Source organism: Desulfovirgula thermocuniculi DSM 16036 (genome assembly GCF_000429345.1).
GTDB classification, from domain to species: Bacteria; Bacillota; Desulfotomaculia; order Desulfotomaculales; family Desulfovirgulaceae; genus Desulfovirgula; species Desulfovirgula thermocuniculi.
Map to the genome: position 1 here is coordinate 1 of NZ_AUBR01000016.1, position 54,822 is coordinate 54,822.

Genomic DNA, 54,822 nt, shown 5'->3' on the forward strand with positions numbered 1-54,822 from the left:
CTTCTTCCTGGCACGGCCTAATTTCGCCTCCATCTCTTCAATCTCTAGCACCAGAAGCTCCTTCTGGGAGTCCAGCAGGGCCTGCGCTTTCAACCGCGCGTCGTCCACGTACCGGGAGTTCAGCCCGAAAAGCTCCTGGCCGCGCCTCTTAATCTCATTCCGGGAAATACCTTCCAGAAGCCGGTTGAAGGCCCACCGCAGGCAGGAGCAGAAAAGCCGCATCTCCGTCTCCAGCGGGTCCTCCTCCCCTCGGCTCCGCCTCACAGACCGAAAAGCGGGTGCGGGGTAGTTCTCCGAAAAGAACTCCCCGCACACGGTCACGCTAAACTTGTTCTCTGCGCGCTTTTTCCGCATCCTCGATCAGCTCCCGGAAACCCTGCCGGACTTTCCTGCCGAGACTTTCGCCATAAAGCCGGGCCGAAAAAGAAGTCACAATAGCCAGCAGGTCCTGCACCAGTTCCGCATGGGCATCATCCGGCTCTTTTTGTGATGTGACTTCTATCTCCACGCCACAGTGGTTCAAGTGCCTCTCCAGATAGGCGTACCCGAAGCGGGCCAGCCGGTCGGCAATGAACCAGGAGGTGGTTTCCTCCCTGGAAACGGTGGTAGATACCCACAAGGCAGTAAGGGACCTTTTTACGGCCACAGATACAGCGGCGTGGGGTAAGCCGGCACTTATGTACTTTGGATCCTTTCGCCATGAAAGCAAGCTACTAAGCCGTTTTCGACTTATGTCCTTCTTTCGCCGCACAGGTTTTTATTTCCTGCCGCATTCTCTTGGGGAAGGAAAAAGAAAAAAGCCAGCCGGCCTTTTGGCATGGCGGACTTGGCTTCTTTCTGCGTTTTTTAGCGGACGATGAGCACCGGGCAGGGAGCATGGCGTACCACCCTGTTGCTCACGCTGCCCATGAGAAAGCCCCGGATTTCTCCCAGGCCCCTGCTGCCCATGACAATTAAGTCGTAGCGTCCCTCGTGGGCCTCGCGGCAGATCTCGTCTGCCGGGTGCCCCCAGACAAACTTCGTTGCCGGTTCTACACCGTTTTTTAGCATTTCCTGTTTTACCTGCTCGAGCACTTCAATAGCGTTTTTTTCCAGGCGGGCGCTTATCTGCTGCAGCACTTCCTCGATGCGGGGATCGTTGGTATTGACGTACCCTGGCAGGGGCTGCACCACATAAAAGGCGACCACCTGCGACCGGAAGTGCCTGGCCAGCTGCGCGGCGTGTGCCGCGGCAAGGGCCGCCCGCTGAGACCCGTCCACCGGGACCAGGATTTTGCTGTACATTTGCCCTACCCCCTGTAGTGTGAATGTGATATCGTGCACATGGCTATGGTTATGTTACACCAAACGGTCCACCCCGATCAATAATTTTTTGCTTTCTTCTCACGCTAAAAGGGGATTTTTACGGCAAAAGGAATTTTCTATTATGCGGGGGGATGCTTCCATGTCGCTTGTGCTGCGCGTCCCCAAAACTTCCCTGGTCGTGCTGTGCGGCCCCGCCGGGTGCGGCAAGTCCACCTTTGCTTCCCGCTGGTTTAAAGAAACGCAAATCGTTTCTTCGGACCGCTGCCGGGCCCTAGTCAGCGACAGCGAGGAAAACCAGGCCGCCACTCCCCAGGCATTTAGGGTCTTTCACTGCCTCATCGAGCAGCGACTCACGCTCGGCAGGCTCACGGTGGCCGACTCCACGGCGCTTGTTCCCAGGGCCAGGAGGGACCTCTTGCGGCAGGCCCGCAGGCACGATTTCCAGGCCGTACTGGTGGTTTTTAATTTCCCCGAAGAGCTGTGCCAGAAGTATAACGCTTCCCGGCAGAGGGTGGTAGACCCCGGAGTTGTTTCCAGGCACCACCGCCTCCTGCAACAGGCCCTGCAGACCGTGTACCGGGAGGGTTTCGACCTGGTCTACGTCATCACGCCCGAAGATCTCCCTTCTTTGCGGGTGGAGGTTGTCCCCCTGCCCGTGGAGGTTCCTCTTGACGGGCCCTTTGACCTCATCGGCGACGTGCACGGCTGCCTGGAGGAACTGGAGGAATTGCTGCAGAAGCTGGGCTACCGCAAGGTAGATGGCACCTGGCAGCATCCGGAGGGAAGAAAGGCCGTTTTCCTGGGCGACCTGGGGGATCGGGGGCCCCATAACCTTGCCAGCATCAAGCTGGTTATGGACATGGTCGAGGCCGGCTACGCGCTTTTCGTGCCGGGTAACCACGATAAAAAGCTGGCCGGCTATCTTACGGGAAGGCAGGTCCAGGTTACCCACGGGCTGGAGAAAACGGTAGAGGAGCTGGAGCGCCTGGAGCCGGAACAGCGGGAGGCATTTGCCCGGCGCTTCCTGGCCTTTTATTCCCGGTCGGTGCCCTACCTGGTTCTGGACGGGGGAAGGCTGGTGGCCGTACACGGGGCCATAAAAGAAAGGATGATCGGACGCCTTTCCCCGCGCATTGCCAGCTACTGCCTTTACGGGGAGGCCACGGGCAGGGTCACCCCGGAGGGGCTGCCGGAAAGGAGGGACTGGGCCGGCACGTACCGCGGGAAGGCCCTGGTGGTTTACGGCCACACGCCGGTGCCCGAGCCCGTCTTCCGTGGCCGTACCATTAACATTGACCAAGGCTGCGTGATGGGGGGCAAACTGACCGCCCTCCGTTACCCGGAGCGGGAAGTAGTGCAGGTGCCTGCCCGCAGGGTCTACTACACACCGGGGGATGGCGAGGTGGGAGCGTGGCGGAAATAGAGATATACACCGACGGGGCCTGCAGCGGCAACCCGGGACCCGGTGGGTACGGGGTGATCCTGCGCTGCGGGCCGCACACCAGAGAGCTTTCCGGGGGCTTTGCCCGAACCACCAATAACCGCATGGAGCTGATAGCCGTAATTAAGGGACTGGAAGCGCTGAAGAGGCCTTCCCGGGTTACCCTTTATACGGACAGCCGTTACATATACGATGCCGTGACCAAGGGCTGGCTGTGGCGCTGGAAGGCCAGGGGGTGGCGGCGCGAGGGCGGGGAGCGGGTCAAGAATGTGGATCTCTGGGAGCGTCTCCTTGCCCAGCTAAACAGGCACCAAGTTACCTTCGTCTGGGTAAAGGGGCACGCCGACAACCCCTACAATAACCGTTGCGACCGCCTGGCCCAGGAGGCCAGCCGCGCTCCTTCCCTGCCCGAAGATCCCGGCTACAGGGAGGAAGAGCATTGCGGAGGCTTGTTTTAAAAAAAGAGCGCCCCCGCGCGGGAGCGCTCTTACCCGCTAGCCGGTAATGTTGGAGGGCTTTAGGCGGCGCAGGGCATGGGAGAGGGCAATTACCGCCAGGGTAAGGGCGGCCAGGCCCAGGAGTACCGGGGCCGGCTGGATGGTTTCCGCCGAGTGCCCGAGGACGCGCGCCAGGCGGGAAACCAGGCCGCCGGTGAAGAAGGACGTTGCCCAGCTGGCAAACCAGATGAGGACGCCTTCCCACTTCGGACGCTCCTTAAGGATTACCAGCATGGAGGCAATGCACGGCACGAAGAGAGTGATGGTTACCAGGGCTACCAGAGTTTGGAGCGGCGAGAGGCTCATGCTGTAAAGCCCGGCGGCGCCGAAGTCGCGCCTTACAATGCCCATGATGAAGGCCGTGGCCGCTTCCCGGGGCAGGTTGAGCCAGCCTACCGTGAGGGGGGCCAGGAGCCCCTGCAGGACGTCCAGCAGGCCGGTGACCTGGAAAATCCCAATGGCCAGTGAACCCAGGGCAAAGAGCGGTGCGGCTTCCTTTAAGAAGTGGTAGGTCCTGGTAAGGGTTTTTTGCAGGACGTTCTCCAGGCGCGGCGGGCGGAGCGGGGGGAGATCGATGAGCAGGTTTGCCGACTCCCCCGGCAGAAGGGCGGACAGGAGGGTCCCGGCCATAACCAGCACGCTGAGGATGACCAACGAGTAGACGAGGATGTATTGCGGGCCCAGCCCGGTGAGCATGGCCGCGATGACGCCCATTTGCGCCGAGCACGGTATGGTCAGGCTCAAAAGAAAAATGGCAATCCTCCTCTCCCTCTCGGTCGAAAGGAGCCTGGTGGTTATGGTGGCCATGGTTACGCAGCCAAAGCCCAGGATAAGCGGGATAACGGCCTTGCCGTTTAAGCCTATGGACGTGAGCAGGCGGTCTGAGAGTACGGCAATGCGGGGCAGGTAACCGGAGTCCTCAAAAAGAGAAAGGAAGAAATAAAAGCCGGCCACCAGGGGCAGCAAGAGGCCCAGCAGGTAGGTTACGGTCATGGTCAGCAGGCCGTAATCCCCGATCAAGATGGTGCCCGGAGCCGATGAGGCGGGGATGAAGCGGGCAACGAAACCGCGCACCGCCGGCTCGTAAATTCCCTGCATGACGGTTCCCTCGGTGAAGTCCACCACCGTCCCGGCAACAAAGGTGCCTATTACCTTGTAGGCCACCCAGAGTGCCAGGGCCAGGAGGGGGATGCCCGTTAAGGGCCGGATCGTCCACATGCCCAGCGCCTGGCCGAAGCCCGCATGACGGCGGGCTTCCCTTACCACCAGGCGGCAGATCTCGTTAACCCTCTCCCGCCGGCGCCGGTAGATTTCCTCGCGGCGGTTGCCCGGCTCCAGCCCATGGCGTCCGGCTACTACCGGATCCCCTTCCAGTACCAGGAGGGCTTCCCCCTGGCTGTCCACGCGGCCCCGCAGGCTTTCGAGTTCCTCCGGCAGCCCCGGCGTGGGGTTGCCCGGCCTCGCCTCGCCCATCTTTTCTTTTAAGAGTTCCAGGCCCTCTTTCTTTACCGCCACCGTGGGTACCACCGGTACCCCCAACAGGTGGCTGAGTCGTTCCACGTCCACTTCTACGCCCATCTTGCGGGCCTCATCCATCATGTTCAGGGCTACCACGACCGGCACGCCGGTATCGATAATCTGCTGCGTGAGAAAGAGGTCCCTTTCCAGGTAGGCTGCCGAAACCACGTTGATCACCAGGTCGGCGGAGAGGATGATATCCCGGGCAATGCGTTCCTCGTCGTTAAAAGAGGACAGGCCGTATACCCCCGGCGTGTCGATAACCACGTCATGGCCGTACCTTCCGTAGATTATGTCCAGGGTTGTGCCGGGGTAATTGGAAACCTCGGTGTATATCCCGGTGAAGTGATGGAAGAAAACCGATTTGCCCGTGTTGGGGTTGCCGGCCAGGACGATGCGCCTGGCTCCCGGGGGCATTTCTATTTTTAAGCCCGCGCAATGGCAGTGGCCCATAGTGCCTTAAGCCACCTCCTCTACCTCTATCTGGCGGGCCAGCCGGCGACCGATGGCAATTTCCTGTCGGTTTTTGCTAATGACCACCGGTCCGGCGGGGATGACTTCGGTGCAGGTGACCACCTCCCCTTCGGCAATGCCGAAGCGCAGGGCCTGGGCGCGCACGGCTTCCGAGGGGATGGAGATGATGCGGCACCGCCGGCCTTTCCTTACGCAGTCAAGGGTCATGGCAGGGCCTCCCTTATGGTTATGAATTTCATTATCATCGATTGGGCAATTAAAAATGAAAGTGATTTTCATGTTAGATTTTAATTCCCGCCCTGCGGGCTGTCAAGGGGAAAGTTCAAGGCCGGTGAAATTCCCTGCATGAATAAGAATGGTGAGGGGGTTGCAGCCCCCCTCACCCCTGCCTTTTCTAAAAATCTTCCTCCACCGGGCACTCCCCGCCCTCGGTGGCCGGGCAGGAGGTTGTGCCCTCCAGGTCCGGTCCCGGGCAGCAGGCGGTGCCTTCCGGGCTTGTGCCCTGCGGCTCGTTTTTCTTCTTCTTTTCGGGCACCGGCATTTCACCTCCCGGACTTATTTTGTCCAGGCCCAGCTCCTTTAATAGCATCTCGCAGGCGTGCCAGGAGTTTTGCTTGAGGAGGGCGATGTCGCGGTCCGTGGCTCCCTCAACATGCAGGCCGGCGGCTAAGGCTACCGGCTGACCGGTAATTTTAGCCATTTCTTCCGCGAGCGGCTTGGCAATTTCATCGTCCTTATGGCCCACCAGGGGCGCGACAATGGAGTTGCAGCTGAGGCGCCGGGGATCGGCCAGGCTGGGCCGGGGGATGCTAAGGACCACCGCTCCCACGTGGGGCTTTTCCCCGCCCAGGAGGGAGAGGACGAGGCCTTCCCCCGTGAGGGTGGCCATGAGCCTTACGCGGTGCTTCCCTTCTCCGGCAGAAACGCATACATCCCTGATCATGGCGAAAGGCCCCTTTTCTTCTTGAACCCCGCAAGCGGAATTTTTTCCGTTCCCTTGCCTAAAGCCAGCACTTTGAAAACCTGCCCCATGCCCTCCGGGAGGACAAGGTTTTTCACGGCCATGGCCGCGCGCAGGGAGGCGGCGTCAAAGGCAAATTCCCTGGCCGGTCGGGGGATGGCCTCGAGAATGCCCAGGTTCAGGAGGAAATCACCCTGGGTGGTATAGCCGGCGACAAAAAACCCCTCTTCCTCTCCCCAGCGCATGAGGGCCGAAAAATCAACGTGGCTGGTAATGTCCTGGGTACCCGGAGCGTGGAGGGGATCTGCGCCCATGCGGTGCCTACGGTAGCAGCGCAGCGTACCTTTAAAGCGGGAGGGGTGATAAAGCTCCTCTGCCGGCATGCCGTAGTCGATGACAAAGAGAAAGCCCTTTTGCAGCCAGGAGGCCACTTCCCCCAGCCACTCCCGTGCCGCCAGGTTTACCTCGGCGGTCTGGCCGGGGAGGAGCCTGACGCCCGTGGCAGCCAGGTACTCCTCTATGCGGGGATCGGACGGCTCCCCCTCTTCCTCCACAAAAGACCCGTCCCGCCAGCCCACGTATAGCTCTTTCAGCCCGCGGGAGGTCTGGCGCACGCGGTGCACCGGCAGGGCGTCCACAAACTCGTTGCCGAACACAACTCCCTGGCGCTTGCACTCCTCGCCCGGGTGAGAAAGCCTCGCCGCCCAGCTCACCTTCCCGGGGGGAAGACCGGCCAGTGTCTCTTTTTGCCTCCGCCTCATCGCGGGGCTAATCTCGATGAGGCGGTAGTGCACGGCGGCCCAGGCTCTAGGATGATCCCTCTCCAGGGCCCGCAAGATGTCCCGGGCCAGGGTTCCCCTGCCCCCGCCGTACTCCACCAGGCACCACTCCGGCGGTTCACCCAGAAGCTCCCAGATCTGGGCAAACTGCTTGGCCAGCATGGCCCCGAAGAGAGGGTGAACTTCCGGCGCGGTATAAAAGTCGCCCCGGAAGCCGATCTTTTCCTCGGGAGAATTGTAGTAGCCGCCTTCGGGGTCGTACAGGGCCATTTCCATAAACTCTTTAAAGGTAAGCGGTCCCTTTTCCCGGATGCGGGTGCTGATTTTTGCCGTGAGATCCGCCACGCGATCCACCTGCCATACTTTCGCCGTAAATTGCCCATAATAGAATTGTCCCGAAACTTAAAACTTTTTGGTGTGAGGAGGTAAAAGGATGACCATTGGCGAAAAGATGCATCAGACCCTGGCCTCTTTGGAGTCCGCTGCGGCCAACTTAAAATCTTTTTCGCTGGACACGCAGGACCCCGGCGCCAAGAGCATGTTTGCCAGCTACGCCCAGCAACTGGAAAGCATTTGCCAGGGGCTGCGGGGGCGCATAAATTATATTGAGCACCAGGAGCCGCAGTACCGCGTCATGCAGGGGCAGGAAAAGCAGAAGCAGTAAGCTTCCGGCGGCGCAAAGGGTCCAGGGCCATCCTGGGCCCTTAAATTTTTTAAGAGAAGGTGGTTGCACATGGTCGTTAAGATGGTCGATCGGGGGCGCATCATTATGGGCCGCCTGCCAAAGGGGGCGGACCTGCTGGCTTCTCTTACGCGGTTGTGCCTGGAGGAGAATGTACAGCTGGGGGTGGTGCGGGCCATTGGGGCCGTGACCCGGGCGCGGGTAGGGTTTTACGACCAGCAGCACAGGACCTACCGCTACCTGGAATTCAACCGGCCCCACGAGATCATCAGCCTGGAAGGCAACATTTCCAGAAAGGACGGCCAGCCCTTCGTGCACGCTCACATAGCCCTCATGTCCGAGGAGGGGCAAATGGTGGGCGGCCACCTGGTGGAGGGTACGGAGGTATTTGCCTGCGAGTTTGTCATTACCGAGTTCATTTACGAGGCCGACAACACCTTTGAGCGTATTTTTGATGAGGAGACGGGCCTTTTCCTCTGGCCCCCCCGCGTCAAGCCCTGAGCACCCGCTTGTCCCCCACCCGCCTGGTGACCCTCTCCCGGTCGAGGTATTCCAGCAGGGGGAGGGCATACTTGCGCGAGGTCTGCAGGAGGTCCCTGGCCTCCCCTACGGTAATTTCTCCTCTTTCCTGCAGGTATTTCACCACGGCCTGTCGCGCCAGATCCAGGCAAGCGGCGTGAAAGTAAAGGCCCTCGCCTATTTTCACCAGGATGCCCTTTTTTTGCATGTATTGCAGGACTTCCTGTGCCGCGGATTCGGCCAGCCCTACCGTCTGGCAGGCCTCCTCCCAGGCGGGGGGCTGGAATTTTCTCTCCCGGTAGAGGTTGGAAAGGGCATCTATTTGTTCCTGCTGGGCAGGAGTGGGTGACGGGGCAAAGCCTGCCAGGGCCACCTCCTGGGCGGAAACCCTCAGCAGACCGTCCTCTTCCATGGCCAGCAGGAGGTGGTGAAACTGCTTGCTGTTCAGGTGGGGAAACAGCCGAGAGCGCAGCTCTTCCTTGGGCAGCCCCTCCCGCAGGGGGAATTCCCGGTGATAATCCTCCAGCAGCCGCTTTACCTTCGCGGCCCAGCCTTCATAAACTTCCCGTGCGAGGAAATAGGCCTGGTTGTCTACCGCAATGCGGCGGGCCAGGCCTTTTCCGGCCAGCGATTCCAGAGAGTGCTGCGCCGCCTCCCCGGCCATCCCTATAACCTGCGCCAGCTCCACAGGGGTGTAAAGGGCAGGGCGGCTTTGCAGCTGGCAGAGGACTTGCTCCTCCGGCGACCCCCTTTCCTTGGTTAGAAGGGCGGCTATTACCTGCGGGCGCAGCCGCCGGTGCTTGGGGGCGACGGGGTCGATGACCTGGCCGCCCCCGATGGTGCGCATGGGCGAGAGGGAGCGGATGACAAAGCGGTCCCCGCGCACGGCCACGGTGGGTTCCCTTAGTTCCAGCTGGGCCAGAGCCGTTTCGCCCGGTGCCAGCTCTTCTCGGTCGAGCAGCACCACCCGGCAGATTATCTCCGCCGTCCCCAGGTGCAGGCGTGCCTGGGCGCGGTTCTTGAGCGCTCCCGCCGTTTTGAGCAGGTAGAGGCGCACGTCCAGGCGGTAGGAGGGCGCGAGGCTGCCCGGGGTGGCCAGCACGGAGCCCCGGGAGATTTCGCTTACCTCCACCCCGCTCAGGTTCACGGCCACCCGCTGGCCGGCCCTGGCCTCACTCACTTTCCTGCCGTGTACTTGCAGGGTGCGTGCCCGAGTGCTGGTGCCCTGGGGCATGATTACCAGGGGGTCGCCGGGGCGGAGAATGCCGCTCCAGAGTGTCCCCGTGGCTACCGTGCCAAAGCCGGTGATGGAGAACACGCGGTCCACCGGCAGGCGCACGCTGCCGCTGGTAGGCCGCGGGGGCACTTCCCCCGCCACGCGGTCGATGGCCGCCAGGAGGTCGCCGAGTCCCTGGCCGGTTATGCTGGAGACTTCTATCACGGGGGCTCCCCGCAGGATGGTTTCATTTAAAAACTCGTTGACCTCTTCCTTTACCAGTTCCAGCCATTCCCTGTCCACCAGGTCCACTTTGGTGAGCGCTACTACTCCCCGCGGTATCTGCAGGAGGTTGATGATGTCCACATGCTCCCTTGTCTGGGGCATGACTCCTTCGTCGGCGGCAATGACCAGCAGCACCATGTCAATGCCCCCCACCCCCGCCAGCATGTTTTTAATGAACCTCTCGTGGCCGGGCACGTCCACGATGCTGGCCGAGCGGCCGCTGGGGAGCTTCAAGGGAGCAAAGCCCAGCTCGATGGAGATGCCCCTCTCCTTTTCTTCTTTCAGGCGGTCCGTGTCCACCCCGGTAAGGGCCTTGACCAGCATGGTTTTGCCGTGGTCCACGTGGCCCGCAGTACCGATCACCAGGTGCTCCACTTCATGACTCCTCCCCGCCAAGGACGGCCTTGACCAGGGCCTTTAAAAGGTCTTCCTCTTCTTCCGGCAGCACGGTGCGCAGGTCCAGCACCAGCCTGTCTTCCTGGAGCCTTCCCATGACCGCCGGTTCCCCGCCGCGCAACCTCTGCGCCAGCTCGGAAACGCTCATCGCCCGGGGCCTGATGGTAACCGCCGCCGAGGGAATCTCCGCGGTGGGCATAGCTCCTCCTCCCACCTGAGAAAAGGTTGCCTCCACCTCCACCAGCGCTTTTCCCGCAAGCATCCCGCGGAGGCGGCGCGCTGCGGCCTCCGCCCTCTCCGCAATTTCTGACCTGGGGGCGGTGAGCATGCGCAGCGCGGGTACCTTGGCCAGGGCCTTTTGCGGCTCCAGGTAAAGCCGCAGGGTGGCTTCCAGGGCGGCAACGGTTAATTTGTCCACGCGCAGGGCTCTGGTCAGCGGGTTTTTCCTCATCATTTCAATGTACTGGCGCCTTCCCACGATGATGCCGGCCTGCGGCCCACCCAGGAGCTTGTCGCCGGAAAAGGTTACCACGTCCGCCCCTGCGGCCACCGTTTCCTGCACCGTGGGCTCATGGGGCAACCCGAGGGCGCTCAGGTCCACCAGCGAGCCGCTTCCCAGGTCGCTCATCACCGGCAGGTTGTACTCCCTGCCCAGGGATACCAGCTCGGCTACCGTAATCTCGCGCACGAACCCCACCAGGCGGTAGTTGCTGGTGTGCACGTGCAAGAGGAGGGCCGTTTGGGGGCCGATGGCCCGCCGGTAATCCTGGGGGTAGGTCTTGTTGGTGGTGCCTACCTCCACCAGGATGGCCCCGCTCTGGGCCATTACGTCCGGGATGCGGAATGATCCTCCGATCTCCACCAGCTGGCCGCGGGAGACGATTACCTCCCGCCCGCGGGCCAGGGTGCTCAGGGCCAGGAGCACCGCCCCGGCGTTGTTGTTCACCACCATGGCCGCTTCCGCCCCGGTGAGCCCGGTGAGGAGTTCCTCCAGGTGCACGTAGCGGGAGCCCCTCTTCCCGCTGGCCAGGTCCAGCTCTAGGTTGGAGTAGCCGCTGGCGGCCATGTGCACGGCCTCCTGCGCTTCCCCGGCCAGGACCGCCCGTCCCAGATTGGTATGGAGTACCACTCCGGTGGCATTAATGACCCGCCTCAGCCGGGGGCGCAGGCTCCTTTTCACTTCTTCCCGCACCTCTTTGACGATCCTTGAGGTTATGGACTCCCGCCTGCCTTCAGGCGCATTACCTTCCATAATGCTTCGGCGCCAGCGATCCAGCACCTCCCGGACGGCCTGCACCACTATCCCGCGCGGCGCAAAGTCCAGCAGAGCGGCCACCTCGGGAGCGCGGAGGACCTCGTCCACCGCCGGCAGCTGGCGCAGCATTTCCCTGGCCACCATCTTTAAAAACCCAGCCTCCAGTAAAGCTTGATAATAATTGGAGCGACAACGGGAAGGCCCGCGCTTCCGGCTAGTATTCCCTGAGGACCTCGTATGAGGTGCTGCGCTGGGCGGGTATGAACCCCGCTTCCCGAATGCAGCGGAGGATTTCCTCCAGGGGAACGCGGTAGCAGGCCCCGGCTGCTCGCACCACGTTTTCTTCCAGCATGGTGCTGCCGAAATCGTTGGCCCCGAAGAAGAGGGCCACCTGGGCCACCTTTGCCCCCTGGGTGACCCAGGAAACCTGTATATTGGGAACGTTATCCAGCACCAGCCGTGAGACGGCCAGGGTGCGCAGGTAGTCCAGGCTGCCGGTTTCCTCGCCCCCCAGGGCGGTGTGGCGCGGCTGGTAACTCCAGGGGATGAAGGCGGTAAAGCCGCCCGTCTCGTCCTGGAGGTCGCGCACCCTGACCAGGTGCAGGACGCGCTCCTCGGGGGTTTCCAGGTGCCCGAACATCATCGTGGCGGTGGTTTTGAGCCCCAGCAGGTGGGCCTCGCGCATGACCTCCACCCACTGGCGCCAGGAAATCTTGTGCGGGCTGATGAGCCGCCTTACTCTGTCCACCAGGATTTCGGCTCCCCCGCCGGGGATGGAGTCCAGGCCGGCTGCTTTTAGCCGCACCAAGACCTCTCTGACGGTCAGCCCGGACCGGCGGGCCATATGCACTATTTCCGGGGGCGAGAAGCAGTGGAGGTGAATGTTGTAGCGCTCTTTGATGGAGCGCAGGAGATCCAGGTAGTAATCCAGCCCCAGGTCGGGGTGCAGCCCGCCCTGAATGAGCAGCGACGTGCCACCTGCGCGGATGGTTTCCTCAATCTTGGCAAAAAGCTCTTCCCTGCTTAAAACGTAGGCCCCGGGGTCGCCGGGGCGGCGGTAGTAAGCGCAGAACCGGCAGCCGCAGACGCACACGTTGGTGTAGTTTATGTTGCGGTCGATAACAAAGGTTACCCGGCGGTGCGGGTGCAGGCGGCGGCGCACCGCGTCGGCTGCCTTCCCCAGCGCGTGGATGTCCGCGTATTTTAAAAGCGCTACCCCTTCCTCTAAAGACAGCCTCTCCCCGGCGGCGGCTTTGGCCAGCGCGGCTGCTACTTCCCGCACGCCCTATTCCCCCCAGATGTTTAGCTTGACCCTCTCTTCAATGAGGCCGCTCTTGTAGGCGTAATCGTAATAAAGCAGGAGCCCCCGGCGGTAGCTTTCGTCAAAGCGGTAGTGGATTACCCGGAAGTAATCGTTGAGCATGGCCGGGGGCAGGCCCGTCTGCCGGTGGGCTTTGTTAACCACCGCCGGGAGGCTTTCCATCCCCGCCTGCCAGGAGTTTAAAAGGGTCCTGGCCAGCAGGGCGGTTTCCTGGGGAAAGGCCTCGGCAAATTCCCTGCGCACCGCCCACACGGCAAAGACCATTTTTTCGCCGGTAAAGTCCTTCCAGGCCTGGCCCAGGTCGGTAACCACCAGCGGTATGCCTTCGCGCGCTACCCGGTGGTGGGCAATCATGGCCTCATCTCCAATGAGCAGGGCGGCGTCTCCTTCTTTGAGCATCTCCGCAAGGCCGCCGCTGGCAGGGCGAAACTCGGCTTCCACGTGATAGTAGTGCTCAAAGAGCACGCGCAGGAGGGCCACCGAGGTTGCCGAGGCGGTGGTCACGCAAACGGTCCTGTTTTCCAGCTCGGTAACCGGCAGGCGGCTGAAGAGCAGCACGCTCGCCACCCTCCCGTCGGCGGCTATGGAGAGGTGGGGCAGGATGAGGCACTCACCGGGGTGCCGCGCGTACTCGATGCTCGAGAGGGGCGTGCAGTGAAGGCCCCCTTCCCAAAAGAGGCGGTTTAAAAAAGTAGGGGTACCCTTAACCAGCTCTCCGTCCAAGGGCAGCAGGCCCTCTTCCAGAGCGTAGTAAACCGGGAGGCAGTTAAGGGAGTTTATCCGTCCCAGGCGCAGCTTGGTCATGCCCTTTCCTCCCAGATGACGTTGTAGAGGGTATCCCGCTCCACCGGTATGCGACCTGCTTCCCGGATCATTTTAACCAGTTTCTCCCTGGGCATGTACTGTTCCGTCTCCGCTCCGGCATCGTGGGCAATCTTTTCCTCCACCACCGTGCCGTCCAGGTCGTCGACGCCAAAGGAAAGGGCGATCTGGGCCAGCTTGGGCCCGATCATGATCCAGAAGGCCTTGATGTGGTCAAAGTTGTCCAGGAGGAGGCGCGCTACGGCCAGCACCTTGAGGTCCTCGTAGCCGGTGGGGCCGGTGATGCCCATTGCTTCCAAGGCGGTGTTTTTGGGGTGAAAGGCCAGGGGGATAAAAGCCATAAATCCTCCGGTGCGGTCCTGGAGGTCCCGCAGGCGGAGCAGGTGGTCCACCCGCTCTTCGTAGGTTTCAATGTGCCCGTAGAGCATGGTGGCGTTGGTGCGCATACCCAGGCGGTGGGCGGTCTCGTGGATCTCGAGCCAGCGTTCCCCGCTGATCTTGCGCGGGCAGATAACCTGGCGGACCCGCGGGGCAAATATTTCCGCTCCCCCGCCGGGAAGGGAGTCCAGCCCGGCCTCCATGAGCAGCCGCAGGGTCTCCTCCACGGAAAGGCCGCTGGTACGGGCCAGGTAGTCCACCTCCACGGCGGTAAAGGCCTGGATGACTACCCCCGGCAGGGCACGGCGCACGCGGCGCAGCATCTCCAGGAAGTAGTCAAGCCCCAGGGAGCTGTTGAGCCCGCCCACAATGTGTATTTCCGTGACGCCCTTCCCCCGGCACTCTAAGGCCTTGGCCTCGATCTCGTCTAAGGAAAGGGTGTATGCTCCGGGGTCTTGTGCATCCCTGCCGAAGGCGCACAGGGGGCAGCGGTTGATGCATATGTTGGTATGGTTGATGTGGCGGTTGACGATAAAATAAGCCCGATTGCCGTTTTTTCTTTGCCGCACCAGGTCGGCCAGGTGGCCGATGGTCAGCAGGTCGCGGGACTGGAAGAGGCGCACGCCGTCTGCAAAGCCCAGGCGTTCCCCTGCGTATACTTTGGCGGCAATGTCCTTGAGCTCGCTGCTTACGTAAAACTCTTTCATTTTTAACAGACCATCCCGTCCCTAAGATAGCTTACTTGAAGACCGGTAGCGGAAAGAGAACGTCTAGAAGCGTAAAGACAAAGACCACCACGCTGAGCGTGCCGTTGAGGTTAAAAAAGGCCACCCCGCTTTTGGAAAGATCCCGCGGGGAAACCAACCTGTGCTGCTTGTAAAGCAGGTAGAGGGCAATTAGCAGGCCGGTTAAGTAGAAAAGCCCCAGCTTGAGGGCTGCGGCGAGGGCTCCCAGAAAAACGGCGGCCAGAAAATGAAAAAAAGAGGATACAGATAGAGCCCTGGCCAGCCCGAAGCGGGCGGGGATGGAGTGAAGGCCGTAGGAGCGGTCGAACTCGTAATCGCTGCAGGCGTAGATGATATCAAAGCCGGCCACCCAGAAGAGAACCCCCAGCCCCAGCAAAACGGCGGCGGGGTCGAGGCGGTTGGCTATGGCCACCCAGGCTCCCGCCGGGGCCAGCCCCAGGGCCAGGCCCAGAAAGAGGTGGCATGTCCAGGTAAAGCGCTTGGTATAGGGGTAAAAGGAGAGTACGGCCACCGCCACGGGGGAAAGCTTGAAGGCCAGGGGGCTCAGCTGGTAGGCGGCCAGCAGTAAAAGCCCGAAAGAGAGGATTACGGCCAGCCAGACTTCCCTTACCGAAATGAGGCCCCGGGGAAGCGCCCGGTTGGCGGTGCGGGGGTTGAGCGCGTCAATGTGCCGGTCAATTAACCGGTTAAGGCTCATGGCTGCCGTCCGGGCCCCCACCATGGCCAGGGTGATCCACAGGAGGCTGCCGGCCTCGGGCACTTTTTTTTCCACCAGCAAAGCGCTGGTGTAGGCAAAAGGGAGGGCAAAAATGGTGTGCTCGAACTTAATCATTTCCAGGAAAATCCTTGTCTTGTAGACCACCCTAGAAACCATAGCTGCTCCACTTCCTGCTTACCAGCTCTTTAATTTCTGCGCACATCTCAATTTCCTCCGGCCACTGCCGGGGGTGCCCCTCCGAGGGTCCCTTGGCGGTGGCGTCAATGCCCATCTTGCTGCCGTAATGGGGCGTGGGCGAAGAGTGGTCCAGGGCATCCAGGGGGCCGTCCACAATGAGGATGTCCCGCCGCGGGTCCACATTGTTAAAGACCTGCCAGAAAACCTCGGAGAGATCGTGCACGTTTACCTTTTCATCTACTACAATAATTACTTTTGTTAAGGCCATCAAGCCCATTCCCCAGAGGGCGCACATGACTTTTTTTGCCTGCCCGGGATAGCTTTTCTTAATGGAGACGATGACGCAGTTGTGAAATACCCCCTCAAAGGGCATGTTCATGTCCTTTACCTCGGGCAGCTGCAGGCGGATGAGGGGCAGGAAGATGCGCTCGGTGGCCTTGCCGAGGTAGGCGTCTTCCATGGGGGGCCTACCCACCACCGTGGCCATATAAATAGGGTGGCGGCGGCGGGTTATACAGGTAAGGTGAAACACGGGGTAGTAATCCGGCAGGGAATAAAAGCCGGTGTGGTCGCCGAAGGGACCCTCCAGGCGCAGTTCTCTGGGGTCCACGTAGCCCTCGAGGACGATCTCGGCGTTGGCGGGGACTTCCAGGTCCACCGTTTCGCACCTGACCATCTCCACCGGTTCCTTGCGCAAAAAACCGGCCAGCAGCATCTCGTCAATGCCGTGGGGCAGGGGCGCGGTGGCGGCGTAAACCACCGCCGGGTCGGCGCCAATTACTACGGCCACGGGCATGGGGCCTTCGTACCGCCTGGCGTGTTCCGCGCCGCCTTTGTGGATGTGCCAGTGCATCCCCGTGGTGCGCTCATCAAAAACCTGCATGCGGTACATGCCCACATTGCGCCGCCCGGTAACGGGGTCTTTGGTAAAAACAAGGGGAAGGGTGATGAAGGGGCCGCCGTCCTTGGGCCAGCACTTGAGAACGGGCAGCTCGGCCAGGGAAGGGTTGTCCTTGATGATGACCTCTTTGCAGGGGCCGGTTTTCACCACCCTGGGGAAAAAGGAGGCCAATTGCGCCAGCTTGGGCAGGGCCTTTATTTTCTCCCACAGCGTGGCGGGCAACGTTTCGGGCATGAAGAGCTCCACCAGCTCTTCCCCGAGGCGGTCGAGGCTTTCCGTTTCCAGGGCCAGGCACATCCGCTCCATGGAGCCGAAGGTGTTGGTGAGGACGGGAATGTCGTAGCCCCTTACCTTTTCAAAAAGAAGCGCCGGACCCCCGGCCTTGCAGACGCGGTCGGTGATCTCGCTTATTTCCAGCTCCGCCTCCACTTCTACGGAGATCCTTTTTAAAAGCCCCCTCTTTTCCAGTACGGCAAGGAAGGCGCGCAGGTCCTTGTAGGCCATTTACGGTACCTCCGCCGGCTAGGCTACGGTTCCTACATGCACGCTGACAATGCCGCCGGTAAGCTCGTAAAACTTTACGTCATGAAGGCCTGCCTTCCTGAAGATCTCCCCCAGTTCCCTCTGGTGGGGAAAGTCCTTCAAGGAGCGGGGCAGGTAGCTGTAGGGGCCGCCCTGGCCCGCCCACAGGCGCCCCAGGAGGGGAACCAGGTAATTGAAATAGAGGTAATATAGCTGCTTGAAGACGGGTAGGTCGGGCTTGGAAAGCTCCAGGGAAACCACCTTGCCGCCGGGCTTCACTACCCTGGCCATTTCGGCAATGGTGCGGTAAATGTCCGGCACGTTGCGCAGGGCAAAGCCAATGGTGGCGCAGTCAAAGGTGTTGTCCGGGAAGGGGAGGTCCACGGCGTTGCCGTAAACCAGCGTTACCTGCCGGGCGTAAGGGGTTTTGCCGATGTTTTCCCTGGCCCGCTCCAGCATTTTTTCGCAGAAATCCACGCCCACCACGCCCCCCCGTGGGCCCGCCAGGCGCGCCAGCTCGAGGGTGAGCATACCGGTGCCGCAGCAGACGTCCAGGCCCCTTCCTCCCGGCTGCAGGCCCGTTTGCGCGGCGGCAAAGCGGCGCCAGTATTTGTCCCGGTTGAAGCTTAAAATGGTGTTCAGGAGGTCGTAGCGGTGGGCTATCGAGGAAAAAAGGGCGTGCACGTATTCTTCTTTGCTGCTGTAGGGGGAAGGAACGGTGGCCATATGGTTACTCTCCTCCGGGCAGGGCTAGACTACCTGCAAGGCCAGATCGGGGCGTGCTGCCTGATACCACAGCACCACCAGCTCCTTTAAGGCCTCGCGGGCCTCCCCCAGGGGGAGCCTGTCCAGCAGCGCAAGGGCTTTTTCCACATACGCTCTCACCTCAAAACCCAGGTCGTTCAGGACGAGGGCCATGCCGTAGTTCAGGCCGAAGCGGTAGAGAATTTCCTCCTCTTCCTCTGAAGCCCCGCAGAGGCGGGCGGCCAGGCGGCAGCTCTCGCCCAGCAGGAGGGCGCCCTCCTTTAAGGCCGCCTTTCTAAGCAATTCCGCGCGGGAGATTTCCTTGTTGTTTTGTAACCTTAAAATGCTGCCCTCGCTTATCTGGCAGATAACCCGGGCCAGCGGCTGGAGGTAGGAAAGGATGCCGTGTCGGCACAGGCAGTTAAAAAAGTGACTATACAGGTAGTCACCCACCAGCACCGGGTACTGGTAACATTCCCGGGGATCTCCCGTACCCGGCCACTCCTGGACGCTCTGGTGGGAGCGGGCGGCCAGATATATGAAATGTACCACTGCTGCCAGGGCTATTACCGGCGCTGCGGGAGGCCCGAAAAGGCGGGCGCAGAGGAGCACCAGCACGGAGGGGAGGGTATGCTGCGAGGCAAAGGTGAGCAATTGCCCCGGCTCTCCCGCCGCAGGTGCCTTGGATGAATGGAGGGACTGCCTGACAATTTTTTGCATTTCCAGGAGCTCGCCCTGGATGGGCGAAAGAACCCTCTCCCATGCCCCTTCGCTCATAAACAGCCTCCCCGCAAGACTTCTCGGGTTTTTAAACCCCAACTTAGTATTGTTTCGTGACGGCTAAAAAATTTCCTTCCGGGGAGAAAAAGTGCCCTGAAAATGCAGCAGGCCCTGCTTCCCACATGGAGGAACTAGCAGGGCCCGCTAGCCTTTTGTCAGCCGGGTACTAATAAAAATCCCCCTCCTACAAGTTTGCCGCTACCTGAAGCTCAGCCACCGGGAAGATACCGCGCTTTGTTTCTTTAGCCGTCATGTACTTGGCCTTAAACTGGCTGGCCAGGTAGTTGCAGGCATCCCACGGGTTGATTTTTTCGCCGCAGGTAAAAACGTCCACCGCCGCGTACCCCAGCTCCGGCCAGGTATGGATGGCCAGGTGGGACTCCGAGATGACCACCACGCCGCTGACGCCCTGAGGGCTGAACTTGTGAAAGACACACTCCCTAACTTCGGCTCCCGCTTCCAGGGCTGCGTTGACCATGATTTCTTCCACTTTTTCAATGTCGTTGAGGAGGTCGAAATCGCAGCCGTAGATTTCAGCCAAGACATGGCGGCCGAGATGCTTCATTTTTCCTCTCTTCCCCCTTTGCCCAAAAAATATTTTGGAATTAAGCCAATCGAGATTTGTCAGGATTGGCCAATTCCAATCAAATTCAATTGTAACACAGGTTTTGCCGTTGTCAAATAAAATTTTTTGCTTTTACCTGCACTTTTTATTTGCCTACAGACCTGCTTCGCCGATCACCCGGTTGGTTAACCGGCCAATCCCTTCGATGACCACTTCCACGGTATCGCCCGGCTTCACGGGGCCGACGCCGGCAGGGGTGCCGGTGAGGATCACGTCGCCGGGTTCGAGGGTCATGATGTGGGAGATAAAGCTAACCAGCTCGTACACGGAAAAGATGAGCTGGTTGGTGTTGGAATGCTGCCTGCGGGTGCCGTTTAGGTAAAGGGATACGGAGAGGTTGGAGGGATCCACATCGGTAGCAATATACGGGCCCAGGGGCAAAAAGGTGTCAAAAGACTTGGCCCGCGTCCACTGCCCGTCCTTTTGCTGCAGGTCCCTGGCCGTCACATCGTTGGCGCAGGTGTAGCCGAGGATGTACTCCCTGGCCCTTTCCACGCTTACGCGGCGGGCAGCCTTTTTGATGACCACTGCCAGTTCGGCTTCATAATCCACCCTTTCGCTCTGGGAGGGGTGGACGATGGCCTCCCCGGGGCCGATTACCGCCGTGGACGGCTTTAAAAACAGGATAGGCTCGTCCGGCAGAGGCATGTTTAGCTCCCGGGCGTGGTCGCGGTAGTTGAGGCCCACGCAGACCGCCTTGCCCGGCCTTACGGGGGCGAGGGTGGTAAGCCGCTCTGCGGGGTAGCTTTCGCCGAGTTCGGGGGCGGTAAAGGGGTCCTTAAGGCGCATGACGGTATCTCCCAGCACGGCACCGTAAAAGGTTTCCCGCCCGTTGGAAAAACGTCCGACCAGCACTTTACAGCACACCTCTTTTGACAATTTTAAACCCAAACATTATCCTACCGCAGGGCGGGGCTTCAGGCAAGGAAAAATAAAGAGCACGGTGTGGCCGTGCCTCAATGCTCGATGATGGCGTTGGTCGGACAGCTTTCCACCGCCTCGCGGGCCTGCTCTTCCACTTCCGGCGGCACTTCATCGACTATGGCCTGGGCTTTTTCCTCGTCGTTCCAGTCGAAAACTTCCGGGCAGGTATCAATGCAGGTGCCGCAGCTGATGCAGAGGTCCTGATCCACGTGGACGCGCATTCCTACTCCCCCCTTGCTGTATTGCTGTTTTCCGGGCGTTTATTATTCTTTCTCCGGCGGGAGGAGATAATGCGGCCCGGCCCGGCGTTGTATGAAATATCCGTGCTGTGGTACTATTAAGGATAATAAGAGCGCGGATTTTACGGCCATGGAAGTAGTACCCTTTAACGAGCTATCCCAGGTAAAAAAATACCGCCGCTTGCTCATCGATGTGTACCTCTCGGCTTATGCGGATATCCCCGAGTATGCCTACACCAGCCGGGGGGACATCTGGCACTACCTCAACTGGCTTTTCAGGCGCAGCCGCGGCGGCTTCTTTGCCGTTTTTTGCGACGGCCACCTGGGCGGGTTTGTCGGCGCCGACCCGGAGTGGCTTGACCTGGACCAGACTAAGGTGGGGGAAATCCACGAGCTGGCCATAGCCAGGGAATACCAGGGAAGGGGTGTGGGGAGCCTGCTCCTGGCGCGGGCCGTTTCTTTTCTCGCCCAGTGGGGGCACCGGCGCGTGGGCCTCTGGGTTGGCGTGAACAACCACCGGGCCATTGAGTTTTACCGGCGCAAGGGGTTTGTGCCCGGCCCGGTGAAAGGAATCTGGCAGCGCATGTATTTAGACCTCTCCCAGGTGGCACAGTAAGGCGGCAAGGAATTCCGCCGCCTGAAGGAGTTCTGCCAGTTCCAGGTGCTCCCTGTCCGTATGGGCTATGCCCAGGTCTCCCGGGCCCCAGATTACCGTTGGTATGCCCCGGGCGTGCAGGTTGTGGGCATCGGTCCAGCTGGGCATAACGGAAAACCGGGGCTTTTCCCCGGTGACCCTCTCATACAGGGCGGCCAGGAGGCGCACCAGGGGCGCCTCTTTCTCCACCGCAAAGGGGGGAGCCTCTTCCAGCACCTCGTACCTCAGCTCGGCGTACCGCCCGGCCAGGTCCTGGAAGCGCTCGCGAAGGAGGCCGAGGGGAATTTCCGGGGGCACGCGGAAGTCGAGTTTCAGCTCCGCCTCCGCGGGGACGGCCAGGGCCTCGCTCCCCCCGCGTACCATCAGGGGGACGGCCACCAGGGGGATGGAGGGTGAAAACTGCCGGTTCATTTCTCTTACCAGGCCGGCGGTTTCCCCCATCAGGTGCAGTAAAACTTCCAGCGGGTTGCGCCCCCGCTCGGGCATGCTTCCGTGGGCTGTAAGCCCTTTTATTTTCAGGCGGTACTCCAGGGTCCCAAGTTCCACGAGGGCAAAGGCAAGGTGCGTGGGCTCCAGCACCAGTGCCCCCTTCACGCTTGCCGGAAGGGTTTCGGCCAGCTTTAAAGACCCCCGCCCTTCCTCCTCCTCGTCGGCGGTGAAGGCCAGGAGCACCCCGCACCCCTGCAGGGGAAAACGTTCCTCTTTCAGGCAATGAAGGGCGGCCAGCAGGGCCGCAATGCTGCCCAGGGCATCGCAGCTGCCCCGCCCGTAAATGCGCCCTTCGGTAAGGCGCATTTCTGCCCGCTGCCCTTCTATCTCCTCCGGCACCGTATCGTAGTGGGCGGTAATCAGGACGGCCGGGTGCTTTCCGAGGGAAACGATAAGGTTGGAGAGCTCACCCTCCACTGCCTGCCTTTCCACGCGAAATCCCATTTCCTCCAGTATGCCTTCCAGCTCCTTTCCGGCTCCCCGCGACGGGTCGGCGCTTGCCGCTTTCACCAGGCGCCAGAGGAAGCCGGTCGCCGCGCTCTCCAAAGACTCTCTGGGCATCTTCCTTCCTCCTGCAGTGCCTACTTTAAAAGGTGCACGTTGCCGATGGTCACCCGCCGCAACCCGGCGGCAAGGGCCGCTTCCAGGCAGCGCTCCGCTTCCTCGCGGGAGAGGAAGGGCAAATCTGCCATGAGGTGGCGGGGGTAGAAGGCCAGAAGCGCGTAAGGAATGTCGGGATTGAGCCCGGCAATGAAGCGGGCAATGGCCCCCACCTCGTGGCTGTCCACATACCCGGGAATTAAGAGCGTGCTGGCCACCAGAAAGGGCGGGTCCGGGCGGCGGGCAAAGTACCCTGCCAGGGAAGCAAAGTTGGCCAGCGTGTGCTTGTTGGTGACGCCGGTCAGGGACCGGTGCAGGCCTTCGTCGTAGGCCTTCAGGTCGAACTTGACGCAGCCCCCTGTGGCCAGGGAGAGTTCGGCCAGGGTCTTTAAGTGGCGCGGGCTGATGTTGCCGTTGGTTTCCCAACAGATGCGGAGGATACGTTTTCCGGCCGCCTGCAGGGCCAGGCGGGCGGATTTCAGGGCAAAGGGCATCTGGGGGGAGGGATCTCCCCCAAAGAAGCAGATGCAGGCCGTCTGCGGCGTTACCGCTGCCGCCAGTTCCTCCGCCGTCGCCAGGGGCTGCAGTTTTGTGGCCAGGCGGTGGTAGTCGCGGTTCTGGCAAAAAAGACAGTCGTAAGAGCAGCCGCCCAGGAAAACGGCCAGGTTGTAATAGCCGGTTTCCTCTGCCGGAGAATAGGAATACTGCGGGTAACCGCTGCTGCTTCCTGCCGGGCAGACCCAGCTGGCCACGCAGTTCGTCGGCAGGGGATCGTGGTACCAGACGGCCAGGCCCCGGCGGGGGGTTCCGGCCAGGTGCACGAGACGCCCGTGGCGGTTTTGGCGCAGCCCGCAAAAGCCGCGCTCCCCTTCCCCCAGGCGGCAGTAGTTGGCGCAGCCCCGGCAGGCCACCCCGCTTCCCGCCGGCGGCTCTTCCGGCAGGGGGCGGCGGCTTTTCCGGTGCGCCGCCCGGTAAATGGGCTCGGCCTCCGGCAGGTTTTCTTTCAGGCACTTCCCGCAAAAAACCAGGGCTTCGGCGGCAGGGTTATTCCCACACTTCGCACACAAGATGGCCATGGCGGCACCATCTTTCCTCGTTATTCCTATGCCATCAGCCTGAGCAGCCGCCAGAGCCAACCCAGGCCCAGCACTTTAACGGAGTGCCTGATGATGAGTTTTACCGCTCGGCTGATTTGTGCCGGGGAAAGGCGGTAGGCGGCCATCCCTTCTTCTCCCGGGCGGAAGTTATACCCCCTCACCAGAACGGCAGGTATGCCGGCACCGGTCTGCCCCATGAGGAGGGCGGCGGCGCAGGCCAGTTCGTGGGCTACGAGGTCTGCCCCGCCGAATTTTGGCTTGCCGAAGCGGTCGGGGTGTCCGAATTCCCGGGCCACGGGGCAAAGGCCGGACACCCCGCGGGCCAGGTCTATGGTGCCCGGGCCGGGGAGGAAATACTCCGTGTCGCTTAGGATTACCGGGACGTCTATGCCGGTAATTTTTTTAATTTCCTCCCTTATTTGCCGCGCCGCCGCGTCGGGGTCGGGAGGCAGCAGGCTTACTTCTCCCGGGGGGTGATTTGAGGAGTCAACCCCGGCGCTGCTGTAAATTTCCCCCTCCCTGCTTACGGTGAACACTTCGCAGGGGAATCTTTTTACCACCTCCCTGGCGGCTTCCTCGCGGTCGGACAGGGTTGAGGGGTTTATTAAGCCTTCCTCCAGGAGCACGTACAGGGGCACCACGCAAATTATGCCCGCAGAGTTTTGCAAAACAACCTCCAGGAAACGGGGATCCAGCCCGCTCCTGGCGGCCAGCCTCCTGGCAGCCGGAGAAGGCTCTACACCCTCCAGGGGGACGACGAGCCCCCATGCTTTGGAAACCACCTTGGTGGTCACCACCAGCACGTCCCCCTGCCGCATGCCGCCGCAGGAGGCGTCGGCGCTTTCCACCAGGAGGCGGGGCAGGTTGTCGCCCGGCTTTATCTCGGGCAGGGCCAGCCCCCAGAGCTCAACCTTCACCTTGCCTGTTTCCCCCTGTTAATCTAGGTATTTTTTGACCAAGGCCACCAAAAACTCGGCCTTCTTGTAAAGGCTCTTCACGTCTATTCTTTCGTTTTTGCCGTGCACGGTGGTCCTGATCTCGGGATCAAAGCCTTCGGCCATGAGGTTCACGCCGTAGGCGGGAATGCCGGCGGCACGCAGGAAGCGGGAGTCGGTGGCCCCCGGCGAGATATAGGGCAGGCAGACCGTACCTTGCCCGGTTACTTCCCTGACCGTTTCTTCAATGAGCCGGTAGTAGGGGTTCCGGGTGGGCGAAAAGGTGGGCGGGTGGTAGTTGGCGACTTCCACGGTCACGTCCCCGCCCGTGTAGCGCTGCAGTTCCCCGAGGACGTAGTCCAGGTCCTGGCCGGGGAGGATGCGGATGTCCAGCCTTGCCTCGCAGGTGTCGGGAACAATGTTGGTCTTGGTGCCCCCCTGGATGACGTTGGGGGAGACGGTCATCCTGGTGATGGCCCGCAGGGTTTCGGCAAAGGTTCTGTCTTCAAGGCGGGCAATTAAGTCCTCCACGTTTTCTGCCCGCACTTCCACGTCCAGGCCCAGGATCCTGGCTATACCGCGCAGCAATTCTTCCACCTCGGGGATGAGCACCACGGCAGGCCGGTACTGCGCCAGGGCATTTAGGGCCCTCACCATTTTTAGCACGGCATTGTCGCCCAGCCCCGGAACGGAACCGTGGCAGGCCTTTCCCCTGGCTTCAAGCCTGCTCCAGGCGGTGCCCTTTTCGCCCGCCTGGATGAAGTTGACCATTTGCCCGTTGAGGTAAAGCGGCTCCTCCGCCCCTTCGTTTACGGCAAAGTCGGCCCTTATTTTTTCCGGGCAGTGCTCGAGTATGTACTTGACGCCGTAGGTGCCGCCCCTTTCCTCGTCGGCGGTGGCGGCAAAAATTAGCGTACCGTTTAGCGGCCTGCCTTCCCGGGCCAGTTGCAGGACGGCGTACGCCTCGGCGGCCACCAGGCCCTTACAGTCGAGGGCGCCCCGTCCCCATACGTACCCGTTCTCAATTTTGCCGCTGAAAGGGTCACAGTCCCAGCCCTCCCCGGCGGGGACCACATCGAGGTGCGAGAGAAAAAGGAGCTTTCTTTCTCCCGTGCCGATGCGGGCAATGAAGCTGCCCCTGCCCTTTTCGGGCTCGACGACCTCGCCGGGGATTCCCGCGGCGGCAAAAACCTCCCTCAGGTAGAGGGCCGCTGCCGTTTCGTTTCCCGGCGGGTTTACCGTGTTAATCTTAATCAGCTCGGACAGGATAACCTCGGGTGCCAGCGTCACTTCACTTCATCCTTTCCCCGGGTAATGTTCTTAAAACTTATATTAGCACAAAATAAAAAAATAAAGCGGCCCGGCCATCAACCAGGCCGCCTTTTCGGCGGGAGAAGGTGCTAGGAGGGGCTTGCATCCCTGTCGGCCAACAGCACCCCGCCCACTCCTACGTTTTCGCGCTCCATTTCCACAATGTAAACCACAAAGGCCTGTGCGGGAATGCCGGTTACCCTGCTGGCCGTTTCGGTAAACTGCTTCACAATTTCGGCCTTTTGCTCCTTGTTTAGCTTGGGGCCCTGCAGCGTGATGACGGGCATCATCTCACCTCCCCTGCCTGGCAATTCTTTCTTCTAGCAGGCGCCGCACCTCAAGATGCACATCCTGCGGGTCCCCCACCCCGCCTATAATCACCACCTCCGGGAAGGCCCTTACCAGCCGGAGGTAGGCCATCCTCATGCGCTCCAGCTGCTCCTCATATTCCCTTTCTGCCCCCGGGGCCATCTTCCTTCTTTCTTCATATTGCCGCCGCTTCCTTTCCACTGCCACTCTGGCCGGCACGTCGAGCACAAAGGTAACGTCCGGCCTCAGCACGTGCTCCCAGAGGGCGTCTACCAGGCCGTAAAGGGCATCCTCATCAAAATCGGGTTCCACCACGCCCCGGGCCAGGGTGCTGTACATGGGGTGGCGCTCGAGGATTAAGAGCTGTTCGCCCTGGTAGCGGGCCGTCAGCTCCGCGAAGTCTGCCCAGAGCAGCAGGCTGCGCGCCAGCAAGGAAGAGGGTGAGGGCCCGTGCACAATTAGTTTATGCACCGCCTGGCCGAACTCCGTACCCCCGGGCCATGCCAAAACCTGCGGCTTTATTTCTTCCGTCGCCAGCGCTTCAGCCAGTAAGTTAACCTGCGTACTCTTCCCGCACCCGGCGATGCCTTCAAAGCACACCCGGACCTTCCCGGCCCTCATTCCCGTACCCCCCTTCCAAGCCGGCAAAAGGGCTGAGCTCCCCACCTCGGGTGGCCGCCGCGCAGCCATGCAAGAAAAATCGGCACCGCCAGCGTCCTCTTTTCAAAACCGCCCCAGAAGGGCTCTAAAGAGCAAAAGCTCATCCTTTACCCCGCGCGTTATTAGGAACCGTTCCTTTACCGTCTTCTTCCCCCTCCGGCCCATCTCCCTGGCCAAGGAGGGGTTGAGGAGGAGGTATTTGATGCGGCGGGCCATTTCCTCTATTCCCTTTTCTCCCGGCGTAACCAAAAACCCGTTATACCCGTCGGTGATCTGGCCGGGGATGCCCCCGGTATCCCCCCCGATTACCGGTTTTTCCTTCCACATCCCCTCGCAAACCGTGAGGCCAAACCCCTCTTTAATGGAAGGCTGCAGGATGATGGTGGCCGCCCGCTGGAAGGCGTTGATTTCCGTGTGGCTGTCCGGGGGGAGGTTAAGCAGGTAAACCTCCTCCAGGCCCTGCGCCTTCTCCTGCAGCTGGGCAAAAATGGCCTCGTTTTCGGGGTCGTCGCTGGCCGTGCCGCCGACCATTAGAAGCTGGCAGGGAATTTCCTTGCGCACCATTTTAAAGGCCTCCAGGGCGCAGTTATGCCCTTTAAAGGGGTCAAAGCGGGAAACCAGCAGGAGCAGCGGCCTTTGGCCCGGATCCTCAAGGCCGTAGCGGCAGCACACCTCCTTTACCTTTTCTTCCGGCAGCTCCCGGTTCTTTTCCGAAAGCGGATCTATGTAGGGAAGGATTACCGCCGTAGTCATTGACCATGGGGGCATGAACTTGCCGGAGGAGTAAACGGCGGCGTCGTATTTCTCAATCAGGGACCGCATGAAACCAAAGACAAATTCGTGCTCGTGGGAGAGGTGAATGTGGCAGCGCCACAACCACTTTTGCTTCTCCCGCACCTCCGGGGGGATAAACTCAATCAGCCCGGCAGGCTGGGGGTCGTGAACGAACACAATGTCCGCCTCATTGCGCAAGAGGGAAGCGTTTTCGCGGTTGGCGTCCCAGTATATTTTGGTGCCCAGAAGATCCGGGATGTTTGGCTTACCCTGCAGGAAGTTATGGAGGGTTTTGGTATAGATGAAAAACTCCTGCCGTGCCTGGATGACTTCCCAGGTAGCGTCCAGCCCGAGGCTCCTTTCAAGGGGGACCAGCGAGTGGAGCATCTCGGCCACACCGCCGCCGTGGCGGGCCGAATTGATGTGCTGTACTTTAATCCCCCGGAGGTCTTCGCCCAGGCGGTACAGCTCCTCCATCTCCTCCTGGCCCGCAATGGCGGCGTACTCCTTTAGCCGCTCTGCCGGGACGGGTTTTGCGTGCGTCAATTCCAAAGGGTGCACCTCCTGCCGGCGCGCTTGCGCCTAACGCTCCTATTTGCCCTCAAGCCGCCTGATCCTTTCCTTGACCCGCTCCAGCTCTTCCTCCAGGCGGCGCTGGTACTCCCGGAGCATTTCCAGCTCCTCCTCCACGCTCATGGTTCCCCACCAGCCAAGAGGAGCCCCGAAGGGGAAGCCAAAGGAAAACCCGAAGCCAAAGGGGCCAAAAGAGCCAAACCACCAGCGTTTCATCCTCAGCATCCCTCCGCCTCTGACCGGCCTTCCCCGTGTTTTTAAAACTTGGAAAGCCCGCAAGCCCTTGACTTTTGAGGGCCTGCGGGCTTTCCGGTGGTCGGAGCGACACGACTCGAAGAATGTACCCCGCCCGCAAACCCTTGATTTTAGCAGGTTTTCTTGTCCCGGTCCGTCTTTTGGTCCGCCTCTTTTTCTTTTAGGATGGCGGCCACGCTTACGCTCTTCCGCACGGCGTGAGCGTAAACTGCCGCCGTGGTGGCCGGGCTGGAGTGGCCCAGGAAAGCGGCCACGGTCGGGAAGGAGTACCCTGCGTCGAGTAGGAGAGAGCCTGCGGTGTGTCGAAGATCGTGTATACGAATGTGCGGCAGGTCCGCTTTTGCTAGCGCCCTGTTGAGGGTTTTCCGCACGGCGCTTTCCTTTACGGGCCTCCCGTCCAGCGAGGCGAAAACCAGGTCGCTTCGCTTTACAGCCAGGGACTGCACTTTCCCGCTGGCCTTCCGGTGTGCTTTCAAGAGGGCCACCGTTTCCGCATCCAGCAGTAGCGTGCGCTCGCTACTGCTGGTCTTTGTTTCTTTGAGCTTTCTATGGCGCACGTCCGCGGCCCTCCTCACGGTCAGTGTGCCCTTTTCCAAGTCTATATCCTGCCACTTCAGGCCTAGCACTTCTCCTAGGCGCATTCCGGTCAGCGCCAAGAGCCTAATAATCAGGTAGTGCTTGTATCCTTTTGCGGCCTCCAAGAGCTTTTTTAGCTCCTGAACCGTCAGCACCCTCCTTTCCTCCCTGGGCACCCTGGGGGCGCGAAGCCCGGCGGTGGGGTCGGAGGAGAGCAGTCCCCAAGCTACTGCCTGGCGCAGGGCCGTTCGCAGGGTGGAGTACATGTCCTTCAGCGTCCTGGGCTTTACCTTCCCGTGCAGTCCCGCCAGCGCCTCCTGGAGTGTGAAGGCGGTCAGGTTGTACATGGGAAGGTTGCCCAAGATCTCTTTCAACCGCCTGGCGCGCCAGAAGTACGTTTCCCACGTCCTCCCAGAGATCGTACCCCTGATCTTTTCCAACCAAGTATCGAGGTACTGGCCTACGGTCATAGAGAGTTTTGCTGGGCCTGCGCGCTTCTTTAGTTGAGCCTCCAACTCCGCGGCTCGCAGGCGTGCCTGGGACAGCGTGCCATTGAAGGCTTCGTAGTGGTAGATCTTTTTACCGTTTGCGTCTCTTCCCAGATATACAGAAATCAAGTATTTGTTCGGTCCTTTTCTTTTTAGTTGTGCCATAGATACCGCCTCCCCTGAAAAGGGGAAGCCAGGCGAGATCTTACTTCGACCCCGCCCGACCCCTTTCCTTCAGAGAGTCTAGATAGTTTTTGATCGCCTCTTCGGTAATGCGTATTCTCCGTCCGGACAGCTTCAGGGCCTCCAGCCTGCCTGTATAGATGAGTTCGTAGATGAAACCCTTCTTCACCCGTAGCATTCGGGCCACTTCGGGCACGGTGTAGAGTTGGATCATGGCAAAATCACCTCCCAGGAAGCAAAAAAGCCGGGCCAGGTGCCCGGCGGCCAGTAGCCCTTTGAAAAGAAAAGCGGGAAGCGCCGCCTCTCGGCACTCCCCGCGCCTCCCCTCCGATGAACGGAGGACCGAGCCGTCAGATCCCCTCCACCAGCTCCAGGGCCTCCGCCGCCTCCCGCAGGGCCTCCTCCCCGAGGAGCTCGAGCCACTCCGCGGTGGGGCCATCTGGGGTGAGCAGCAGAACCTCCTCCTCCGGCTCGGCCCGCGGGCCGAACTCCGCCGCCCGGAGGAACCTGTCGCCCGAGCGGTGGGCTGCTGCGCAGTCCGTGCTGGCCACCCCGAAAGGAGTGTTTTGAATAAATTTGGCACCCCGTACCGTCCCTGTTCTCCGCTTCCATAAATTTATAACAAACTTACCGGACTTTTGTAACAAAGCAGGGCTAAAATTCCCACCAGAAGCACCCCGGCGACCCGGGCCCCATCTCCAAAGGAGTAAGGGAGGCCCTGGGGTGCATTCTATACACTTTCCGAGGGGAGGTGTTTCGCGTGAAGAGGAGGGTCGCTGTAGCGTTGCTTGCCGTCCTTACCGCTGCCGCATTACTCTTCTCAGGCGTCGCCCTGGCGCAGATCGGCACACCCGCTGCCAAGAACCCGCCGTTCTTCCAGGACTTCCTGGAGAAGCTGGCGGCCAACCTGGGGGTAGACCAGGGCAAACTCCAGGAAGCCCTCAAGCAGACCGAGCTGCAAATGGTGGACGGAGCCGTGCAACAGGGCAGGCTAACTTCCGAGCAGGCGGGGAAAATAAAGCAGAGGATCGAAAATGGCCAGCTTTTCCCCTTGAGTCCGTTCCACGGCCCCAAGCCCAATCGTGAACCCGGATTCGGGAAGGGCTTTGCGGGCAAAAACCCGGACGTGGATGACCACCGATGAGCTCAAGGCCGAACTGCAGCAGGGCAAGAAGATTTTCGACATCGCCAAGGAAAAGGGCCTCACGATGGAACAGTTGCGCCAGAAGCTCCTCGAGGCCAAGATCCAGGCCATTCAGCAGGCGGTAAAGGACGGCAAGATCTCACAGGATAAGGCCCAAAAGATGATCCAGCGACTACAGAACGCCTTGCAGGGCGGTAAGTCCGGACGTTTTGGCCCACCCACTTCCGGAAGCCAGGCACAGTAATGGTTCCATCACCACAACTCCCCTGTCCGTTTACCGGCGGTTTCCCGCAGACGAGCGGGCGAACCGCCGCTCTTTTTTTTCGCCCACGGGATGGCCGCGCGGAAGAGCAAAAGGGACCGGGCGCAAGCACGGTACCCGGCCCATATGCGTGCGCTTACCAGAAAGAGCTTCTGGTATAATGAGGGATGAAGTGGGCAGGTTCACCGCTTACCCAACCGCTACGTCATTCCCCTGCTCGAGCCCCACTACGGGGTTGGACAAACTGGTGGTGGAACTTACAGGTTTCCTACTACTGCAATGCTCTACGGCTGACGGAAGAGAAGGGGCTTAATACCATAGCTCTTCCCACCTTCTCTCCACAGGGACCTTAGGTTATTCATTGGGAGAAGCGGCACAGGTAGCGTTGTGGACGGTGACCGAGATGGCGCCTGGATTTAAAAGCACCAGACGCGTATGCTTCGTCCTTCACGGAAAGGAAATCTACCAGGTCTTCGCGCGGGTGCTGGAGGAACTCTTGAGGTAGTCATGAAGAAACACCGCTCTTGGGGCTTTTGGCGCTTACTGAGCTGGATTTTGGTTCTCTTTTTGCTGATGGGCACCGGTTGGAGTTGCTGGGAGATATACGTCGCCCTGCGCGAACTCCCTTCTTGGCAGATGGATTCTATGTCAATAGTGGCTCCCAGCACCCTCTTCGCTGCCGACGGCACTCCCTTTGCCACCTTGGGCCAGGGCACCTTCATACCGGTGCGCCCAAAAGAGATACCGCATGTGGTCAAGGAAGCCTTCGTGGCGGCAGAAGACAAACGCTTTTACCAGCATCACGGAATAGATGTCACCGGCATTTTGCGCGCCACCTGGTACAACCTGCTCAACCGCAAAATCGTTCAGGGGGGCAGTACTATAACCCAGCAGCTGGCCAAGAACGCCTTTCTTTCTCCCTCGCGCACCTTCAAGCGGAAAATCCAGGAGGTCTTTCTGGCCATCCAATTGGAGCGCCACTACGCCAAAGACGAGATCCTCACCTTCTACCTCAACCGCATCTACTTCGGTGAGGGAGCCTGGGGCATAGGGACGGCGGCCAAGACCTACTTCGACAAACGGGTGGAGGACCTGACCCTGGCCGAGGCGGCCCTGCTGGCAGGGTTGGTGCGCGCTCCCAGCTACTACAACCCCTTCGAAAACCCCGAAGGAGCACTAGCCCGCCGCAACACCGTGCTAAAGCAGATGGAGGAGTGCGGCTTCTCCACTCCGGAGCAGGTGGCCAAGGCCCAAGCCGAGCCCCTCAACCTCAAGCGGGGAATGATTTACAAGCCTGAGTACCCCTACCCCAACTTTGTGGACTACGTGATCGCCACCGTGGAGGAGCGCTTCGGGGAATCAGTTCTTTTTAGGGGAGGGCTCAAGATCTACACCACGCTGGACATAAAGGCACAGCAGGTGGCGGAGGCCGCTATGAAGAATCCCGGCTTTTTCCCCGCCAGCATACGCGACTCCCGAGGGCTCCTGCAGCCCCAAGCGGCAGTGGTGCTGCTTGACCCCAATACCGGGGCCATAAGGGCCATGGTGGGGGAGAGGAATCATGTGGTCAGCCGCCAGTATAACCGTGCTTACCAGGCCTACCGCCTGCCAGGCTCGGCCATCAAGCCCATTCTGGATTACGCCCCAGCCATCGAATACCTGGGGATGACTCCCGACTCGGTAGTGGTAGACGAGCCGGTGCGCTTCGGTTCCTACGAACCCAAAAACTACGACGGACGCTACCGAGGGCCGGTAACCCTGCGCGATGCCCTAGCCCACTCCATCAATGTGGTGGCGGTGAAGTTGCTACACACGGTGGGCCTGGAGAGGGCAGCGGCTTTTGCCCGCAGCCTGGGCATCGAGGTGGACCCGGCTGAGGACGGACTGGCCGCTGCCCTAGGTGCCACCTATCGCGGAGTCACCCCCTTGCAGATGGCAGCCGCCTACGCGGCTTTCGCCAATGGTGGCTACTATGTCAAGCCATACGCGGTAACGCGTATCGTGGCTCCTGACGGCTCAGTGCTGGCTGAGTACCATCCCGAGCTGCGTCGGGCTATGAAAACAAAGACAGCCGAATCCATTGCAAGCATGCTCAAGTCAGCCGTACAGTACGGCACCGGTACCAAGGCCCAAATTGATAACCTGGCAGCAGGTAAAACAGGCACCACCGACCAGGGTAAAGACCTATGGTTTTGTGGATGGGTTTCCCAGATGGTGGGAGTGGTGTGGATGGGATGGGACTTCCCCCGCCCCATACCGGGTGCTTACGGCGGAGACTACTGTGCTCCCATGTGGCGCTACATCATGATGCAGGCACTGGACCTGCACCCAACCCAGGTTCCAACTCCGTCTAAACCTACTCCTGCTACTCCTCCTGCTTCTGCTCTTAAACCGGCTCCGGAGTCGGAACAAAACCCATCTCCTCCTGCCCCCTCACCTCAGCCTGGCACTCCGTCCCAGTCGCAGGAGCAGCCTAACAAAACCAAACAGCAATTCCAACCACCTATGACAGAACAACAGGAGCCCAAATCCTTGCCGCCACCCTCTGGGTCTACTCCCCCGTCAAAGCCAGCGCAGGAAGAAAAACCCGACGAACAAAAGCAGCCCCCAAATCATACTCCGCAGCAACCAGTTCAACCGGCTGCTGGAAATTCCCATCTGACTTCTCAATAAATACCTGGACAATATAAACATTGCTTGATATAATCCATAAAAACGCGAGATAATCAATTGAGAAAATTCAAAAGTCTCTGTGGAACGGGTGATCCTGCTACTAGGCAGGAGAGAGGGAAGTCAGTGAAAATCTGACGCGGGGCCGCCACTGTGAATGGGGAGCCCCCCACATCAGGCCACTGGCGAGTAGCCGGGAAGGCGTGGTGGGGCAATGATCCATGAGCCAGGAAACCTGCCCGTTCCCCTTAATATGCACTGTCCCTACGGGCCTATGGGGAGGTGGGAAGTCCATCCTTAATTATCCCCTGCTTCCGTTGCGGACAGGGGGTTTTTTAGTTTTGCCGACAGCTTTCCCCAGTGCTTACTTCAATAAAACGGGAGGCTATGGGACCCATGCAAAAAAGGCTTATACCCTTCTTACTGGTGTCCATTCTTCTACTTTTATCTCCCCAGCAAAGCGCTTGGGCAATGCACATCATGGAAGGATTTCTGCCACTTAAGTGGTGCCTCTTTTGGTTTGTCCTGACCCTGCCTTTTCTGGCGGTCGGGCTTCGCTCCATCAATAAGAACGTCCGAGCCAAGCCGGAAATTAAATTACTCCTTGGCCTAGCCGGTGCCTTTGCTTTTGTCCTCTCAGCTCTAAAAATACCTTCGGTTACCGGCAGTTGTTCACACCCCACCGGAGTAGGCTTGGGGGCCATGCTCTTCGGCCCCACTACCATGAGCGTCCTTGGCTGCATTGTATTGCTATTTCAGGCACTGCTGCTTGCTCACGGCGGCCTGACCACCCTCGGTGCCAATACCTTTTCCATGGCCGTGGTGGGCCCATTAGTGGCTTATGGGATTTTCCGGTCGGGCCTGCGCTTGCGCTTGCCCAGAAGCCTGGTAGTCTTTGTTGCTGCCTTTCTGGGGGACCTTGTAACTTACGTAACCACCTCCCTGCAATTAGCCCTGGCCTTTCCCGCCCCGGAGGGTGGTGTCTGGGCCTCCATACTCAAGTTTATGAGCATTTTCGCCGTGACTCAGGTGCCCCTGGCAGTCAGCGAAGGTATACTTACCCTCTTAGTCTTTAACTTCCTAGTAGCATACAACCGCCAAGAACTAGAAGAACTTAATGTACTTTCCCGGGAGGTGTAAAAGTGGGAAAAATTAAAAACCTAGCCCTAATTTTCCTTGTTGTGCTGCTGATCGCTCTGCCTCTCTTCATGCACAGGAACGCGGAATTCGGCGGCGCTGACGACCAGGCAGAAGAGGCTATCGCAGAGATTGCTCCAGAGTACCACCCATGGTTTAAAAACATCTGGGAACCTCCGAGCGAAGAAGTAGAGTCACTGCTCTTTGCTCTCCAGGCCGCCCTGGGAGCTGGCTTGATCGGTTACTACATTGGGTTTACACGGGGGCGCCAAAAAGGTGCTTAAGTTAGACTGCTTCGCGTATACCAATGCCCTGCGCCGTGTGCACCCCGGGGAAAAGCTTGCCTTTGCCCTCCTCTCTATGACCGCCTGCCTCGCTTCCGCCGGTCCGCTGGTGCCCCTTCTGGTGCTGGCGTTGATGACGGTGGCTATCACCCGAGGAGCACGCGTACCCGGGCACGTATACCTTAAACTCATGCTCGTCCCTCTAGGCTTTGCCCTGGCCGGGGTAGTTACCGTGGCCTTTAACTTGGGGCGGGCAGGAAGCACGTACCTTTTCAGTATTACCGTGCACGGGCTGACCATCAGCACCAGTTATGCCGACCTCTACCGGGCAGGCCTCATCCTGGCCAAATCCATAGGAGCTACCTCCTGCCTCTACTTCTTAACCCTCACCACGCCGGTGGTAGAGGTGGCCTGCCTTTTGCGTAAAGCCAGGCTCCCGGCACTCTGGGTTGAATTGCTCTGCCTCATTTACCGCTTCATCTTTGTGGTTATGGAAACGGCAGAGAAAATCTACATCTCACAGTCCGCTCGCTGGGGCTACTCTACCCTGAAAAATGCCTACCGGTCGCTGGGCCAGCTGGTATCGGTCCTCCTGGTGAGGTCTCTGCACCACTCCAGAGCTTTGTACACCGCCCTCCTGGCGCGGGGGTACGACGGTGAACTGCAGGTGCTCGAAGAGCGCTTTGAGGTTTCCAGAAAAAACTGGGCCTTCATCACGGGAACGGGTGCAGTCCTGTTCTTTTTGGGCCTGGCCGGGCGGGGGTGGCCATTTTGAAGTATATCCTTGAGGCCAGGGACCTTTATTTTACTTACCCGGACGGTACCCCCGCCTTAAAGGGCGCTTCCCTGGCTGTAGAAGAAGGAAAGAGGGTAGCCATTTTGGGCCCCAACGGAGCCGGCAAAACTACCCTCTTCCTTCACTTCAACGGCATTCTCCGCCCGCAAAAAGGAAAGGTGCTTTACGCCGGGAAAGAGGTACAGTACGACCGCCGCTTTTTAAAGCAGCTGCGCCGGGAGGTAGGCATAGTTTTCCAGGATCCCGACTCCCAGCTCTTTTCGGCCAGCGTGTTCCAGGAAGTCTCCTTCGGCCCAATGAACCTGGGTCTCCCAAAAGAAGAGGTAGCCCGTTTGGTGGAAGAAGCCATGGAGGCTACGGAAATAAGCGCTCTTAGGGACAAACCCACCCACCTCCTGAGCTACGGCCAGAAGAAAAGGGTCTGCCTGGCTGGGGTGCTGGCCATGAAACCCCGCGTGCTCATCTGCGACGAACCCACGGCAGGGCTTGACCCAAAGTACGCCCGCCAGAGCATGGAGCTTTTTGACCGCCTGCACCAGAGAGGCACCACTATTATCCTGGCCACCCACGACGTGGACCTGGCCTATTCCTGGGCTGACTACGCCTACTTTATGGAGGGCGGTAAGGTGGTGGGAGAAGGCCTGCCGCAGGAAGTTTTCCGTGACACACGACTCCTGGAAAGCTGTAACTTGACCCGGCCCTGGCTGGTGGAGTTTTTCGAACTCCTTTGCAGTCAAAAGGTGCTTCCAGAGGATTCTTCCCCGCCTCGTAACAGGGAGGAGCTTGTCCAGCTTTTCCTTGCGGTGTAGCGGTGTATAAGGAGGAATGCTATGTGGATTAGGAACAGAATCCGTCGAAAGTTGCGTTTCCTACCCCTATCCTCCTTAAACCAAACGATGAAAGCAAACTATGCTATTGCCGTGTTTCAGGCCTTTCTGGCAGCCACCTTGTTCGGGGTTAGTATTCCCCTAGCCAAGGTACTGTTGGGTGGAATAGGACCTGTTCCCCTAGCTGCCCTACTTTACCTGGGGAGCAGTACCGGGTTGTTAATAATCAAAGCCGGCCAGCATCTAACTCGGCCGGCAGTAATTAAGGAAGCCGCTTTAAAACGAACCGACGTACCTTGGTTGCTGGGGGCACTCTTGGCAGGGGGCGTAGCCGCACCTATATTACTTTTCTTTAGCTTGGAGCACACTCCTGCGGCTACCGCCTCCCTGCTTTTGAACTTTGAAGGTGTTGCTACAGCTATCATTGCAGCGCTAATTTTCGGGGAGGCAATTGGCACCAGGACATGGTGGGCCATTATTGCTATTACTGCGGGGGGTATTCTTCTCTCTTGGGACGAAAGGGGTGCCTGGGGTTTTTCCGGTGCTGCTTTCGGGATACTTGGTTCCTGTTTTCTCTGGGGCCTGGATAATAATCTTACCCGGAATATTTCAGCAAAAGACCCCTTGACCATCGCAATCTTTAAGGGTCTCGGAGCCGGTGTCATTTCCCTAATTTTAACAAACATCAGCAACAGTTCACTTCCCGGTCCAAGCCAGGTGTTATCTGTTATGCTCCTGGGTGGGTTCAGTTACGGCCTAAGTCTTGTTTTCTATGTCCTGGCCTTGCGTAGTTTGGGAGCAGCGCGTACCAGCGCCATCTTTGGCCTGGCTCCCTTCGTCGGTGCCGCAATTTCTCTTGCCATCTTTCGGGAAACTCCCTCTCCTTTCCTCCTCTGGGCCTTGCTTGCTATGGCCATCGGGGCTTTCCTACTCCTTGGCGAGGAACACGACCATACTCACCTTCACGAAGCTTTAGAACATGAACACCGACATCGCCACGACGACGGCCATCATTCCCATCAACACGATACAGAAGTACCCCCAGGATTGGTTCATTCTCACTGGCATCGGCACGAGGCCATCATTCACAGCCATCGGCACTTACCAGACCTACATCACAGGCATAACCATGCTCTTGCCTCCCGTAGCCGTCAAAAACAACAGTAACCTTGATAAGTCTTGAACCTCATGGAATTTCGGTAGCGCCTTTTTTCGCGATTTTTAAGCTGTGTTTTCACCAGCAACCCCTGTGATAGCCCTTGAAGGGCCGCCACCTTCATTTTCCACTTTTCTCGGGACGACACCGCTTCCCGGCGCCTTCCTGTTAAATACTCTCAAGATGAAGGGCCACAAGTTACCTTTTCGTCGTTCGAACCTTACCTTCGCTGGGCTTGGTACTTCGTTCCAGGGAAAATATGGCGCCGAGCCGCGCCACGAGGTTTTCCCCAGGAAAGACCTCTATGCGTGCTACGTAAACCTCTCCTGGTAAGTTCAAGCGATCCTTTTGAATCCAAAAACGCCGTATACCTGCCTCGCGCAACAGCGCTTCCAGCTCCGGCGTTGAGTCCCCGTACGGAGGAGCAAACTCGGTAACTTCAATGCCCAGCTTCTCCAGTTCCAGCTTCATAAGCTGGATATCCGCCCACACACGCGCACGATATTCTTCTAGACTCTCTCCCGGCAGAGGGCGGGCAATCCAGGAACCGCTTTCCGTCCAGCGGTGGCCATCATAGGTATGGCCGCCAAAAATCCAGCCTTTTTCAATCAACTCGCGCGTTTCCTTGGCAGTCAAATGCGGCCTGGCCCGCTCCGGCCGGGGATGGTTGGAGTACCACTTCGCTATCGGGAACACAAAAGCCGCCATATTACGTTTGCGCAAAACGGGAAAGGCGTACTTATAGACCCCCTCATAGCCGTCATCAAAGCTTAGAACCACAGCCCCAGGAGGAAGATCCTTTTTTCCTTCAAGGTAGGCTAAAAAGTCGGCAGGCGCAACTACGCGGAACCCCGCTGGCTGTAAAGAGTCCAAAAGCTTTGCCAACTCCTCGGGAGTGATTACAGCCGGGCTGCCCGCTGATTTCGGGTCAACTTCGTGAAACAGTAACACCGCTACTCCTTTCCTAAAGGCATTTTGAGCCGTTACGGGTACGGAAGAAAACCCTTTTTCCCCTTTTGCTCCGGATATTGTTAACGCACACCCCGCCAGCATTAGGAGTGCAGGTAAGATTAAAAAAATTACTGACAGCCTAACCTTGCTGGCTGCTAATCCTAACCCTTCCCAACGCACGCCGGCAAAAGCACCAACCTTCCCCGTACACCAAAACTTTCCGGCGCGGTGGCCCCTAGCTTCAGCTATAAGGAAGAGCGCCGGTAAATCTTTGCACTTCCATATTTTCTAACCCATCTTTTCTTTCTCCTGCCGTTTACAAAACCGCCGCGGGAAAGCCCTACCCCTTCGAGACCTACTAACAGATGTCATGCAAATTCCTCCACAGATAATTCAGGCCACGAAGGCTCTCCTTCATGAGGCTAAAAAGTCAGCCTTCGTGGCCTTTTTCCTATTTACCGGTTGCAAGACCCTTTTTCTCAGAGGTAAGGAATCATGGGGCAGATACAACAAAACCTTCTACTTCCACACCAACCACCACAACCTGGAATGAGCTCAATTGTGAACCCATTTTTGGCAGCCTTGCCACCCGCTCTCCAGGTACCAATATTGTCTGCACGCAATAGCTTTTAAAGTCACTCCCGCCTTTCTTCTTTCCCCTGCATGGAGGAAGAGGAGGTTAACCTGCGGGTTCCCGCCAGGGCCCTTCCCAGAAAGTACATAACTCCAAAAACTAAAGCGGTACCAATTATGCCAGAAAGCGATGTGGCCAGGCCTTCGTTGGAAACCCCAGGAAACTTGTAGTCGGGCATCGGAACATGAATTAGTTCCTTGCCCTCCGCTAAATCGAGAAACCCCTTATCCTCAGCTACCCTCTCCAGTCCGTCAGGATAAGGACAGGCAAATGGAGAAAGTAATGCCGCCACCACAAGAGCAATTAGAAGCCCCAGGAGAACGCTTTTTCTCATTTCTTCTCACCCGCCAAGAAATGCCTCTGTCCAGGCTGCTCTACTCCAATGGCCCGGAATATAAAGGAAACCGCTACAACAGTAATTACCCCCTCACCAATGCCAATAAGTGCATGCCATCCCATCATGGCCGGCAGGACTACTCCCAAGGGCACCGTGCCGGAAAAAGCAAGCTCAAGGCTGCATGCCAGCGCTGCGGCTACCACTGAAACCCAAGAGGCCAGGAAAATAGCCACCACGCGACTGGTATTTCCCCTAAAAAGGCCCGTAATCGAGCGGTAAACACCATAAGCCACCCACGGCGCAATAACGGCCATGTTCAGCACGTTGGCCCCCAATGCGGTGAGGCCGCCGTCATAAAAGAAGAGCATTTGGATGACCAGCACAGCAGTCATGACAAGCATGGCGCTCCATGGCCCGAGTAGTAGAGTTGCCAGAGTTGCCCCCAGGAGGTGGCCTGAAGTGCCCCCCGCCACGGGGAAGTTAACCATTTGCGCAGCAAAGATGAAGGCCCCCATCACTCCAAGCACCGGTACCTGGCGCTCCTCCAACGCCTTCCTGGTCTGAGCCAGCGCCCCGGCCAGCGCACCAGCACTTAACGCGCTGGCACCCACCCATACCTTTGGGTCTAAAAAGCCGTCGGGAATATGCACCAATACCGCCCTCCTCTGGAGTTTTTGTGAGGTTAAGGAAATTAAAAGTGACCACTCCGGTCCATTCTAATTTTGGAGACCTTCGTGGTCACCGCTGTCCATTGTATTGCTTTAAAAGCGGCTTGGAAGAAAAACCCCCCGTGCCTCCTTGGCACGATTGCTACAAGCTGCTCCTAATGAAATTATTCTCCCTGGCCTCCTAAAACTCCTGCTATATTTGGATTAAATTCTCCTTCCGAAAGAAATATCTCGTTAACCAATGGCCAGCCCAGGAAAGAAGTGACCGTGGTAATATGCCACATATAACAATGGCAGAGGCACTATTAGCTTGCTTGCTCAATAGGGTACAGCGAAAAGGCTATCTGTCCGCTGCAACCGAGCGAAGAAGCATCTTTGCCGGAATCATCCGGCAAACCGCCGTTTTTTTAACCCGGTACCTCAAAACATATCTGCTTTCACAAAAGCGGGGAATTCCCCCTGTCGCGCACCAAGCTCAGACAGAAAACGTAGAGCAGGACCTGGCACAACCTGTATTTGAGCATTTTAATATAGAGACCTTGGAAGACCGAGCTGTTCCTCCCCTTTTGGCAAATTGGATTTGGAGTATTTTTCATATGCCACTTTCCCCTTCAAGGGGAATCACCATGTGGTCGAATCTTATAAGCGATTTTTGTTACAATTCCATGGAAAACAGGAAAAAAAGAAAAATCAAGCACCCTTGCGCCCGAACATACCGAAAGGAGAAAAATAACACCAACGCGTTCCGGCAGAATTATTTCCACCTGGGAAGGCTTTGACTTGCCAGAGCTGCGAGTCTTAAAAACTAATCGTGGCAAACTTCATTACAGGAGGCAAGCCCATGCCCAGGTTTTTAAAGAGGCTCCTGATAGGTCCCCCCCTGCCAAACCAGGCCCTGGTCAGGGAGAGACTTCCCAAGTGGAAGGCACTGGCCATCTTTTCCTCCGATGCCTTATCCTCCGTTGCCTACGGCCCGGAGCAGATAGTGCTCGTCCTTGTCTCGGCAAGTCTTGCCCTCTACAGCTTTACCATCCCTATCGCGCTGGCTATCATCGCCTTGCTCGGCATTGTCAGTCTGTCTTACGCCCAGGTTGCCCAGGCCAACCCGGGTGGAGGGGGTTCATACTCCGTAGCCAAAAAGAACCTCAACGAGACGGTTGCGCTGGTTGCGGCAGCTTCACTATTCATCGACTACATTCTAACAGTGGCGGTAAGCGTTTCTTCAGGAACGGATGCCATTACCTCGGCTTTCCCCTGCCTCTACCCTTTCCGCACCTCTATCGACCTCTTTGTCCTCTTCGGCATCCTCATGCTGATCAATCTACGGGGCGTGCGTGAGTCTTCCACAGTCTTCGTCTTTCCCACCTACGGCTTTATAGCCGGCATGCTTGCTCTAATAGTCGCCGGCTTCTATCAGGCCTTCATCATCGCCGACAGACCTCCCTTCACCCTCCCCACCGGGCAGGTAGCCTGGAATAGCGCCGCCTTGTTCATTGTCTTGCGCGCCTTTGCCAGCGGCTGTAGCTCAATGACCGGGATAGAAGCCATCTCCAACGGTGTGCCCATGTTTAAGCCCCCGGAAACTGCTAACGCCCGCAAAACAACCTACATGATGGCCATGCTGCTGGGCGTTATGTTTGGCGGCATCACCTACCTGTACGTTTACCACCAGCTGCTGCCACTGAGCGAGCAGACCATGCTCTCGCAGCTCGCCCAAGCCGTTTTTGCACGTACTTGGCCTTACTACTACATTCAGTTCACCACCATGCTGATCCTCTACCTGGCAGCCAACACCTCCTACAACGGCCTGCCGCCGCTTCTCTCCCTGCTGGCAAGGGACGGTTATATGCCGCGGTATCTCGCGGCGCGCGGCGACCGCCTGGTCTTCTCCAACGGCATTATCCTGCTCTCCATAGTGTCAGCTGCTTTCATTTTCTTCTTCCGGGGAAATACCGAACACCTCATCGCCCTTTATGCCCTAGGCGTATTCATTTCCTTTACCATCTCCCAGGCGGGAATGGTCGTACACTGGTGCCGTGAAAAAGGCAGGGGCTGGCGGTTAAAGGCGCTGATCAACGGCATAGGGGCGGCAGTGACCACCCTTGTGGCAGGAGTTATCGTCATCACCAAGTTCATCTACGGGGCCTGGCTAGTGGTGATTTTGATCCCTCTCCTAATAGCCATGTTTAGAAAAGTACACCAGCATTATCAGGACATGCGGGAGCAACTAAGGCTTCCGCCGGAAAGTTACAGGGGAGGCAGCTTTAAACGGCCGATGGGGCGAAACCTGGTAATTGTACCCATTGCCGGGGTAAACCGGGTGGTGGAGAACACGCTGGCTTATGCTAAAACCATCTCCCCTCATATTACCGCCCTTTACGTGAGCACCGATGAGGAAAGCAGCCGGGAAGTGGAGGAAAAGTGGCGGAGGTGGGAGACAGGGATTGAGCTGGTGGTGCGGTACTCGCCGTACCGAACCATCCTCGAGCCCATCGTTGAATATGTGAACCAGGTGCGGAGGAACGCCCAACCAGGAGATTTCATTACTCTGTTGATCCCGGAATTTGAGCCCCGGAAGTGGTGGCACCGCTTCCTGCACAACCAGACAGCCTGGTTTTTACGCACCTACTTCCTTCTTCACGAAGACGTGGCCGTGTGTGTGGTACCTTTCCGGCTACAAAAGTAGCTTACCTATCCACTTACCGTGACCTCCTCCCCCAATGAACTGGGGAGCGTCCACGGAGAAAACGGCATCCGGAACGTCGGGGCCCGTGATTAGGTACTCTTGAGGTTCCTGCATGTAGCGTGTCCCGCCGCATGCAGTACACGGGTACGACCTTCCGGCCGCACCATAGCTTGGCCACTAAGACAAAAAAGATTTGAAAAACTTTGTGCTTCGGGCTTACACCCTGTGAGGGGACCCGTGTATCCCCTTAATGAATTTGAGGAGAATTACAGCCCCCTCACATTCTCCCACTTTTCTAAAAAGAGTAAAGGCTAAGAAGGTATATGTTACCTGTTCTGAGTAATATATACTTGAGTGTAATCTACTACTTATCTTGGGAGGGAACGCCTTTGAGAAAGACCCGCTCCAAATTCCTCTGGCTTGTTGTGCTTCTCGTAATCCTTGCAGTCGCAGGCTGCGCCGGGAAGGCTGCCACCAGTGCCAGCCCACCACCTGCTGGTTCCCAACCAGGTAGTGCTGCGAGTTTCAGTGTTTATTTCCCCCGCGCGGGGCAAGACCCGGCGCCCGTTCTCTGTGAACTTTACGGAAAAGCCAATCAGACCCTAGACGTTGCCATTTACGGGCTAACCCACCCAGAGATAGTTAAGGCTATCGTTGATGCTCATAAACGGGGCGTTAAGGTGCGGGTCATTACTGACCGCGAGCAAGCGGAAAGTACCGTTCAAAAGCACGCCATCAGCACTCTCCTGCTGGCTGGCATCCCAGTTAAGGAGAACACCCACTCCGGGCTCATGCACCTAAAGATGAGTATTATTGACGGGGCGATAGCCACTACGGGCAGCTATAACTACACGAAGTCAGCCAGCGAGAAGAACGATGAAATGCTTGTAGTGATTAAAGATCCAGCATTTGTCAAAATATGCCAGGAAGAGTTTGCTCGTATGTGGGCAGATGAAAAGAACTTTGTCTCGCTGGAGAACAAAGGAAAGGGAGCTAAGCATTAGGCCACGATAGAGAAATCCCTTCAACGGTACCGGTACTTGCCGCTGGTAACACCGCTTCTGGATTAGGTTTTTCCCTTGGCTCAAACAGCAAGGCTCTGGAGTGAAATGGATGTGTTCACAGTCGATTAATAAGGAGTACTCCACCTATGAACCATCTCAGAGGTCCTGACTTTGCCATTTCCTGGTCCAGGCTGGTATACGCGGTAGCCCTCTTTTTGGCTGCTGGTTTTGCGGCCACGCACTTGGGCCGGGCCCGGGAGATCTGGCAGGTATTCCGGCGCGGTACCTGGGGGTGGACGGCTGTTGCTGTCCTCTTGCAGCTGGCATTTTTGTTAAACCAGAGCGCCTTGTACAAAGCCGCCTATCAGATGGCCGGGTTGCCCCAGGGCTTTAAGAAGCTCCTCATGCTGGTAACGTCATCTGCCTTTGTTTCTGCGGTTATCCCGGGAGGCACCCTCTCAGGTGCGAGCGTGATGATTTATGACGGGCTGAAGCAGGGCTGGGATTTTTCTCGCGTATTGATAGCCAACCTCATCTTTTACCTCTTTGACTACCTGGCTTTTCTGGTGCTGCTGGCAGTAGCCCTGCTTTACCTTTTCTTGCGGGGCAGCCTGCAACAGTATGAACTCTTAGCTACCGCCTTTCTTCTGCTTCTGGTGTGCGGGCTGTTTTTAATTCTTTTCTTCACCGCTACAAGACCGTCAACCGTTTTGAGTTTGAGCGGCAAGCTAAGCCGCCTCGCCGGCCGTCTCTTTCCTCCAACTGCCCGTAAACTTTCGGACTGCGATAAAAAGGCTGAAGAGTCCGTTTGGCAGCTATCCAAAGCTTTAAAAGCCGCTGCTTATTGCCGTCCGGTTCTCTTGCGGGCGGTTCTTCACGCTCTCTTGATGGACGGGATCTCTCTGTTGCAGGTGCAGGCCTTCTTTCTTGCCTTTGGTCAAGCCCCCGGTCCGGGCTGCCTTATCGCCGGCTACGCCATCGGCGTGTTATTCATGATTGTATCCATTACTCCGCAGGGGGTAGGCATTGTAGAAGGGGCCATGACCACGGCTTACATCTCACTTGGAGTTCCGCCTGAGCAAGCCGTTCTGGTCACTTTCAGCTACCGTGTGCTGAGCCTCTGGCTCCCAGTAGTTTTGGGCTTCGCGTGCATGAAAAAGGTGGTGGCGAGATGGTGAGCAGCCGCTTTTCCTCCTTTCCCAAGCACTACTTGGCCGCTATTCTTGTGGGCCTGCTGGGGACGGGTAACATTCTTTCCGCCTGGCTCGTTTACCACCCGACCCGCCTTTTCTGGCTAAAGCATCATCTGCCCTGGGCAGTGCTGCGGGGTAGCTGGCTCGGTAACGTGTTTGCGGGGAGCGCGGAACTGTTTCTTTCCTGGAGTCTGGGGCGCCGCAAAGCCCAGGCCTGGCGCATCGTCGTGCTTATGTTACTTGTCTCTACCGCAACCAGCCTCTTGCGGGGGCTAAACTACGGCCAGGCAGTAGTTAACTTCTCCATCCTGGTGATCCTACTGGCCCTAAGGACCGAGTTTACCGCGGCCAGTGACCCGCCTTCGGTCCGCCACGGCCTGGTCACCCTGGCAGGTACAATGCTTTTCGCCTACCTTTACGGGCTTTTCGGCTTTTACCTTTTGGACAAACACTTTCACCAGCATTTTGACTTTGCCGAAGCCTCCCGCCAAACCATTGCTTTTCTGCTCTGGTCAAGCACTCCGGCACTGGAAAGGCCCAACAGGCTGGCCCGCTGGTTTCTGGACTCCCTGGCCGCCATCCAGGTTCTGGGTACGATCTACGGGTTGATCATGGTCCTGCGCCCGGTAATTTACCGCCGCACCGTGCTCCCAGCGGAAAGGAAAAGAGCAGCCGAAATCGCCAAAAGATACGGCCGCTCTTCACTGGCCCACTTGACGCTGTTACCGGATAAAATTTACTACTTCAGCCGTTCCGGAAATAGCTTTGTAGCCTATACCTTGGTGGGGAACATAGCTCTTGCGCTGGGCGACCCCATTGGACCGGAAGAGGAAATACTTCAGGTTATCGCTGAATTTACCACTTACTGCGGCAGGAACGACTGGCACCCGGCGTTTTATCAGGTTCTCCCGGATTACCTGTCCGCTTACGAAGCCTGTGGCTACAAAATCCTCAAAATCGGCGAAGAAGCAGTAGTGGACCTGCACAACTTTACTTTAAGCGGCAACAAGCAAAAGAGCCTCCGCCAGGCAGTAAACCGCATGGTACGCAAGGGTTATACTACGGAACTGATTCACCCTCCCCTGAGCGACGAGATATTAAAACAGCTAAGAGAAGTTTCCGACCAGTGGTTACGGAATCAGGTGGGCGGGGAAAAGAGGTTCTCCTTGGGTTGGTTTGATCCGGCATACCTGAGGGAGTACCCGGTTATAGTGGTCAGAGACGCCGGAGGTCGCATTATGGCTTTTGCCAACATCATCCCCGAATACCAGAAAAAAGAGGGAACTATCGACCTCATGCGCCGCAAAGGGGGAGAAAACGGCCTGATGGACCTGATGTTTGTGCGCCTGATCGAGCACTTTAAAGAACAGGGGTACGATACCTTCAATTTGGGCCTCTGCCCCCTGGCAGGGGTAGGTGAGGAGCCCGGGGCCAGCCTGCAGGAAAAGACCGCACACTTCTTCTACCACCACTTCAATAAGCTTTACGCCTTTAAGGGGCTGCGCCGCTTCAAAGAAAAATTTGCTCCCCGCTGGGAGCCGCGCTACCTCGCTTATCCAAACCCGCTGCTACTGCCCAAAATTGCCTTGGCCGTAGTCACAGCCAATGCCGGAGGCAGTCTGTGGAGCTATGCCAGAGCCTGGTGGGAAAAGCGCAAGCTAGCTTAAAAGAGACCGTCGCAAAACCGAAGGAAAATAGTAAGTCATAACCCTTTAACCAACTAGAATTAACATTATATGGAAATCAGGCTTTTATGGAAGAGCTTACCACAGCAAATCACCATCTTTAGTACCAGTATCAGGTAACCGAGCCCTTGAAAAAGGCAGAGAAACCCCTTATTCCTAGGCTGCTGCGGCTTTAACTGCCCGCTTGACAGCAACTGCTAAGTACACCCACCGCTTGAAGTTTACCGCCAGGGCGGTGAAAATGGCCTGAAGCCTAGTTTTACCAGCCCCCAGTAGCGGGCACGTCGTAGCCCGTGCCAGCGGGCCAGCTCACCGTTTTTGGGCTCAATTAAAGCACGCCCCGACCACAGGTGCTGTGGGATCGTATCACCTTCGCCAGCGCCCGGTTTACTTCCTCAATGGAGAAATATTCCGGATCAAACTTCTTCCCGCCCGTATCTTTCTCCGCCCAGGCAAGGTAATCGTCGTACTCCGGGTGCCCGGGGTCGTTGATGACGCGCAGGAAATCTTCGTAACCCGAGACTCCCCCCACGTCCTCCGGCGGCCTGTGGCGGGCGCCAGCGATGCATACCGGGTAACGCTGCCCTTCTTCGGCGGGGAGTATCTTTTCCAGAACTACCTCATGCCGCCAGTTGTCCCCAAAGTCGTAAGTATAGACACACTTCTTTCGCTCGCAAAGGAGGGCGTCGATTTTCGTTCTTTTGGCATTCAGCTCTTTTGCCCCTCCGTAAAGTTCTCCCGGGGCGTAATCGGGGTCGGGAACGTGCACTACCACGTCACCGAAGTTAAACTCAAACAGGTGGTAGTCCTGCCAGCCAAAGGCGGCCTGAATGATTTTGTGGAGCTTGTAAAAAGTAATGCCTGCCGGCACCAAAACCCGCCTCCAAATGGGGGGCTTGATCTCCTCTAAAGTTATCTTAAGCTGGTATACCAAATTTGATCCCATAAACAAACCTCCTCACCTATTAACCGTCACCACGTAAGGCGGAACAGGCCAGTGAAGGGGCGGTTTCTTCAATTTATGTTAAATTTGTTGCTCCCGGACGAAAGCCCTGCCCGTAAGCCTCCTAACCGCTCTCCTTGAGGCTTTTATTACCATTTTGTTCGCTTCGTTCACCTCGCACCCCGCCGCGCGGGCCGCCGCCGCGAGGCTCCCCAGTTCGAGCGCCAACTCCAGGAGCCGCGCCGCCTCCTCCCCCAGGGCGACCCTGACCGCCACCCTCTCCGGGAGCATGCCGCGGCACGGCTGGCTCGCCAGCCAGGAAGCCGCCGCGTAGAGCGCCACGCTGGTTGGAAGAGACACCAGACGCACGCCCTTCTCCTGGCAGACCTCCCGGAGCAGGGCTTTCCTGGTGTCCGGCGGGAGGCCGCACCCGGAAAGGTCCCTGACGAGCGCCACCGCTTCCCTCTCCAGGAGGAACTTCCTCCCCGCCAGGGCCTCCTCGAAGAGCCTGCGAACTTCGGCGCGGGCTTCGCTCAGGCGCTTCTGCTTCGCCGTGGGCAAATCGCTCAGCCCGGCGGCCTCCACGGCGGCCTCGAGGGAACCGAAGAGCCTGTAGTACACGTGCTCCCGCGGGCAGCCCGCCTCCCTGCCAGCCTTTCCTCTCAGGTCGGCTGCCGTCGGCCGCGACCCCCCAAGAATCTCCGAGAGCCGCCTGAGTGCAGCCAGGCATTCCTCTCTGGTGTGCTTCGTTCTTCTGAGCATAAAAACTTCCCCTTAGCGCGCAGAATACATCCTGTTGGTTTTCGACGCCACCAGCGCCTTTTTCCTGCACCGCGGCAGGAACAACCCGCACGCTCGGGCCTCCGGGTCACCGTGGGAAAGCACCTCCGCCAGGCCCTCTCTTCCTGCCTCCTTTAACACTTCTACGGCGTGCAGCTCCTCCGGAACCGCCCTCTCCAGAGTACTGTAACGGGGAAGGCCAACAACACAGCCCCACTGCACCTCTTCCCTCCCCCGGATTTTGACCAAAAAGCGGCAGTCGGCACACCGCTTTATTGCCTTTTCCCGCATCTCCGGTAGGATGATGCGGTGCCCTTCCCACAGCCGGTTATCCCGCATACCGCACCCCCGCCCCCGTTAAAGACGCCGCCCGGAAAATGGCCCTCTCCCCGAACCTGCTGCGGATGTAGTCGCAGGCCCGCTCAACACTCTCCCACTTCTCCCTTCCCTCAAAAAGGGTGAGCTGCCGCGGGGGGCCAGCAGCCAGCCCGGCTAGGGCCACCCCCACCGTGCGCACGGGCCAGCCCTCCGGCCAGTGCCGTTCCAGCAATTCCACCGCCGCCCGGTAGACGTCCGCGGCCAGGTCGGTGTACGCGGGAAGGGTCTTCATGCGCGAAAGGTAAGCAAAATTAGCGTCCTTTAAGGACAGCACCACCGTCCTTCCCGCGTAACCACCGCCCCTGGCCCTTTCGGCCACCTTCTCGGCCAGCTCCAGGATGACCACCTTTATCTCCGCAAGCCGGTAGTAGTCCCGGGGCAAAGTCACCTGCTGCCCGATGCTCTTAACCCTTTCCAGCGAGTGGGGGTCGACGGGGCTCTCGTCAATGCCGTTGGCGCACCGCCAGAGGACTTCGCCGTAAACCCCGAACCGCATCCGCAGGATTTTCACCGGGAAGTTGGCCAGGTCGCCGATGGTGTGGATGTTCAGGAACTTTAAGTGCCGCTCGTAGCGGGGGCCGACGCCGAAGAGCTCCCTCACCGGCAGGGGCCAGAGGCGTGCGGGCACGTCCTCGTGTCTCAGCACCGTGAGGCCGTCGGGTTTTTGCAGCTCCGCCGCCATCTTGGCCAGGAGCTTGTTCGGCCCTATGCCGACGCTGCACGTCACGCCCACTTCCTCGCGGATGCGCCTTTTGAGGGCCAGGGCTATATCCACCGGGGAACCGAAGAGCTTCTGGCAGCCGGTGACGTCCAGGAAGGCCTCGTCGATGGAAAACGGCTCCACCAGGGGCGTGAAGTCCCGCATGATGCGCAGGATGCGGGTGGAAAAGTGCACGTAGAGGTGGTGCTGGGGCTTGATGAAAACACCCTCCGGGCAAAGCCGACGGGCCTCGTGCACGGTCATACCGGTTTTTACGCCCTTAGCCTTGGCCTCGTAGCTGGCCGCCAGTACCACCCCGTGGCGCTTCTCTGGATCACCGCCCACAATGACCGGCCTGCCCTTCAAAGTAGGGTCCAGGGCCTGGTGGACGCTGGCAAAGAAGGAGTTCATGTCGGCAAGGAGAATGGCCCTCTCCAAAGCGAAAACCCCCTCGGCAGAGAACGCGTGTTTGGTACTATCTTAGACCAAACACATGTTCCTTGTCAAGGGGGTTAGTACTTGCGGAGGAGGGACACGACTTTGCCCAAAATTTCTGCACTGTCGGTGATAATGGGTTCCATTGTGCGGTTTTCGGGCTGTAGCCTGATGTGACCGTTTTCCCTGAAAAAGCGCTTGACCGTGGCTTCCCCGTCTACCAAGGCCACCACGATGTCGCCGTTCTCGGCGGTCGGCTGCCTGCGGACGACTACGACGTCCCCTTCCAAAATCCCGGCCTCCACCATGCTGTCGCCCCTAACCCGGAGGGCGAAAAATTTGCCGCTGCCCAGGAGGGAAGCCGGAAGGAACAGCACGCCCTCCCAGTTCTCTTCGGCCATCACGGGAACTCCCGCTGCCACCCTTCCCAAAAGGGGTACGCTCACCAATCGCTCTTCTGCTCCCTCTGCGACGACCAACGCACGCGGTAGTGTGGGGTCGCGGCGCAGGTAACCTTTCTGCTCAAGACGCCTCAGGTACGAGTGCACGGTGGAGGTCGAGCTCAGTCCTACCGCCCTGCCGATTTCGCGGACGGTGGGTGGGTAACCCTTTTCGTTGAGATGCTCTTTGATGTATTCAAGAATTTGCGCCTCCCGCCTGGTCAACTCCAACGCTCATCACCTGCCCGGGGTAAATTATACCATCGAAAATGCGTTTTGTGAACTGGTGTTTGATGTTCCTGCATAAAAATGGCATATTTTTTACGCCTCTCCCATTCCGGCTTCTCTCCTCCACCGCCGCTTCTCTTCGGCCCGGGCGTCCCGGTACTTCGGGCCGCGGCACAGGCGGCACGAGCAGACCAGGTTCCACTTGGAGAGCCTTCCGGAGTTTTTCCTCGCCCACTCCAGGTATTCGTTGAAGAACCTCCACCCGAAGAGCACAAACTTCGCCAGCCCCAGACGCCGCCTTATCACCCTGCGGCGGTGGTGAAAAACGTGCCCCCTATCGTGACGCCTCACGATTAGCACCTCCGTATGCAGCGTGCGTAGAATCTGGCACCGCAGACTTCCCGTCGGTGCCGGGAAAAAAGAGAAGGGAGCGGCACCGCACCCAGGCGGTCTTGCCGCCCCCCTCCGCGCCTTCCGGCCGCCAACCCTACTTCAAGTTCTCTAGCGGCACCGGTTCAACGTTTCTGTATAGTGACACATCCCTGATGACGATGGCCTTCTTCGTGCCCTGCAGGCTCGGTACATATACACAGTACGGCATACCAACTGCCGCTACTCCCAGGAGTGGGATCAGAACAAGCATCAAATTCTTGACACGTCGCAGTGTTGGTGCTAGAGTAATACTAAGTAATACACACCCCTTTTAACAATTTGGAAGGTGATTAGAATGCGGGAAACAGTAGTCTGGACTATCTCCCTGCCCCCTCAGATGGCGGAGAAAGCAAAGGCCCTAGCCAAACTCGAGAACCGCTCTAAAAGCGAGCTCGTCCGAGAAGCGCTACGTCAGTATATGGCCCTTCGGGAATGGGAGCAGATGCAGGCCAAGGCCTCCCTTAAGGCACAGGCCCTGGGGATAACGGACGAAGCCAAAGTAGAAGAGATTGTTGAGGAAATACGGCAAAGGCAATGAAGGCAGTACTGGACACGAACGTACTGATCTCCGCCCTCCTGTTCCCTGGCGGGGCCCCTGACCGGGTATTCAGGGCCGCCCTGAGGGGCCATTATGAGCTGGTGGTCAGCCCTTTCATCATCCAGGAACTTGCCCGCGTGCTCGAAGAGAAATTCGGATACTCCGCTGAAGAGGCAGGAGCTGTAGCAGGGTTTGTTGAAAGCATCGCCTCGGTAATTGTAGAGCCATCAGAGGTTCCGGAGATAATCACCAGCAAGAAGGCAGACAACGAGATACTAGCTTGTGCTCTGGAAGCCAGGGTAGACTACCTGGTCACCAGCGACCTAAAGCATATATATCCTCTCCAGAGCGTGGGCAATGTAAGAATAGTTTCCCCTTCTGAATTCCTAGCCATCCTTCGATCGGAGGGCAAGGCTGTTCTCTTGAGCACTGATGCCCCCTCCTTACTTTCCCCCCCCCAGGATAAACAGCAACAAGCACTCACATCCGGAAAGCTGGTAACAGCGCCACCGCCCTTTCTACAGACACGTACGGTCCGCACCGGGTGCCGGGACCGCCCTCCAGGCGGTGCCCCCGGATCAGGTACAGCCATCCCGGACGCAGTTTGGTGTGCTCCGGCATAACCAGCGCGTAGCTCTTCCGGACGAGGTAGCACCTGGAGGGAAGAGGATCTCCGAGCGTGCAGATCCGCGTCCAGGTGACCAGCTCCCAGTTCGGCTCCATCGCTTCTCTACGCACCACCACGCCCACCAGCTTGACCGGCTCTCCTATAATCCACTCCTGCGATGCAGTATCCCTTCCCGGTCGCAAGTGCTTCGGATAGTTCTCGGAGAGGAGCTGGGGCATGTCCGCCCGGATGCCGCTGCTGACGAGCCTCCCATCACCGGCTTTTCTGGCAAAGTACCAGTAGTCGCTCATTTCGTCCTTAACGATGGTGTAACCGTCGACCGTCTCCCACCCGTGCGCCCGCTCGTCGCCCCACTGGCGGGCGAGGAACTTCGCGCCGTCGGGCTGGACCAGTTCCACCGCCCCCGGGTAGGCGGGGACGCCGCAGGCTGGCCGGGCCAGGGCGAGGACCAGGAGAACGGCGAGGAAAAAGGCACTACCCTTTTTGCGCATGGTTTTTGGCCCCCCTTTCCAACGCACACAGGCAAAAAAAGGCGGGGCGGCCCGACCGCCGACCGCGGTAGCCGCCCCGCTCCTCCGCCCCGCTACAGGCCCGACAGCGCACGGGAGAGCTCCCGCAGGCCTCGCTCCGCCTCGCCAGTCAGGGCGTCCAGCGCGCCTATGTTGCCGGGGCCGCCGCAGGGCACGCCCAGGGCTTTGCATGCCACGGTGCAACCCCAGTCCACGGCCTTCCAGAGGGCGCCGGGCTGGGACAGGAAGGCGAAGGCCGCGGCGGCGGCGACGGCGTTGGCCGCGAAGCCCGCAAAGCGCCCGAAGACGGGGGACAGCAACGCCCACAGTAGCGCCCGGAGCGCGGCGAACGCCAGCGCCAGCACCGGCAGGGCGAAGGCCAGCTTCTGGAGCTGGTAGAAAGCACCCAGAAGGTCAGAGAGGCCGAACACATCGCCCACTCTCTCTCACCACCTTTCCACCAGGACTTTCAGCCAGGCGCAACCCAGGAGGCTGACGGCCGCGCCGGAGAGCAGGGCGAAGGGCCACGCCAGCCAGGTGAGCCACGCGGCCCGCGAGGGTTTTATCTCCCGCAGCCAGTGGGCCGTGGAGAAGACGCCGCCGCCCAGGACGACGGCGTACCAGGTTAGAAACCTCTCCGGCCCCGCGGCCAGGTACGTCGGCCCCGCCAGGAGGCCGAGTACCGACGCCAGGGCCAGCTCGCGCTTCTCCGGGGACATCTCCGACCACCGCCTTCTGAAAAAGATGGGGGCCACCGCCTTGGTGCTTCCCTTCCTACCGGAATACGTGGAACTTTATGGCCGTCAGTTCGGTGCCGTCTTCCCTTGCCAGGGTCTCCCACGCGGGTACCATCTTGAGGTCGTAACCCAGCGGGGCTACCAGACCCCTCGCCACGGCCATGGCCTTCACAGCCTGGTTCACCGCCCCGGCGCCTATCGCCCGGAGCGTGACTTCCCCCTCGCTCCCCTTGAGCACGTGATAGATTGCCCACGCGAGCTTTTTGGTGTCGGTCTTAGTCGAAACTTTGAACGTTTCCAAGGTTCTTTCCCCCTTTTTCTGATTCTATCAGCAATTTTTCACCCCGGCCTAACCCGCCAAATTCATCACCGCTGGCGTCACCCACGCCTCCAGGACCGCCGCAGCGGCCAGGAGCGGCAGGACGACCCGCAGGAAGAGGTCCTTCTTCTCGCCCGCCGCGGCGCCCGCAACGCCCGCCCCGCAGGCGATGAACAGCGCCGAAAGCTCCGGCACGCCGTGGGGGATCAGTCCGGCTAGTAATAGCCGCGTGCTTATGCCGGAGGCGTGCAGGTGCGCGCACACTCCAGCCAGCACGGCGCCGTTCAGCGCCAGCACGGCCAGCGGCAGGAGCCTGCCCGCCCACGGCGGCCGCCACGTGAGCAGCCGCAGGAGCCTTCCCGGCAGGCGCAATCTTTCCAACACCCTCCTGACAAACCTGCAGGGGAAGTCTACTATCTGCTCGGCGAAGAGGGCCATGGCCGCCACCGAAGAGTTTTTGGCTAAGAAGAACGCCGCCAGCAGGAAGTCCCTCCCCTCCAGGGGCCGCACCAGGCCCGCCACGTCCTCCAGCACGGGTTCCAGGAGGTCGGGGCGGCGGGCCAGCCACGGGCCGCCGATCAGCGCCGCCAGGGCGAAGACCGCCAGCGCGGAGAGCCACCAGCGTAAGAGGGTTTTCGGCCTCACGCCAGCCCGCCTCCCCCGAGGTACCGCGCGAAGAGCTTCGGGTCGACCGCCCGCTCCTCGGCGTCTTCCCTGCCGACCAGACCCATCAGGACCAGGTCGGCCAGCGCCCTGTCCATCAGCACCATGCCCTCCGAGGCCCCCGTCTGGATGGCCGACGGTATCTGGTGCGGCTTGCCCTCGCGCACGAGCGCCCTGACGGCGTGCGTGGCCACCAGCACCTCCACGGCGCAGACCCTGCCCCTGCCGTCCTTCCTCGGCAGGAGTTGCTGGGACAGCACCCCCTGGAGCACCCCGGCCAGCTGCACCCTGACCTGCTGCTGCTGGTGCGGCGGGAACACGTCGATGATGCGCTCCACGGTCTCCGCGGCGGTGTTGGTGTGCAGGGTCGAGAGCACCAGGTGGCCCGTCTCGGCGGCGGTTATCGCCGTGGCTATCGTCTCCAGGTCGCGCATCTCGCCCACCAGTATCACGTCCGGGTCCTCCCGCAGGGCCGCCCGCAGGCCCTCGGCGAAGCTCTCCACGTCCTCGCCCACCTCGCGCTGGTTG

Annotated in this window: 63 protein-coding genes, 2 pseudogenes and 1 riboswitch (1 of these 66 only partly in view); of the genes and pseudogenes, 20 read left to right on the forward strand and 45 right to left on the reverse strand. The window is 59.1% G+C overall.

The features are described 5' to 3' along the window. From G454_RS17850 to G454_RS0105225, 3 genes and pseudogenes are all read right to left on the reverse strand, one after another. Positions 1–354 (reverse strand): annotated as a pseudogene (locus tag G454_RS17850) (IS200/IS605 family accessory protein TnpB-related protein); the annotation flags it as partial. Beyond that, entirely contained in the window at positions 323–646 is a 324-nt protein-coding gene (locus G454_RS17855) for a hypothetical protein (protein ID WP_211229967.1), read from the reverse strand. The gene G454_RS17855 and the pseudogene G454_RS17850, both read right to left, overlap by 32 nt. A gap of 200 nt (positions 647–846) precedes the next feature. Then, complete coding sequence (locus G454_RS0105225; protein ID WP_027717750.1) at positions 847–1,284, reverse strand: universal stress protein; 438 nt, start codon at positions 1,282–1,284, stop codon at positions 847–849. Positions 1,285–1,444: 160 nt separating this feature from the next. Between G454_RS0105225 and G454_RS17860 the strand changes: the two genes are divergently transcribed. Then, on the forward strand, positions 1,445–2,728 hold the full coding sequence (locus G454_RS17860; protein WP_051275920.1) for an AAA family ATPase: 1,284 nt from the start codon (positions 1,445–1,447) through the stop codon (positions 2,726–2,728). Next, entirely contained in the window at positions 2,716–3,204 is a 489-nt protein-coding gene (rnhA, locus tag G454_RS17865) for a ribonuclease HI (RefSeq protein ID WP_035107035.1), read from the forward strand. Before G454_RS17860 ends, rnhA begins: the two co-directional genes overlap by 13 nt. A gap of 36 nt (positions 3,205–3,240) precedes the next feature. Here the strand turns inward: rnhA and feoB are convergent, their stop codons facing one another. The 4 genes from feoB to G454_RS17875 form a co-directional block, all read right to left on the reverse strand. Next, positions 3,241–5,214: a ferrous iron transport protein B gene (gene feoB, locus G454_RS0105240; protein WP_027717751.1), complete on the reverse strand. Its 1,974-nt coding sequence runs from the start codon at positions 5,212–5,214 to the stop codon at positions 3,241–3,243. A gap of 6 nt (positions 5,215–5,220) precedes the next feature. Further along, a complete protein-coding gene (locus G454_RS0105245; RefSeq protein WP_027717752.1) occupies positions 5,221–5,442 on the reverse strand; it encodes a FeoA family protein in 222 nt (73 codons plus the stop codon). 187 nt (positions 5,443–5,629) lie between these two features. Beyond that, on the reverse strand, positions 5,630–6,178 hold the full coding sequence (lpdD, locus tag G454_RS17870; RefSeq protein ID WP_211229968.1) for a prenylated flavin chaperone LpdD: 549 nt from the start codon (positions 6,176–6,178) through the stop codon (positions 5,630–5,632). Beyond that, positions 6,175–7,320, reverse strand: a complete 1,146-nt coding sequence (locus tag G454_RS17875) for a class I SAM-dependent methyltransferase (protein ID WP_051275922.1) — start codon at positions 7,318–7,320, stop codon at positions 6,175–6,177. The genes lpdD and G454_RS17875 overlap by 4 nt, the downstream gene beginning before the upstream one ends. An 88-nt stretch (positions 7,321–7,408) precedes the next feature. On the opposite strand from G454_RS17875, the gene G454_RS0105260 reads away from it, so the two are divergent. Further along, positions 7,409–7,639 carry a DUF1657 domain-containing protein gene (locus G454_RS0105260; protein WP_027717753.1) on the forward strand — a complete coding sequence of 77 codons (231 nt, stop codon included), beginning with the start codon at positions 7,409–7,411 and terminating at the stop codon, positions 7,637–7,639. 69 nt (positions 7,640–7,708) lie between these two features. Further along, on the forward strand, positions 7,709–8,158 hold the full coding sequence (locus G454_RS0105265; RefSeq protein ID WP_027717754.1) for a PPC domain-containing DNA-binding protein: 450 nt from the start codon (positions 7,709–7,711) through the stop codon (positions 8,156–8,158). Here G454_RS0105265 and selB read toward each other — a convergent pair. The 12 genes from selB to G454_RS0105325 form a co-directional block, all read right to left on the reverse strand. Next, positions 8,148–10,052: a selenocysteine-specific translation elongation factor gene (gene selB, locus G454_RS0105270; protein WP_027717755.1), complete on the reverse strand. Its 1,905-nt coding sequence runs from the start codon at positions 10,050–10,052 to the stop codon at positions 8,148–8,150. The genes G454_RS0105265 and selB overlap by 11 nt on opposite strands. Before the next feature lies 1 nt (position 10,053). Continuing rightward, positions 10,054–11,472 (reverse strand): L-seryl-tRNA(Sec) selenium transferase, encoded by a 1,419-nt coding sequence (gene selA, locus G454_RS0105275; RefSeq protein ID WP_027717756.1) that lies wholly within the window; start codon positions 11,470–11,472, stop codon positions 10,054–10,056. A gap of 70 nt (positions 11,473–11,542) precedes the next feature. Further along, positions 11,543–12,610, reverse strand: coding sequence for a cyclic dehypoxanthinyl futalosine synthase (gene mqnC / locus G454_RS0105280; RefSeq protein ID WP_027717757.1), 1,068 nt, complete (start codon positions 12,608–12,610; stop codon positions 11,543–11,545). Between the two features lie 3 nt (positions 12,611–12,613). Beyond that, positions 12,614–13,453 (reverse strand): menaquinone biosynthetic enzyme MqnA/MqnD family protein, encoded by an 840-nt coding sequence (locus G454_RS0105285; protein ID WP_027717758.1) that lies wholly within the window; start codon positions 13,451–13,453, stop codon positions 12,614–12,616. After that, on the reverse strand, positions 13,450–14,556 hold the full coding sequence (gene mqnE / locus G454_RS0105290; RefSeq protein ID WP_027717759.1) for an aminofutalosine synthase MqnE: 1,107 nt from the start codon (positions 14,554–14,556) through the stop codon (positions 13,450–13,452). Before mqnE ends, G454_RS0105285 begins: the two co-directional genes overlap by 4 nt. Positions 14,557–14,587: 31 nt before the next feature. Next, positions 14,588–15,469, reverse strand: coding sequence for a UbiA-like polyprenyltransferase (locus G454_RS0105295; RefSeq protein ID WP_027717760.1), 882 nt, complete (start codon positions 15,467–15,469; stop codon positions 14,588–14,590). Next, positions 15,459–16,895: a menaquinone biosynthesis decarboxylase gene (locus G454_RS0105300; RefSeq protein WP_027717761.1), complete on the reverse strand. Its 1,437-nt coding sequence runs from the start codon at positions 16,893–16,895 to the stop codon at positions 15,459–15,461. Before G454_RS0105300 ends, G454_RS0105295 begins: the two co-directional genes overlap by 11 nt. An 18-nt stretch (positions 16,896–16,913) precedes the next feature. Next, entirely contained in the window at positions 16,914–17,639 is a 726-nt protein-coding gene (locus G454_RS0105305) for a demethylmenaquinone methyltransferase (protein ID WP_027717762.1), read from the reverse strand. Positions 17,640–17,663: 24 nt separating this feature from the next. Next, entirely contained in the window at positions 17,664–18,434 is a 771-nt protein-coding gene (locus G454_RS20285; RefSeq protein WP_051275924.1) for a polyprenyl synthetase family protein, read from the reverse strand. 187 nt (positions 18,435–18,621) lie between these two features. Beyond that, a complete protein-coding gene (gene speD, locus G454_RS0105315) occupies positions 18,622–19,002 on the reverse strand; it encodes an adenosylmethionine decarboxylase (RefSeq protein WP_027717763.1) in 381 nt (126 codons plus the stop codon). Positions 19,003–19,155: 153 nt separating this feature from the next. Beyond that, positions 19,156–19,851, reverse strand: coding sequence for a fumarylacetoacetate hydrolase family protein (locus tag G454_RS0105320; RefSeq protein WP_084413298.1), 696 nt, complete (start codon positions 19,849–19,851; stop codon positions 19,156–19,158). A 167-nt stretch (positions 19,852–20,018) separates the two neighbouring features. Further along, on the reverse strand, positions 20,019–20,207 hold the full coding sequence (locus G454_RS0105325; protein WP_027717765.1) for a ferredoxin: 189 nt from the start codon (positions 20,205–20,207) through the stop codon (positions 20,019–20,021). 91 nt (positions 20,208–20,298) lie between these two features. On the opposite strand from G454_RS0105325, the gene G454_RS0105330 reads away from it, so the two are divergent. Further along, positions 20,299–20,841, forward strand: coding sequence for a GNAT family N-acetyltransferase (locus G454_RS0105330; protein WP_245574324.1), 543 nt, complete (start codon positions 20,299–20,301; stop codon positions 20,839–20,841). Here G454_RS0105330 and G454_RS0105335 read toward each other — a convergent pair. From G454_RS0105335 to G454_RS21370, 11 genes are all read right to left on the reverse strand, one after another. After that, complete coding sequence (locus G454_RS0105335) at positions 20,815–21,930, reverse strand: M20/M25/M40 family metallo-hydrolase (RefSeq protein ID WP_051275926.1); 1,116 nt, start codon at positions 21,928–21,930, stop codon at positions 20,815–20,817. The genes G454_RS0105330 and G454_RS0105335 overlap by 27 nt on opposite strands. A gap of 20 nt (positions 21,931–21,950) precedes the next feature. Next, entirely contained in the window at positions 21,951–23,045 is a 1,095-nt protein-coding gene (locus G454_RS0105340) for a radical SAM protein (protein ID WP_051275928.1), read from the reverse strand. Positions 23,046–23,071: 26 nt separating this feature from the next. After that, on the reverse strand, positions 23,072–23,983 hold the full coding sequence (locus G454_RS0105345) for a coenzyme F420-0:L-glutamate ligase (protein ID WP_027717769.1): 912 nt from the start codon (positions 23,981–23,983) through the stop codon (positions 23,072–23,074). Positions 23,984–24,001: 18 nt separating this feature from the next. Further along, positions 24,002–25,291: a M20/M25/M40 family metallo-hydrolase gene (locus G454_RS0105350; protein WP_027717770.1), complete on the reverse strand. Its 1,290-nt coding sequence runs from the start codon at positions 25,289–25,291 to the stop codon at positions 24,002–24,004. A 110-nt stretch (positions 25,292–25,401) separates the two neighbouring features. Then, on the reverse strand, positions 25,402–25,599 hold the full coding sequence (gene dmpI / locus G454_RS0105355; RefSeq protein WP_027717771.1) for a 4-oxalocrotonate tautomerase DmpI: 198 nt from the start codon (positions 25,597–25,599) through the stop codon (positions 25,402–25,404). A gap of 4 nt (positions 25,600–25,603) precedes the next feature. After that, complete coding sequence (locus G454_RS0105360) at positions 25,604–26,242, reverse strand: dTMP kinase (RefSeq protein WP_027717772.1); 639 nt, start codon at positions 26,240–26,242, stop codon at positions 25,604–25,606. A gap of 102 nt (positions 26,243–26,344) precedes the next feature. Then, positions 26,345–27,607, reverse strand: coding sequence for a glycosyltransferase (locus tag G454_RS0105365; RefSeq protein WP_051275930.1), 1,263 nt, complete (start codon positions 27,605–27,607; stop codon positions 26,345–26,347). A 39-nt stretch (positions 27,608–27,646) separates the two neighbouring features. Further along, positions 27,647–27,853 (reverse strand): DUF5320 family protein, encoded by a 207-nt coding sequence (locus tag G454_RS0105370; RefSeq protein WP_027717774.1) that lies wholly within the window; start codon positions 27,851–27,853, stop codon positions 27,647–27,649. Between the two features lie 140 nt (positions 27,854–27,993). Continuing rightward, positions 27,994–28,929, reverse strand: coding sequence for a tyrosine-type recombinase/integrase (locus tag G454_RS0105375; protein WP_211229969.1), 936 nt, complete (start codon positions 28,927–28,929; stop codon positions 27,994–27,996). 223 nt (positions 28,930–29,152) lie between these two features. Then, positions 29,153–29,344 (reverse strand): helix-turn-helix domain-containing protein, encoded by a 192-nt coding sequence (locus G454_RS0105380; protein WP_027717776.1) that lies wholly within the window; start codon positions 29,342–29,344, stop codon positions 29,153–29,155. A 136-nt stretch (positions 29,345–29,480) separates the two neighbouring features. Continuing rightward, on the reverse strand, positions 29,481–29,681 hold the full coding sequence (locus G454_RS21370) for a hypothetical protein (protein WP_156896673.1): 201 nt from the start codon (positions 29,679–29,681) through the stop codon (positions 29,481–29,483). A gap of 209 nt (positions 29,682–29,890) precedes the next feature. Between G454_RS21370 and G454_RS20290 the strand changes: the two genes are divergently transcribed. The 8 genes from G454_RS20290 (at position 29,891) to G454_RS17900 (ending at position 37,417) form a co-directional block, all read left to right on the forward strand. After that, the gene (locus tag G454_RS20290) at positions 29,891–30,274 is read left to right on the forward strand and encodes a hypothetical protein (RefSeq protein ID WP_027717778.1); all 384 of its coding nucleotides are present in this window, start codon (positions 29,891–29,893) and stop codon (positions 30,272–30,274) included. Continuing rightward, positions 30,261–30,518: a hypothetical protein gene (locus G454_RS17890; protein WP_027717779.1), complete on the forward strand. Its 258-nt coding sequence runs from the start codon at positions 30,261–30,263 to the stop codon at positions 30,516–30,518. Before G454_RS20290 ends, G454_RS17890 begins: the two co-directional genes overlap by 14 nt. 672 nt (positions 30,519–31,190) lie before the next feature. Beyond that, positions 31,191–33,209, forward strand: coding sequence for a transglycosylase domain-containing protein (locus tag G454_RS17895; RefSeq protein ID WP_211229970.1), 2,019 nt, complete (start codon positions 31,191–31,193; stop codon positions 33,207–33,209). A gap of 69 nt (positions 33,210–33,278) precedes the next feature. Further along, positions 33,279–33,463, forward strand: a riboswitch (cobalamin riboswitch). A gap of 214 nt (positions 33,464–33,677) precedes the next feature. Further along, positions 33,678–34,346, forward strand: coding sequence for an energy-coupling factor ABC transporter permease (locus tag G454_RS0105405; RefSeq protein ID WP_425387436.1), 669 nt, complete (start codon positions 33,678–33,680; stop codon positions 34,344–34,346). 2 nt (positions 34,347–34,348) lie between these two features. After that, positions 34,349–34,627 carry an energy-coupling factor ABC transporter substrate-binding protein gene (locus G454_RS0105410; RefSeq protein WP_027717781.1) on the forward strand — a complete coding sequence of 93 codons (279 nt, stop codon included), beginning with the start codon at positions 34,349–34,351 and terminating at the stop codon, positions 34,625–34,627. Beyond that, positions 34,620–35,402, forward strand: a complete 783-nt coding sequence (gene cbiQ / locus G454_RS0105415; protein ID WP_027717782.1) for a cobalt ECF transporter T component CbiQ — start codon at positions 34,620–34,622, stop codon at positions 35,400–35,402. Before G454_RS0105410 ends, cbiQ begins: the two co-directional genes overlap by 8 nt. Then, positions 35,399–36,232 carry an energy-coupling factor ABC transporter ATP-binding protein gene (locus tag G454_RS0105420; RefSeq protein ID WP_027717783.1) on the forward strand — a complete coding sequence of 278 codons (834 nt, stop codon included), beginning with the start codon at positions 35,399–35,401 and terminating at the stop codon, positions 36,230–36,232. Before cbiQ ends, G454_RS0105420 begins: the two co-directional genes overlap by 4 nt. Positions 36,233–36,319: 87 nt before the next feature. Beyond that, positions 36,320–37,417 (forward strand): DMT family transporter, encoded by a 1,098-nt coding sequence (locus G454_RS17900; RefSeq protein WP_035107067.1) that lies wholly within the window; start codon positions 36,320–36,322, stop codon positions 37,415–37,417. 187 nt (positions 37,418–37,604) lie between these two features. Here the strand turns inward: G454_RS17900 and G454_RS0105430 are convergent, their stop codons facing one another. The 3 genes from G454_RS0105430 to G454_RS0105445 form a co-directional block, all read right to left on the reverse strand. Further along, complete coding sequence (locus tag G454_RS0105430) at positions 37,605–38,537, reverse strand: polysaccharide deacetylase family protein (protein ID WP_084413293.1); 933 nt, start codon at positions 38,535–38,537, stop codon at positions 37,605–37,607. 455 nt (positions 38,538–38,992) lie between these two features. Beyond that, positions 38,993–39,325 (reverse strand): PDGLE domain-containing protein, encoded by a 333-nt coding sequence (locus G454_RS17905; RefSeq protein WP_051275934.1) that lies wholly within the window; start codon positions 39,323–39,325, stop codon positions 38,993–38,995. Then, positions 39,322–39,978, reverse strand: a complete 657-nt coding sequence (locus tag G454_RS0105445; RefSeq protein ID WP_027717785.1) for an energy-coupling factor ABC transporter permease — start codon at positions 39,976–39,978, stop codon at positions 39,322–39,324. Before G454_RS0105445 ends, G454_RS17905 begins: the two co-directional genes overlap by 4 nt. 332 nt (positions 39,979–40,310) lie before the next feature. On the opposite strand from G454_RS0105445, the gene G454_RS21765 reads away from it, so the two are divergent. From G454_RS21765 to G454_RS0105465, 5 genes are all read left to right on the forward strand, one after another. Continuing rightward, positions 40,311–40,775, forward strand: coding sequence for a hypothetical protein (locus G454_RS21765; RefSeq protein ID WP_211229973.1), 465 nt, complete (start codon positions 40,311–40,313; stop codon positions 40,773–40,775). A 62-nt stretch (positions 40,776–40,837) separates the two neighbouring features. Further along, positions 40,838–42,682 (forward strand): APC family permease, encoded by a 1,845-nt coding sequence (locus G454_RS0105450; protein ID WP_027717786.1) that lies wholly within the window; start codon positions 40,838–40,840, stop codon positions 42,680–42,682. 389 nt (positions 42,683–43,071) lie between these two features. After that, complete coding sequence (locus G454_RS17910) at positions 43,072–43,686, forward strand: phospholipase D family nuclease (protein ID WP_051275936.1); 615 nt, start codon at positions 43,072–43,074, stop codon at positions 43,684–43,686. A gap of 146 nt (positions 43,687–43,832) precedes the next feature. Further along, positions 43,833–44,864, forward strand: coding sequence for a lysylphosphatidylglycerol synthase transmembrane domain-containing protein (locus G454_RS0105460; protein ID WP_027717787.1), 1,032 nt, complete (start codon positions 43,833–43,835; stop codon positions 44,862–44,864). Next, a complete protein-coding gene (locus tag G454_RS0105465) occupies positions 44,861–46,546 on the forward strand; it encodes a phosphatidylglycerol lysyltransferase domain-containing protein (protein ID WP_169719317.1) in 1,686 nt (561 codons plus the stop codon). The genes G454_RS0105460 and G454_RS0105465 overlap by 4 nt, the downstream gene beginning before the upstream one ends. A 346-nt stretch (positions 46,547–46,892) precedes the next feature. Here G454_RS0105465 and G454_RS17915 read toward each other — a convergent pair whose 3' ends face one another. The 6 genes from G454_RS17915 to G454_RS0105495 form a co-directional block, all read right to left on the reverse strand. After that, positions 46,893–47,510 (reverse strand): plasmid pRiA4b ORF-3 family protein, encoded by a 618-nt coding sequence (locus G454_RS17915; RefSeq protein WP_051275937.1) that lies wholly within the window; start codon positions 47,508–47,510, stop codon positions 46,893–46,895. A gap of 78 nt (positions 47,511–47,588) precedes the next feature. Continuing rightward, complete coding sequence (locus tag G454_RS21375) at positions 47,589–48,269, reverse strand: homing endonuclease associated repeat-containing protein (RefSeq protein ID WP_156896674.1); 681 nt, start codon at positions 48,267–48,269, stop codon at positions 47,589–47,591. 12 nt (positions 48,270–48,281) lie between these two features. Continuing rightward, positions 48,282–48,626, reverse strand: a complete 345-nt coding sequence (locus G454_RS0105480) for a hypothetical protein (protein ID WP_027717790.1) — start codon at positions 48,624–48,626, stop codon at positions 48,282–48,284. Continuing rightward, entirely contained in the window at positions 48,616–49,803 is a 1,188-nt protein-coding gene (dinB, locus tag G454_RS0105485; RefSeq protein ID WP_027717791.1) for a DNA polymerase IV, read from the reverse strand. Before dinB ends, G454_RS0105480 begins: the two co-directional genes overlap by 11 nt. A gap of 74 nt (positions 49,804–49,877) precedes the next feature. After that, entirely contained in the window at positions 49,878–50,471 is a 594-nt protein-coding gene (lexA, locus tag G454_RS0105490; RefSeq protein WP_027717792.1) for a transcriptional repressor LexA, read from the reverse strand. Positions 50,472–50,561: 90 nt separating this feature from the next. Beyond that, positions 50,562–50,819, reverse strand: a complete 258-nt coding sequence (locus G454_RS0105495; protein WP_027717793.1) for a hypothetical protein — start codon at positions 50,817–50,819, stop codon at positions 50,562–50,564. Between the two features lie 376 nt (positions 50,820–51,195). Here G454_RS0105495 and G454_RS0105500 point away from each other — a divergent pair, with 376 nt between their 5' ends. Then, complete coding sequence (locus G454_RS0105500; RefSeq protein WP_027717794.1) at positions 51,196–51,438, forward strand: CopG family ribbon-helix-helix protein; 243 nt, start codon at positions 51,196–51,198, stop codon at positions 51,436–51,438. Further along, positions 51,435–51,752, forward strand: a pseudogene (locus tag G454_RS22855) (putative toxin-antitoxin system toxin component, PIN family); the annotation flags it as partial. The gene G454_RS0105500 and the pseudogene G454_RS22855, both read left to right, overlap by 4 nt. Positions 51,753–51,918: 166 nt before the next feature. On the opposite strand, the gene G454_RS22335 reads toward G454_RS22855, so the two are convergent. From G454_RS22335 to G454_RS0105530, 6 genes are all read right to left on the reverse strand, one after another. Beyond that, positions 51,919–52,557, reverse strand: a complete 639-nt coding sequence (locus tag G454_RS22335; protein ID WP_027717795.1) for a hypothetical protein — start codon at positions 52,555–52,557, stop codon at positions 51,919–51,921. 92 nt (positions 52,558–52,649) lie between these two features. Then, positions 52,650–53,015 carry a hypothetical protein gene (locus G454_RS0105510; RefSeq protein ID WP_027717796.1) on the reverse strand — a complete coding sequence of 122 codons (366 nt, stop codon included), beginning with the start codon at positions 53,013–53,015 and terminating at the stop codon, positions 52,650–52,652. A gap of 6 nt (positions 53,016–53,021) precedes the next feature. Continuing rightward, positions 53,022–53,294, reverse strand: a complete 273-nt coding sequence (locus tag G454_RS0105515) for a hypothetical protein (RefSeq protein WP_027717797.1) — start codon at positions 53,292–53,294, stop codon at positions 53,022–53,024. Positions 53,295–53,349: 55 nt separating this feature from the next. Next, the gene (locus G454_RS0105520) at positions 53,350–53,613 is read right to left on the reverse strand and encodes a stage V sporulation protein S (protein WP_027717798.1); all 264 of its coding nucleotides are present in this window, start codon (positions 53,611–53,613) and stop codon (positions 53,350–53,352) included. Positions 53,614–53,661: 48 nt separating this feature from the next. Further along, positions 53,662–54,276, reverse strand: a complete 615-nt coding sequence (locus G454_RS20295) for a stage II sporulation protein M (protein WP_027717799.1) — start codon at positions 54,274–54,276, stop codon at positions 53,662–53,664. Next, on the reverse strand, positions 54,273–54,822 hold the 3' end of the coding sequence (locus G454_RS0105530; RefSeq protein WP_027717800.1) for a type IV pilus twitching motility protein PilT. It continues 605 nt past the right edge of the window; only the last 550 of its 1,155 coding nucleotides appear in the window; the start codon falls outside the window, past its right edge; the stop codon is at positions 54,273–54,275. The genes G454_RS20295 and G454_RS0105530 overlap by 4 nt, the downstream gene beginning before the upstream one ends.

What these genes read in the sequence shown, in the direction of transcription:
- G454_RS0105225 (WP_027717750.1), bottom strand. Translation starts at nt 1,284, where the DNA reads ATGTACAGCAAAATCCTGGTCCCGGTGGACGGGTCTCAGCGGGCGGCC.
- G454_RS17860 (WP_051275920.1), top strand. Translation starts at nt 1,445, where the DNA reads ATGTCGCTTGTGCTGCGCGTCCCCAAAACTTCCCTGGTCGTGCTGTGC.
- feoB (WP_027717751.1), bottom strand. Translation starts at nt 5,214, where the DNA reads ATGGGCCACTGCCATTGCGCGGGCTTAAAAATAGAAATGCCCCCGGGA.
- G454_RS0105245 (WP_027717752.1), bottom strand. Translation starts at nt 5,442, where the DNA reads ATGACCCTTGACTGCGTAAGGAAAGGCCGGCGGTGCCGCATCATCTCC.
- lpdD (WP_211229968.1), bottom strand. Translation starts at nt 6,178, where the DNA reads ATGATCAGGGATGTATGCGTTTCTGCCGGAGAAGGGAAGCACCGCGTA.
- G454_RS0105260 (WP_027717753.1), top strand. Translation starts at nt 7,409, where the DNA reads ATGACCATTGGCGAAAAGATGCATCAGACCCTGGCCTCTTTGGAGTCC.
- G454_RS0105265 (WP_027717754.1), top strand. Translation starts at nt 7,709, where the DNA reads ATGGTCGTTAAGATGGTCGATCGGGGGCGCATCATTATGGGCCGCCTG.
- selA (WP_027717756.1), bottom strand. Translation starts at nt 11,472, where the DNA reads ATGGTGGCCAGGGAAATGCTGCGCCAGCTGCCGGCGGTGGACGAGGTC.
- G454_RS0105285 (WP_027717758.1), bottom strand. Translation starts at nt 13,453, where the DNA reads ATGACCAAGCTGCGCCTGGGACGGATAAACTCCCTTAACTGCCTCCCG.
- mqnE (WP_027717759.1), bottom strand. Translation starts at nt 14,556, where the DNA reads ATGAAAGAGTTTTACGTAAGCAGCGAGCTCAAGGACATTGCCGCCAAA.
- G454_RS0105295 (WP_027717760.1), bottom strand. Translation starts at nt 15,469, where the DNA reads ATGGTTTCTAGGGTGGTCTACAAGACAAGGATTTTCCTGGAAATGATT.
- G454_RS0105300 (WP_027717761.1), bottom strand. Translation starts at nt 16,895, where the DNA reads ATGGCCTACAAGGACCTGCGCGCCTTCCTTGCCGTACTGGAAAAGAGG.
- G454_RS0105305 (WP_027717762.1), bottom strand. Translation starts at nt 17,639, where the DNA reads ATGGCCACCGTTCCTTCCCCCTACAGCAGCAAAGAAGAATACGTGCAC.
- G454_RS20285 (WP_051275924.1), bottom strand. Translation starts at nt 18,434, where the DNA reads ATGAGCGAAGGGGCATGGGAGAGGGTTCTTTCGCCCATCCAGGGCGAG.
- speD (WP_027717763.1), bottom strand. Translation starts at nt 19,002, where the DNA reads ATGAAGCATCTCGGCCGCCATGTCTTGGCTGAAATCTACGGCTGCGAT.
- G454_RS0105320 (WP_084413298.1), bottom strand. Translation starts at nt 19,851, where the DNA reads ATGCGCCTTAAGGACCCCTTTACCGCCCCCGAACTCGGCGAAAGCTAC.
- G454_RS0105325 (WP_027717765.1), bottom strand. Translation starts at nt 20,207, where the DNA reads ATGCGCGTCCACGTGGATCAGGACCTCTGCATCAGCTGCGGCACCTGC.
- G454_RS0105330 (WP_245574324.1), top strand. Translation starts at nt 20,299, where the DNA reads ATGAAATATCCGTGCTGTGGTACTATTAAGGATAATAAGAGCGCGGAT.
- G454_RS0105335 (WP_051275926.1), bottom strand. Translation starts at nt 21,930, where the DNA reads ATGCCCAGAGAGTCTTTGGAGAGCGCGGCGACCGGCTTCCTCTGGCGC.
- G454_RS0105340 (WP_051275928.1), bottom strand. Translation starts at nt 23,045, where the DNA reads ATGGCCATCTTGTGTGCGAAGTGTGGGAATAACCCTGCCGCCGAAGCC.
- dmpI (WP_027717771.1), bottom strand. Translation starts at nt 25,599, where the DNA reads ATGCCCGTCATCACGCTGCAGGGCCCCAAGCTAAACAAGGAGCAAAAG.
- G454_RS0105360 (WP_027717772.1), bottom strand. Translation starts at nt 26,242, where the DNA reads ATGAGGGCCGGGAAGGTCCGGGTGTGCTTTGAAGGCATCGCCGGGTGC.
- G454_RS0105370 (WP_027717774.1), bottom strand. Translation starts at nt 27,853, where the DNA reads ATGCTGAGGATGAAACGCTGGTGGTTTGGCTCTTTTGGCCCCTTTGGC.
- G454_RS0105375 (WP_211229969.1), bottom strand. Translation starts at nt 28,929, where the DNA reads ATGACCGTAGGCCAGTACCTCGATACTTGGTTGGAAAAGATCAGGGGT.
- G454_RS0105380 (WP_027717776.1), bottom strand. Translation starts at nt 29,344, where the DNA reads ATGATCCAACTCTACACCGTGCCCGAAGTGGCCCGAATGCTACGGGTG.
- G454_RS17890 (WP_027717779.1), top strand. Translation starts at nt 30,261, where the DNA reads ATGACCACCGATGAGCTCAAGGCCGAACTGCAGCAGGGCAAGAAGATT.
- G454_RS0105405 (WP_425387436.1), top strand. Translation starts at nt 33,678, where the DNA reads ATGCACATCATGGAAGGATTTCTGCCACTTAAGTGGTGCCTCTTTTGG.
- G454_RS17900 (WP_035107067.1), top strand. Translation starts at nt 36,320, where the DNA reads ATGAAAGCAAACTATGCTATTGCCGTGTTTCAGGCCTTTCTGGCAGCC.
- G454_RS17905 (WP_051275934.1), bottom strand. Translation starts at nt 39,325, where the DNA reads ATGAGAAAAAGCGTTCTCCTGGGGCTTCTAATTGCTCTTGTGGTGGCG.
- G454_RS0105450 (WP_027717786.1), top strand. Translation starts at nt 40,838, where the DNA reads ATGCCCAGGTTTTTAAAGAGGCTCCTGATAGGTCCCCCCCTGCCAAAC.
- G454_RS0105460 (WP_027717787.1), top strand. Translation starts at nt 43,833, where the DNA reads ATGAACCATCTCAGAGGTCCTGACTTTGCCATTTCCTGGTCCAGGCTG.
- G454_RS17915 (WP_051275937.1), bottom strand. Translation starts at nt 47,510, where the DNA reads ATGGGATCAAATTTGGTATACCAGCTTAAGATAACTTTAGAGGAGATC.
- G454_RS21375 (WP_156896674.1), bottom strand. Translation starts at nt 48,269, where the DNA reads ATGCTCAGAAGAACGAAGCACACCAGAGAGGAATGCCTGGCTGCACTC.
- G454_RS0105480 (WP_027717790.1), bottom strand. Translation starts at nt 48,626, where the DNA reads ATGCGGGATAACCGGCTGTGGGAAGGGCACCGCATCATCCTACCGGAG.
- G454_RS0105500 (WP_027717794.1), top strand. Translation starts at nt 51,196, where the DNA reads ATGCGGGAAACAGTAGTCTGGACTATCTCCCTGCCCCCTCAGATGGCG.
- G454_RS22335 (WP_027717795.1), bottom strand. Translation starts at nt 52,557, where the DNA reads ATGCGCAAAAAGGGTAGTGCCTTTTTCCTCGCCGTTCTCCTGGTCCTC.
- G454_RS0105515 (WP_027717797.1), bottom strand. Translation starts at nt 53,294, where the DNA reads ATGTCCCCGGAGAAGCGCGAGCTGGCCCTGGCGTCGGTACTCGGCCTC.